Origin of the sequence: Actinomyces sp. oral taxon 180 str. F0310 (genome assembly GCF_000185285.1) — a bacterium.
Taxonomy (GTDB): domain Bacteria; phylum Actinomycetota; class Actinomycetes; order Actinomycetales; family Actinomycetaceae; genus Pauljensenia.
Genome location: NZ_GL622194.1, coordinates 2,211,641 through 2,263,015, shown reverse-complemented (window position 1 = coordinate 2,263,015; position 51,375 = coordinate 2,211,641). Strand labels below are relative to the sequence as shown.

Genomic DNA, 51,375 nt, shown 5'->3' with positions numbered 1-51,375 from the left:
CCGGCAATGCAGAGTCAGCTCTTGGTCACCGATATAGAAAGCAGAAACAAGGACCAGGTCACGAAACGGCGATCGAGGCGGCTACCTCTCAGATAATGACAATATTATTCTCATCTTCTATCGCTCCACCATTGCATCAAACTGATCGTGAGGCAAAGCTTTGATGTAAGCGATTCTCGCCTTGATGGCAGCCTCCAAGTTCGCCATTGAGAGCACCGGTGAGGGCTCCTGGTACTCGCCACTGTTAGCTTCTGCTGTTAGGAGAGCAACGGCATCGTAGTTGCCTTCAGCGATCATACGCTCGAAGAAAATCCTGTAGCGCCCAATGTATGACTTTCCGTGGAAGATCGGGTCCGCCGGGAACGGCATATTCGGCGGTACGCGGACGGGCCTCGTGGAGCCTACGGCGCGTTCAACGAGCATGATGAAGCCGAACCAAGGCTTGAGTATGCCGAATAAGCCACGCTCAACTGCCATCTGCGAGTCGGCGGCGAGTCCGAGAGCCTCTTCGGTTCGGTTGTTGAAGTTGTTGCCGAACGAAGGACCGCGCTGAGACTTGAACTCCATCGCTGCGATGAGTGCGCCCCGGTAGAGGACAACGAGATCCCAGTTTTTCGACGGCCGAAAGTAGGTCGGTAGATCGTTGTGCCCAGTGGTACGAACCTCGAGGTGGATCTCTGGATCACTCATCCACAGATCAGCGACAACGGCCTGCATGAGGTCCATCTGTTTACCACCCGTGACGGCAGCACGGTTGCCTGTGTCCTTAATGCCGGAAAGACCTCCCTGGTTCTCTTGCTGCGTCGTGAGGTGGGTCCAGTAGCCTGCGACGGCTTGTTGCCAGATGGCCGGATCGAGTGGGCTGGACATTGCACTCCCTTGTTCTAGAGATAACGATCAACGGTGCCTCGAGGTAGCCCATAGGCCTCCTCAGCGGCCACATTGGCAGATATACGGTCCCGTTTCCGAAATGCAGCTCGGAGGCGCTGCGCAATGTCCGCAGACAGCTCGTTGTAGCGGGGAACAGCAATCTTACGCAAATACTGTGCTTGGAATCTCAAGGTGCCGCCGCGCATCTTGACACCGTACGCAGTGACGAAAGCCTCAGCGATGCTCGACAGAAGCAGTCCACCTAGGACCTCAAGGTCCCAGGTATCGGACACGATGTAGTATAGGTTATGGTGTGGGTATAGTCCACCGGGCTCATAGACCGGCGTGATCCGCGCTTTCATGTCTTGGAGCAGGAGCTTGGGGCGTTCAGCAAGGCCTGGATAAACCTTGTCGATAGTGCGATGCCACTTGCTTGGGAACTTCTTCGCGACGTAACGCTGGCGGATCGCGGGTCGGAGCTCAAGGGCGCGGGCGAAGCGCGGGTAGTCAGCGAGATCAATAAGGTTTCCACTCGCGTCCCATGGGTTGAGGAGTTGCTTCGAGGGAGGCATGAGGATTCCCTGCCGGATATCGTCAGCCATAACAAGGGGCAGAAGCCTGTCGGGCTCTACATCCTCCATCGCGTTCACATCCACGAGATAGGCCTTGTCGTTGCCGGTCGCCACACCGATGGAGATACGGGTGGTGCCGTCGGCCTCAAGCGTCGGGAAGCGCTCCTGAAGGTGTTCGAGCAGCTTGATGGCTCCAGGGGAGCCCGCAGGCCAAAAGTCATCTGTCTCGAACCAGCTCGGAAGGCGCACACCTTCCCAGCCAGTGCCACGCCGGCTCTCCTCATTCCCGTGAGTGAACGTAAGCGCTTCACGAGCAGAGTGCTCGTTGAAAGTCTCAGTGGTGTCGATGAAGGTCGCCTCGTTCTGCGGGGTGTTCACGATGACAGTGATAGCCGGGTAAGCGGAAACCTCTGCCTCGAAGGCATCCACGTCGTGCATCTGCCATACCGTATCAACTGCATACCTCTTGTAGATGAGGCCACGCAACGCCTTTCCGTAGGAGTTGTGCATCCAGCGGTCTGCGCAGATGTAGCTCAGGCGCCCCTCGGGACGAAGGAGGGTGAGTCCACGCTCGTAGAAGCCGACGTAGATGTCGGCACGTCCTCGCATCGTGGCCCAGCGGGTGCGGTATGCCATTTCTACGTCGTCATCTAGGGCTTCGGTTCGGATATACGGTGGGTTACCGATCACAAAGTGAGCGTCGCCAGGTACGTCATCGAGGAGGAAGTCCCCCTCCCGGAACCAGTTCATCACCAACGACTCGGCATCATACTCATCGAAACCGTGCTCGAGTAGAAGGCTGATGACCTTGGAGCGACAGGTAGCAATGTGGGCTGGCTGGAGGTCCATGCCGAATACACAGTTACGCAAGTCCTCGGCGGTGGCGTGGTGGTGCCGTGCTGAAGTGAGAAGTCGCTCGACCACAGGCATGATGAAGGCTCCTGAGCCAATAGAGGGCTCGATGAGACGGGTGCGAGCAAGGTCCCGGTCAGGGGTGTATCCGATAAGGTCCAGCATAGCCTCGACGACCCACCGACGCGTGAAGACCTCGCCATATACGATCTCAGTACTCACCACACACTCCTTTGCCAGCCAGAGCATCATGCGGCGTCTGGCGCGACATGCCACGATGAGCAGCTGCAGGGGTCTTTGGCACACCCTCGTTCCCCAGACGACGGGCGTCTGCGATTGGTTCAGGGATGAGCTCGGAACGGCGCTGATACTGTCCCTTTGCTCGCGCAAGCGCGATGCCCTCGCGCTCCCACTCCTTAAAGAGTTCGCACTCAAACTCGGCCACAACGGCCAGCACGGTGAGAATGAACTTGCCGGAGAGGGTACTCACGGAGAGGGCGAGAGCATCCGCAAAGTCCACGCTCACACCCTTGGCCTCGAACTCCTCAAGGAGCGCAAGCAGGTCCTGTATGGACCGGGCAAGGCGCCCCCCGCTCTTGACTTTCAGCACGTCATCGACTCGATCGCACACACAGGAGCACAGGGCTTCGAGCTGGGATCCGTGGGTGTCCTTACCGGAAGCACGATCGATGAAGAGCTTGCCAACTGTCCCGTTAGCTTCGATCTGCCGGTCGGGATTCTGATCGGCAGCACTAGCGCGGACGTAGCCGACGGTTGCCATTGCAACTCCTGTCGTAGCACTGTGGTGAACTGGATTCAAGACATAGCCACAAAGCTGTTATTGTATAACATATCAGGGCAGTGTACACTGCTTCATCTGTACACGCGCATACGCGGCTGGGGGACTTGAGCCCTTCCGAGCCTGCGTAACGCACCTCGATTCATCCGCTGTGGGCCTTGCCGATCGGGCAGAAGGCTCTGCGTCCGCTCATGTGATGTATGTTCGAATGAAAGTGGCGCAGCATCTTTTTCCACTGCCTGCGCCACACCTGCGCCACAGTCGATGATACATCCTGATACATCCTGATACATGCGCCCGGGGCGATGGATGGAGAAAACCGTTGCGATCACAGTAAAAACCCCGGAATCTCAATGAGATTCCGGGGTGGGGGTGGAGATGGGGGGAATCGAACCCCCGTCCAATAGCCGACCCCGAATTCTTCTCCGAGCGCAGTCTACGAGTGTATTTCTCGGCCCCCGGCATCCGCGTAGACTCACCGCCGGATGGGCTCAGTTGATTGAGTGTCGGAGCCGCCCCACCAACATGGGCGGCACCCAGTGGCTCCCTAGACGACGCCAGACACCGGGCCGGAAGCAGCTCCCGGGCTGACGGACTAAAGGTTCAGGCTGCGATATCAGGCAGCGAGAACGTAGTCGGTGCGATTCTGTTCGGCACCTATTGGTTTGCACGCATCGTTAACGAGTTGAGCGCACGTCCTCGGCTCGCTTCACTTCGATCGACGACCACTGTCGAAACCGATCATCCCCTCTTGAGTTTTCAGCTCACCAACGCTCAGCTATTCCGCAGACCGTCGGACACATCAGTATATGGCACTCCTCCCCCACCGTCAAGGGCGACAAGCAGGGACGCGCCCGCTCTCCCGCGAGTGGCGCGGGGAGGAGGGACACAGCTGTCGCTGGCCGGATCCCTCGCCGGAGAATTCGCGGCCCGAGGACGGGCCGGTCCCTAGAGGAGCTTCGTGGACTCCAGCTTCGCCACCATGCGCCGGTTGCTGCGCACCAGCAGCGGCCGCAACGCCAGCCCCAGGAACGCGGCAAACAGAATGAAGGAGGCGAGGAACCACATGGCGTCCCCGTACTCGTGGCCCGAATAGCCGGCGATCGAGGCCCGCAGCGCCGTGATCGCATGCGTCGCGGGCAGGAACGGCGAGATCGCGGAGAAGAACGACGGCAGGATCGCCAGTGGGAACGCTCCCCCGGCGCCCGAGATCTGCAGGACGAGGAGGAGCACCCCCAGCGCCTTGCCCGCGTTCCCGAACGTCGCGATCAACGTGTACATGAGGAAGGAGAACACGATGGCCGTCAGCCAGAGGGTGCCCATGAACTGCAGCGGGTGGACCTGCTGGACCTTCAGGAAGTACAGGTCACCCAGCCCCACGAGGGTCGCCTGGGCGAGCGCGATAGTCCCAAAGATCAGGTAGCGTCCCAGGTACCCGGCGGCCAGGCCGACGGGCTTGGCCGTGAGGGTCGCGCGCAGCGGATCCACCTCCGCCAGCCCCTCGACGACGTTGGAGTCCGTGACGTCCGAGCGCATGGACACGACCATGAGCACGGACCCGACCCACAGGGCCAGGATCGAGTACAGGGGTGCCATCTGGGAACCGAAGTTCGCGACCGGGTAGACCGGGGTCTTCTCCACGCCCACGGGGGCCGCGATGGCCGCCGCCAGGGCCTCGGGATTATTCCCGATGATCGTTCCCAGCGTCGTCAGGTCTCCCCCGGCAAACACCTCGGAGATCGACGCGTGCAGGGAGTCAAGCTTGCCGGCTGCCTCGCGCAGGCTCGTGGCCGCGCCGGTCAGGTTCTCGCGCAGCAGGCTCAGGCCCGCACGCGCGCTTCCGCTCCCGTTCGAGGCGGTCGACGTCGCGCTCTCCAGGGACGTGCGGGCGGCGCTCAGGGAGGACTGGGCCGAGGCCAGGGTGGAGGCCAGCGATTCGAGCTGAGGCCGCAGGTTGGTCTCGTAGTCGGAGGACAGGCCATCGACCGCGGAGCGCGCCTGGGCGATAAGACCGTTAACCGCGGCGTGCCCGGCCTGTGCGTTCGCCACCTTGGAGTCCACGTCAAGGGCGGCGGCACGCAGCCCGTTCGCGACTGCGGTCAGCCGATCGGAGGCGGCCTGCAGGCGGTCCAGCGAGGACTGGGAGACGGGCGAGCCTGGCAGAGACGCGAGCGTCGACTTGATCGACGCGAAGCTGCTCGCCTGCGCGTCCAACACGGTGGCCTGAGAGCGCAGCGTCGAGGCCGCATCCGACGCGCTCGTCGAGCCATTCGCGTACACGTTGTCGACGGCACCCGACAGGGAGTCCAGCGAGGACTGCGACGAGGAGATCGCGTCGGACACCGACGACACCGCCGCCGAAGCAGCAGACCCGAGTCCGCTGGCCCCAGCCTGGGCGCTCGAGACCGCGGACTGCGCGGAGCCCTTCGCGCTCCCCAGCCCATCCACGAGCGTCGTCGTCGAGTCGATGAGCGTCACCGAGGAGCCCACGAGCGACGCGTAGGCGTCCGCACTGTCCGCCGCCGTGCGCAGGCGCGAGGCAACCGTCTGCACGCGGTTGTCGAGCGCCGTCACCGTATTGACGGCCGTTGGCGAGGACAGCGCATTCCCGACCGACGTCGCCGTGTCGAAGGCGACCTCGGAGAGCGTCTGAACGAAGATCTGGTTGACCTGGGCGCTCACCGCCTCGGCGCCCTGGCCGGCGATCTTCGGCGAGATGCCGTTCTTCTTCTCGTTGACGTAGTAGGTCATCGGCGCGGAGGAGGCTCCCCCGTCGAAGAACGTGAGCATGTCCTGGGAGAAATCGGCGGGGATGACGATGGCCGCGTAGTACGCCCCCGAGCGCGTCCCCTCGATGGCCGCCTCCTGCGAGTCGATGACCCAGTCGAAGTTGTCGTTCTTGCGCAGCGCGGACACCACCGAGTCGCCGATGTTGATGTGCAGCGGCACCAGGTCCGACTTGTAGCCCGCGTCCGTGTTCGCGATCGCGATGCGCAGGCTCTTCGTGTTCCCGAACGGGTCCCACGACGCCGCCACGTTGAACCACGTGAACAGCGACGGGATGACGACCAGGCCGAAGACGACGACGCTCGCGATCAGGGAACGATGCGCGCGGCGCAGGTCGGCGCGGTAGATGGCCCAAATGGTCCTCACTGCTGCTCTCCCTTCGCCGCCTCCGACGCGTCGCCCGCGCCGTCCTCATCGCCGAGGCCGGGGTCGGCCTCGTCCGCGTCCTCTCCCCCGCGCTCACCGAGGGAGGAGGCCAGCGCCGACGAGATCGACGCGCCCACGGCGGCAGCACCCCGCGCGATGCGCGAGCGCGCGCCCTGCACGCGGCGGGTGAGCAGCGAGCGCACGTCCCCCTCATCCATGGCGCCGAGGAGCTGCTGGCGCGCCAAGGCCTCGCGAACGTACTGGAGGCCGATCAGGAAGGTGATGACGAGAAGGACCCACACGATCCACGCGCCCAGCACGATCGGCACCTCCGCGACGTTCGCGACCGACAGGACGGCGAGCGCCACCGGGACGACAATGCCGACGACGATCGATACGCGGCGAATCCTCGGGTAGCGGCGCTCGAAGCGCGCGGCACGACCGCTGACCGAGCGCTGGAAGCCGTCGTGGTCCGCCAGGGCCGCCACGATCTGCGTCAGGCGGTAGCGGTTCGAGGGAACGCGCGTCGCCTCGGCCAGGAAGAGCCCGGAGGACGCCAGGTCGCGAGTCACCATCGCGTTCAAGTTCACCAGGAAAGGCCGCAGCGCGAGGCCAATCGCGAAAGCAAGCAGCGCCTCACCGCCGAGAACAGCCAAGCACAACAGGTAGGTGTGCCCATAGAACCCAGCCACGATCTCACGCAGCGCATTAATGCCGTAGGTGAAGGGAAATAGCGGGTGCAGGAACCGGAAGAAGGAGGGCAGCATCTCGACCGGGTACAGGCCCGCAGAGCCGGGAATCTGCACGACCATGATGATGACGCACAAGCCCTTGCCGATGTGCTGGAAGCACGTCGACAGCATGTAGATAATCGACACGAACACCAGCGAAATGATCACGGCTGTCCCCACGAACGCCGGGCGCGACACGGTCTGCACGCCGATGATGAGGTCACCGATCGACACGACGAGCGCCTGGATGAGGGCGAAGAAAGCGAGCAGCATCCACCGGCCCATGTACTTGGCTGCAGAGGAAGTGGGGCCGATCCCCTCTTCATCCACGTCAAGCTTGACAAGGAGGACAATCGAGAACGCGCCGATCCACAGGGCCAGGTTCGTAAACAGCGGAGCCATCGCGGAACCGTAGGCCGCGACCGGGTAGACGGCCTGCGTCTCGATCGTCGTCGGCGCGGCCATGAAAGAGGCGATCGACTCGGCGTTGACTCCCAGGGAGTTCGCCAGGTCGCGCAGCGTATTCGAGGAGGACAGCGCCGAGATGTCCGTCGCCACCGAGTCGAGGTCGGTCTTGATCGCGGCGACATTCGTCGAGCTGGTCTGGGTCGCCGTCTTCGCCCCGTCCAAGAGGGAATCGAGCTGGTCGAGCAGGCCCGACACCTGCTCGCGCTGACTGCGCAGCGTGTCCAGCGAGCCACGCATCGACGAGGACGCGCTCGAGAAATCGTCCAGCGCCGACGAAATCGCGGGGAGCTGGGAAGACACGCCGCTGCGAGCATTCGTCACCGAGGCCGACACAGCCGCGGACGCGTCGGAGGCTGACGTCAGCGCGTTCGTGATCGAGGTGGACGTGGCCGACAGGCCCGAGTTGAGGGTCGTCAGGTTGCCGAGGGCCGCAGACAGCGCCGCGTTCTGGTTCGTCAGGTCGGTCAGAGCCGTGTCCGCCGCAGGCAGGTTCCCGATCCCCAGAGCGTTCAGCTCCGCGAGCACCTCGCCCACCGAGTCGTTGATCGACGTGCCTTCGGCGAGCAGGCCGCCCACGCGTCCGGACGCGCCCTGCACCGCGCCGTCAAGGGTGCCCGCGTTCGCGGACACGCCCGCCAGGGCGCTCGCCGCGTTGGAGGACAGCCCGTCAAGGGCCCCGCCCATCTGGGTCGAGAACTGCGCCAGGGACGAGCGAGAATCGCTCACCAGCTGGTCCGCCTGGTCCAGTGATGCCGAGAGGTCAGAGGCCGCGGCGTCCAGCTCGCTCAGGGTCGTGCGCGCGGAGGCCACCGAGGCCTTCGCCACGTCGATCTTCTCCCCCATGCCACCCAGGGTTTGTGAGGCGCTGTCCAGCTTGGCCGAGGCCTCGGACACGGACGCGGATACGTCCGAACGTTTCTGGTCAGCGGTGGTCGCGATACTCACCCCGGCCTCGGACGCCTTCTCCGACAAAATCTTGGCCACCGTCGACACGAACGCCGAGTTGATCTGGCGGTCCAAAGCCGTCGCGCCCGCCCCCGTGATCTTCGGCGCGACGGCATTGTTCTTCTCGTTGACGTAGTACGCGATGTTCGGTTTCACGTAGCTGCCGTCCACGATTCCCGTCAGGTCGCGCGAAAAGGACGCTGGGATGATGAAAGCCGCGTAGGAATCACCGCGCTCCACCTCGGCTCGCGCCTCGTCGGCGCTGACGAAATGCCACCCCAGCTGGGTGTTGTCTGCCAGCTTGGACTCCAGCATCGCGCCGACATTCACCGTGCCCAGCCGCTCCTTGGTAGCTCCCTCGTCCTCGTTGGCCACCGCCACGCGGATGTGCGAGGTCTGAGAGTAGGGATCCCAGAAACCAGCGATGTTGAACCACGCGTAGAGCGCGGGAACAAACGCCATGCCGATGATGACAATCCAGGCGGCCGGTACGCTCACCAGCCGGACAAGATCACGACGAAATATCCTCACGGAACCTCGCACGAGGTCGCCTTCTTTCCCTTACCTGCGAGCCTGCTTCACATAGCGGCGGATCGCGCGCTCGGCCTCGCGCTGATCCTGCTTCTCACGCAGCGCCTGTCGCTTGTCCCACTCCTGCTTGCCCTTGGCCAGGGCGATCTCCACCTTCACGCGCCCACCGATGAAGTACAGCTCCAGCGGGACAATCGTGTAGCCCTTGGCGGACACCCGGTCGGCCATGCGGTCGATCTCAGCCCGGTGAAGGAGCAGCTTACGCTTGCGCGTCGGGGCGTGATTCGTCCACGACCCCTGGGAATACAGGGGGATGTTCGCGCCGTAGAGCCAGGCCTCTCCACCGTTGATCTCCACCCACGCATCGACCAGGGAGGCCCGTCCCATGCGCAGAGCCTTGACCTCGGTGCCCATGAGGGACAGGCCCGCCTCCCACGTGTCCTCGATCGTGTAGTCGTGGCGCGCCTTCTTGTTGCGGGCGATCGTCTTCTTCGCGTCGGAGGCCGCCTTCGCGCGCTGGCCCTCCGTGGGCTTGGGCTTCTTCCATTCCTTCGGCATGCCTGCCTCCCTTCGACGATGCTCCCCGGCCGCAAGGACTGACCCCCGCAGCGAAAACGCTACGGGGGTCAATCCTAACGCGGATTACAGGTAATCCATGGGTTCAACGTAGCTTCCGTTCTGAAGAACACCAAAGTGCAGGTGGCAGCCGGTGGCGTATCCGGTGGAACCGACCTCCCCCAGGGCATCCCCGGCGTTGACATACTGTCCCGGCGAGACATACTGCGCCTGCATGTGCAGGTACTCCGTGATCACCGAGTTCCCGCCCACGATACCGTGGTTGATATCCACGTAGTTGCCCGCCGACACGTCCGCAGACACCGCGTTGACGTAGCCCGAGGCGACCGCGCGAATGACCGTGCCACAGTCGGCGGCCATGTCGGTTCCCGAGTGGCCCTTCATGATGCCCAGCACCGGGTGGTAGCGCATCCCGAACGGGCTGGTCACAACGATCGGAATGTCCAGCGGGTTGCGGAAGCCGGAGGAGGAGACGTAGCTGGTGCCGGAGGCCCGGTTGGCCGCGTCGATGGCGGCCAACTCGGCGCTTCGCGCCTGGTAGTCGGCCTCGGCCTGACTCAGCGAGGCCTCGACCTGTCCCTTCTGAGCGTCCCACTCCGCTTGCTTCGCGGTGGCCTGCTCCTTGAGGCCATTGAGCTCGGTGAGCTTGGCGTCGGCCTCATCCTTGGCGCTCTGGGCCTCGGCCTCCGCCTGCGCCGCCTTCTCCTCCAGCTCGGCAATGCGGCCCGTGATCGCGCTCTGGCGCGTGGCCCGAGTGCGCTGCGACGAGGACACGTCAAGCGCTGCCGTCATGGTCTGGCTCTCGGTGCGCAGCGCCATGTCGGCTGCCGCCGCTCGCTCCGTGATCGACTGAGTTCCACCGGCCGTGAGGGCGACGGCAACCGGGTCGATGTTCCCCTCCCGGTACTTGCGACGAACCAGGTCAGCGATCGCCCGCTGCGCGTCGTTGGCCTGCGCGCTCGCCTGCGTCAGAGACTCGTCGATTCGTCCCTGCTCGCCCTGAGCGGCATTCAGCTCCCCCAGGATCGTGGCGTGCTCGCGGGACTTAGCGTCGTAGGTCGCGGCCGCAGCATCGTAGGCAGCCTGGGCAACTGGGATCTGCCCGTTGAGGGCCTGTAGGTCGATGAAAACCTGAGCGAGCGAGGCATCGATCCCCTCCAGCTGAGACTGGAGGGCATTCACCGTAGCTTCGGCCTCCGCGGCGGCCGTCGCGGCCGCATCACGATCTCCGTCCGCCAGGGCGGGAGCGGCCTGCGTCATCGCCGCGAAGGAGCACGCTGCCACGACCAGCGCACCAACTCGCAGGACGCGCCTTCTACTTCTCATCACGGAAAGAACCATGACAATCACGCCTTCGTGTACTTGGCCAGCGAGAACGCCGAGGCCACGACCGCCAGGGCAACGGCAGCCAGGACAAGGATCGGCGTCATGATCGCCACCTCGCCCATGCCGATGAAGTTCGTCCACTTGAAGGATGGCGCCATCCACCCCTGAACGACGACATGCACACCGGCGAAAAGGGTTCCGATGGCGAAAACCGCGCCGACAAGCGCAGCGAGCGCACCCTCGATCATGAACGGAGCCTGAATAAACAGGTTGGAGGCACCCACGTATCGCATGATCTGGGTCTCCTGCTCGCGGCTCATCGCACTCAGGCGGATCGTCGTCGAAATCAACAGGACCGCTGCGACGACCATGATCGCGCCCAGCCCCAGGGCGGCAGTACGCGCCGCACCGAGGACGCGGAAGAGAGGCTCGACAACCTCGCGCTGATCGCGCACCTCCGACACGCCTGGCGTGCCCGAGAACTCCTCCTTGATGACGGAATACTGTTCCGGATTGACCAGCTTGATGCGGAACGCAAACTGAAGCATGTCCGGACTCGTCCACTGCTTGAGGGTGCCGTTGCCGTTGAGGCGCTGGAAGTTGTCGTAGGCTTCTTCCTTTGTTTCCTCGTAGACGTGGGCGACATACTCGGTCATCTCCGACGAGGCCAGCTTCTGACGTACCGCGTCGATCTGCGCCTCGGTTGCTTCCGTCGCGTTGCAGTTGGGTGCCGCGTCGTTGCTCGCGCACATGTAGACGGTGACCTCGATCTTGTCGTACCACTCCGACTTCATCTTGGACACCTGCATCTGGGTCAAGCCCGCGATGCCCACGAACAGCAGCGACACGAAGGTCACGATGATGACGGCCACGCTCATCGCCCTGTTGCGCGACAGGCCCTTGCCGACCTCGGACAGAATAAAACGAAGCTTCACTGGCTTACCTCCCCGCCCCGTAGACGCCGCGGTTTTGATCGCGCACGACGTCACCGGCCTCAAGTTCGATGACGCGCTTGCGCATCTGGTTAACAATGTCGGCGTCGTGGGTCGCCATCACAACCGTCGTGCCGGTACGGTTGATTCGATCCAGGAGACGCATGATGCCCAACGACGTTTCGGGGTCCAGGTTTCCGGTGGGCTCATCGGCGAGGAGTAGCTCAGGGCGATTGACCATGGCGCGCGCGATCGCCACGCGCTGTTCCTCGCCGCCGGAGAGCTCGTGCGGAAGTCGGGATTCCTTCCCCGACAGTCCCACCAGTTCCAGCGCGTCGGGAACGGCTGTCTCGATCGCATGGCGCGGCTTGCCTATCACCTGCATGGCCAACGCCACGTTCTCGTACACGGTCTTGGAGGGCAGCAGGCGGAAGTCCTGGAAGACCGTGCCGATCTGGCGGCGCAGCTTCGGCACCGCCCACGTCGACAGCTTCGACACGTCCTTTCCGAGCACCCACACCTTGCCGCTGGTCGCCTTCATCTCTCGCATGACGAGTTGAAGGAAGGTGGACTTGCCGGAACCCGACTTGCCGACGAGGAACACGAACTCTTCGCGCTCCACCTCCAGCGAGACGTGGTCCAGCGCGGGCTGGGCACCTGGCGTGTACACCATGGTGACATCATCAAAACGAATCATGGGACCATCCGATCGAAGGGCAATAGTCCCATTTAGATTAGGTAACAATCATGTCACGAGCCGGTTGCGACACGCAGAAAAGCCTCGGTGTGGCACGGGCACACCGAGGAGCGATCGGTCAGTCGGCGGCGTTCTGTTCGTTCTTGCGCCAACGAATCCCCGCGTTGATGAAGCCGTCAATGTCTCCGTCGAACACCGACTGTGGATTGCCCGACTCGAATTCTGTTCGCAGGTCCTTGACCATCTGATACGGCTGCAGCACGTAGGAGCGCATCTGGTCTCCCCACGAGGCCTTGACATCGCCGGCAAGTTCCTTCTTCTTGGCCTGCTCCTCCTCGTGGCGCAGGACGAGGAGGCGCGACTGAAGAACTCGCAGGGCGGCCGCACGGTTCTGGATCTGAGACTTCTCGTCCTGCATCGACACGACGATCCCCGTGGGGATGTGCGTCATGCGCACGGCGGAGTCCGTCGTGTTTACCGACTGGCCGCCCGGCCCGGAGGAGCGGAAGACGTCGACCTTGAGTTCCGACTCGGGAATCTCGATGTGGTCGGTTGTTTCGATCAGGGGGATCACCTCGACGGCGGCGAAGGAGGTCTGGCGGCGACCCTGGTTATCGAAGGGGCTGATACGCACCAGGCGGTGTGTGCCGGCCTCGACGGACAGCGTCCCGTAGGCGTAGGGTGCCTGAACCTCAAAGGTCGCGGACTTGAGCCCGGCCTCTTCGGCGTAGGAGGTGTCCATCACCTTCGTGGGGTATCCGTGGCGCTCGGCCCAGCGCAGGTACATGCGCAGCAAAATCTCCGCAAAGTCCGCCGCGTCCACGCCGCCCGCGCCGCTTCGGATGGTGATGACCGCGTTGCGTTCGTCGTACTCCCCATCCAGGAGGGTGCGGATCTCGAGGTCACCCAGGTCCTTGCGCAGCTTCTCCAGGTCTCCCTCGGCTTCGGCGAGAATCTCAGCGCCCTCGTCAGGGTCTTCGGCAGCCATCTCGACCATGGCTTCGAGGTCGTCAATGCGCTCGCTCATCTGCGTGATACGGTCCAGCTCGCTCTGACGGTGGCTCAGCGCGCTCGTGACCTCCTGGGCGGCGCTCGGGTCGTCCCACAGGTCGGGCGCGGCCGCCTTCTCGTTCAGCTCGGCGATCTGCTCGCGCAGCTTGTCCGGCTGCACGACGGCGACGATGTTGTCCATCGTGGTGCGCAGGGACGGGATCTCTTCAGAAAATTCAATGGCCACACACACAGGGTAGCCGATCGACGCTGAAGCGAGGGGCGTGAAAGCTCGCGGGGGTGTCGGGCGTTACTCGCTCAGCTCACGATGACGGCGAGTCCCGACGCCCGGCGGCGTCGGGACTCGCCGATGACATACACTCAGATGAGTCCCATCGCGATCATCGCGTCGGCAACCTTGCGGAAGCCCGCCAGGTTTGCTCCGGCCACGTAGTCTCCGGGAACGCCGTACTCCTCGGCCGTGGCCACGGTGTTGGCGTGGATATCGACCATGATCTGATGCAGCTTCGCGTCGGTCTCAGCAAAGGGCCACTGGGTGCGGCCCGAGTTCTGCTGCATCTCCAGGCCCGAGGTGGCCACGCCACCCGCGTTGGATGCCTTGCCCGGAGCGTAGGCAACGCCCGCCTCCTGCAGGGCCTCGATCGCCTCGGGGGTGGTCGGCATGTTCGCGCCCTCCGCGACCAGCTGCACGCCGTTCTTGATCAGCGAGCGGACGCCCGAGAGGGGAAGCTCGTTCTGGGTCGCGCACGGCAGGGCAACATCGCAGGGAACATCCCAGATCACGCCCGAGGCCACGAACGTGGCGCCGGGACGCTCGGCGGCGTAGTCGGAGACGCGGCCACGACGCACCTCCTTGATGTCCTTGAGCAACTCGACGTCAATGCCCGCCTCGTCGAGGACATAACCCGAAGAGTCGGAGACGGCCACGACGGTGGCACCCAGCTGCTGAGCCTTCTCGGTGGCATAGATCGCGACGTTGCCGGATCCCGACACGACGACGCGCTTGCCCTCGAAGCTCGTTCCCTTGGCCGCGAGCATCTCGGCCGCGAAGTACACGAGGCCGTAACCCGTGGCCTCGGTACGCACGAAGGACCCGCCCCAGGTGAGCCCCTTGCCGGTGAGCACGCCGGCATCGAACCGGTTCTTCAGCCGCTTGTACTGGCCGAACATGTAGCCGATTTCGCGTCCACCCACGCCGATGTCGCCTGCGGGAACGTCGGTGTCGGGACCGATGTGGCGCGACAGCTCGGTCATGAAGGACTGGCAGAAGCGCATGACCTCGGCGTCGGACTTACCCTTGGGGTCGAAGTCCGATCCTCCCTTGCCTCCGCCCATGGGCAGGCCTGTCAGGGCGTTCTTGAAGATTTGCTCGAAGCCCAGGAACTTGATGATCGACAGGTTGACGGAGGGATGGAAACGCAGGCCGCCCTTGTAGGGACCGAGCGCCGAGTTGAACTCCACACGGAACCCGCGGTTGACGTGGATGGCTCCGCGGTCATCCGCCCACGGGACACGGAAGAGGATCTGGCGTTCGGGCTCGACAATGCGGTCGAGGACCGACAGGTCGGCGTACTCGGGGTGACGCTGCGCGAGGGGCGCAATCGTCAGGAGGACCTCGTAGACGGCCTGGTGGAACTCCGCCTGAGCGGGATCACGCCGAAGAACGGACTCGAAAACGGATGCCAACGCGGGGGATAGTCGAGATGTATCAAAGCTGCTCATGACCCAAAGTTTACGGATCGTTTACCGATCATCCGCTCTTCATCCCACATTGTGACCGTCGCACACGACACCTTTAGGGGGTGTCGGAGACCCCGCGCACCCGCGCGCTTGAGATCCTCGTCAGCTCCGGAACGACGATCCTACCCATCGCCGGCGGCACGAAAGACACGCTCGGACGGGCGCGAACGGCAACCTCCACCTCCGTGCGATCCGCCTCCACCCAGTCGACCACGACACCGTCGCCAACACGACACGTGGAGGACGCCAGCTCCTCACGCGCGACATCGACCCGCGACCGAGCCACCTCCTCGTTGATACCCGTCTCCTGCCCCGAGTACAGCGGTGAGAGCGGCGCTCCCGCAACCGACGCCCCGGCCAGGGCGTCGGCGCACGCAACGAGCCTACGGTCCTGCATCGCGACCTCCGTCAGCGCCACGCCCACGACCATGAGCAGGCACACGAAGGCGCACCCGGCAACGACGAGGATTCCCACGCGCCCGTCCTCACCCACCGGGCACCACCTCGCGCACGGGCGCGCGGGCACTCGAGGTGACCCCCACCCCGATGCTCCCCAGCCACCGGGGTAGAAAGGGCAGAGGAACGGTCACGGAGACGCTCACCTGCACCACCCCCTGCTCCGCACCGCACCCCGGGCACTCGGCGAGCATCTCGGCGGGGGCGTTAACCCCGAAGTCCTCAACGATGAGGGACACGGCGCGCCGGGCATCGTCCTCGCGATCACGATCCTCCGCCAGGATTCGGGCCGCCTCGCGCGCCCCCGAGTCCACGGCCATCGCGCCCGCACTCACCGCGCCGACCGCGAGCACGACGTAGAGCAGCGGGATCACGAGCACCACCACGACACCCAGGAACTCCACGGTCGCGTCCCCGCGCTCGTTCCCATCCCGAGTCTCGTTCATGGCCCCTCCACGAGGCTGCGTCCCCGGACCGTGAGCCACCGAGGTCCCAGACCGCCGACCAACGGCAGGCGCGTGCGCACGGTCACGACGAGGATGTCCGCGCCGTCCTCGTGCTCGCGTCCGACCTCGATCTGGTAATCCCGCGCCCCGCCGACAAGCGAGTCCAAGAGCTCACTCGTGCGTGCGCGAGCCTCCTCTTGATCACCCCCAAGGAGGCCTCCCCTGCGCGCTCCCTCCGACGCGGCACTCACGCTCATCGTTCGCACGTAGGAGGCGAAGGCCACCTGTGTGAGCAGGAGGATGACGAGCACCGCGAGTCCCTGAACGAGCACGGTGGAGGCCACCTGCGAGCCGTCCTCGCAGTCCCGATCAGATTCCCGAAATCGAATCCATCGCACGATTGAAGATCTCCACCAGACGCTCCGAGGCGACGCCCCAGATCAGTACGACGAGGGCTGCGGTCATGAGGGTGATGAGCACCCACCCGGGCACGTCGCCGCGCTCGCTCAGGCGTGCGCGGCCTTTCCACGACATCTTCTTCATGGTGTCTTCCTTTCTTCACGGGGTGAAATCCAAAGCGATGAGTCCCGGATAGAGGGCGAACATGACGGTGACGGGAAGGATGAGAAAGACCACCGGTAGGAGCATTGCGATCTCGCGGCGCCCTCCCTCCTCCATGAGGGAGGCCAGGGAACGTTCCCTCTGGTCGCGCGCCTGGTCGTGCAAAACGGAGGCCAGGGGCGATCCTCGCTCGATCGCGGTCGTGAGGGTGCGGCTGAGCCGAGTCAGGGAGGGAGAATCCGTGCGCTCAACGAGCTCCGCCAGGGCGCGCACGGAGGGCGTACCGTTGCGGATGTGCGCCGACGTGAGAGCCAGCTCGGATCCGAGCGGCCCACCCGCGCACCCCGCAACCCTCTCGATTGCCGCGGGGATCGATTCCCCAGCTGCGACGGCAAGAGCGAGAAGCTCCGCGCAGTCCGGTACCGCCGCGTCAATCGCCCTCTGGCGCCTGCGTGCCTTGATCGACAGCGCCCGATCCATCGCCGTCACTGCGAGCAGGGCGGCGACGAGGGCGCATGCGCACAGGGAAACGAGTGAGGAGCGCAATGAGGCGGCGGATCGAAGCGTGAGCAACGCGCACGATAGGACGAGCCCCACGATGGCGGCGAGCGCCTGACGCAGCCGAAACACCGGCACATCCATGTTCATGCCCGCGAGCGACAGCCTCCTCGCAACCGACTCGCTGGTCGAGCCCATCGACTCCAGCGCCGTGCTGCAGCAGCGGCGGATCCACGCCCCGAGGGCCGACGGACGAGTGTCACTGACGCGCCCCTGCGCGACCCGCGTGACGAAGGAAGGACGCCGATCCAGCCACGCCATCACAATGCACGCAATTCCGGAGGCTGCCAGGGCGGAGACAACGGCATCGACGGCGCGCGCGGCCCACGGATTCATTTCTCTCCCCCCAGGTTCCTCGGATCCGCGCTGAGTCGTCCCAGCGCCTTCATCGCCAGGTAGGCAACCACGCACATTCCCGCGCCCGCACACAGGACCGCGATGCCACCCGGAGAATTCCACACGGCGGCGCTGCCTCCGCCTCCGGACAGAAGCAGAAGCACCACCCACGGGGCGGCGAGGCCGAGGCGCGCCGCCCCGACGGTCCACGACTGTCGTGCTTCGAGTTCGCCGCGCACTCGCGCGTCCTCGCGAAGGAGGGAAGCAAGGTCTTGGAGGAGGCGCGTGAGGTCTGCTCCGCCCACCGATCGGGCGATGCGCAGCGCCTCGACAATCCGGTCGGCGACGGGGTCTCGGACCTCGTCCTTCATGCGATCCAACGCCGACGCGAAACGACCGTTGGCGCTGTAGTCGCGCGAGAAGGCGTCGAACGCGAAGCGCAGGGGCTGGGGACCCTCGTCTGCGAGCTCGCACAGGACCTGGGGCAGAGAGGTTCCGGCGCGCACTCCCGAAACCATCGCATCGACGACCTCAGGCCAGGCGGCGCGCACGGTCTTGGCGTGGGCGGCCACCCGGGAGACGACCCACGCGTAAGGAAGGAAGGCAACACCGAGGGCAACGATGAGGGCGACCGGCCAGGCGCCTGTCAGCGCGAGGATCGCAACCCAGACGACCGCGCCGACGACAAGACTCAGCGCCACCAGGCGCGCGGCACTCAGCCCGGGCACCCGGGCGCGCGAGACCTCCTCGCTCAGCCGCCTCCACGGCCCCCAGCTCCTGCGCACGGGGGCCGGGGCAAACCACGGGGAGGCCACCAGGACGAGGCCAATGCCGCACACGAGTCCGCACACGATCGCTATCACGCTCGCCCCCATTCCAGCAGGGAGGCCAGGTCGAAGCCGGCCGCCGTGAAGCGCTCGTGCATGTCCAGACCTCCGTGCCCGCGCTCGCAGCGCGAGGAGTCGAAGGTGAACAGCGTGGAGGTTTCGATTCTGTCTCCTTCGACCCGTCCGGGCACGGCGAGAACCTCGGAGACGTGGCGGTGCCCGCCAGCGCTTCGCTCCACGTGGCACACGAGGTCGATCGAGGAGGCGAGGGTGGGGGTCACGAAGCCGGTCGTCACGTTCTCACCGGCCAGGAGAGGCAGGATGGAGAGCTTGTCGAGGGCTTCGCGCGCGGAGTTCGCGTGAACGGTCGCCATCCCTGGTACTCCCGCGTTGAGCGCCACGAGGAGGTCGAGCGCCTCGGGACCGCGCACCTCGCCGACTATCAAGCATTCGGGGCGCATGCGCAGCGATTCCCGTACCAGGTCACGCAGGGTGACTTCGCCCGTCCCCTCGGCGCCAGCGGGCCTGGTCTGCATGGCGACGTGATCCCAGTTGGCCAGGCCGAGCTCGAAAACCTCCTCGCAGGAGATCACGCGCCTGGATCTCGGGAGTTCACCCGCGAGCGCTCGCAGCAGCGTCGTCTTGCCCGCCTGGGTGCCTCCGGACACCACAACGGATAGGCCCACGCACACGGCGGCGGCCAGAAAGTCCCTCATCGGGGGCGCGATCATGTCGACCGCGACGAGGTCGTCGAGCGTTCGGGCACGCTGGATGTGCTTGCGTATGTTGACGCTCCAGGACACCCCCGTCACGGGCGGGATCACCACGTGCAGGCGTTCGCCTCCCGCGAGAGTCGCATCCACGAATGGGCTGGACAGGTCGAGCCTGCGGCCAGAGTGGTGCAGCATCCGTTCCACGAGGGCGCGCACGTCCTCGTCCGTGAGGATCAGGCTCGTGAGCTCAGCGACGCCTTCTCGGGCGACAAACACTCGGGAAGCCGAGTTAATCCAGATCTCTTCGACCTCGGGATCGTCCATGAGAGTCTGAAGTGGGCCGAGGCCACAGATGTCGTCGATCAGGTCGGCTTCGACCTCCTGGCGGGAGGAAGGCAGCAGGTCTGGTGCGTGTTCGTCGATCGCGCGGTCGATGAGGGCGCGCACCGCCGCGGGGTTGCGGGCGGCGTCAATGCCTCCCGAAGCCAACCCCTCTCGAACCCGCGCGGCGAGCGCGCGCGTCACGGAATCCATGGCTGCGCCTCCTCGCTGCAGACAACTCCGTTGTGTCGAAAGTAACAGGGTTTCTCGGCAAGGAGCAAGCCCGTCCACTCTCAATCCCCCCAACTCCCGCGCGGGGCCTCCCTCCCGCCCCATCCCCGCGATAGGTTAAAGCAATGACCACCGCAAAAAGCCCACTCGAACTGGCGGCGCTTGCCACAGCCGCCGTGCCCGGCATGCGGGTGACCGCGCTGCGCCCCCCGTCTTACAGTGACGAGCTCGCCTCCGTCACCGGAATCGAGGACTCCGCGGGGAACCGGTGGATCGTCACCTGCCCGCACCAGGAGGTGTCGGGCCCCGCACTCGAGGCAACCTCGGGGATTCTCGAGCGCCTCGGAGCCGCGCACGACCACGACTACATCCCCTTCGATGTCCCCCGCCTGGCGGGGCATCTCAGGCTTCCGGGCGGAGGCTTTGTCTACGTCCACCGCGATCCGGGAGGCCACGAGCCCGCGGCGTCGGACCTGGATCACGATCCCCTCCTGCCCGCCTCACTCGGACGGGCGCTCGCCGCCCTTCACAACCTCCCCGAGACTGTCTTCTCCTCGATTGGATTGCCCACGTACACGGCCATCGAATGCCGTGACCGCACCCTCGCTCTTCTCGACGAGGCCGCACGCGAAGTCGCCATCCCCTCATCGCTGTGGAGCCGGTGGGAGGCGGCCCTCGAGGACGTGTCGCTGTGGCGATTCCCCTCGGCGCCCGTCCACGGTGACATCCAGGAACGGTGTCTGTGCGTCGAGCGCGGATCCCTCCTTGCCATCGACGGATGGACGAGCGCGCACGTGGGCGATCCCGCCCTCGACATCTCCTGGATCCTCGCCAGCGCGAGCGACGAGTTCTTGGAACGTTTCCGCGAGGCCTACGGCCACGAGCGACGCGCGACCGACCTGCACATCTTCACGCGCGCCCAGCTCATGGGCGAGATCGCGTTGGTGCGCTGGCTGGTTCACGGCATTCACGCCGAGGACTCCTCCGTCGTCGACGAGGCGCGCTCCATGATCGCTGATCTCGCGTCCGACCTCGGCGGCGAACCACTGCTCCCCTCCCACGCATCATCCGTGGGGCACCGCTCCTCGCCGATGGGTGGCGAGGCCTCTTCCCACCCCTCGACCTGCGGGCAGGGCGAGGAGACGCTCCCCGAGGGCCTGGAGACGGAGGAAACCGCCGCGGCCTCCGGGCCCGGCTCGGCCCTGTCCCGCAAGCTCGCCGAGGGCGAGGTTGATCCGGCAGCACCGACCGAGCGGCTGCGGCTCGGGCCCGACGGGACGCTCATTCCCTAGCGGCGAAGGCCGGCCGCAGGCATCCGTCCGATCCCGCGCGGGGCCCTCGGCGCCGACGGCCGCGGCCACTCGAGAGCGCTCCCGAACGGCCGCGGCCTTCCACAGCGGGTGCTCCGGACGCCCCGGTCCCGGTGATGCGGCTATCGCGGTTCCTCCCCCTCGCCCGGCGCCTGTGCGCCGCCTTCGAGAGCGTCGACGCGTCTGCGCAGATCCTCCACCTGCAGGCGCAGGATCGCCGCCTCCTCGGTCAGGCGTCTGCGGTCCTCATCCGAACGCGACAGGTCAACGGAGAAGCGCAGGGACAGGAGGAGGAGCGCGACGCCCGCGACGAAGAAACCGAGGTTCAGCGGGACAACGACCCCCGTGTGCAGCGCGGTCCACCGCAAGATGCTGGGGAAAATCGACAGGATCAGCGTGAAGAACGCGATGACGTACCACCACAGGCCGTAGCGTTCCTTCAGACCCGAGTTACGCATGGTCATGAACACCGTCACGACGATGATGAGCGCGAAGACCAGGCCGAGCACGTAGGACGGACTCATGCTTCCACCTCCGACGCGGTCGCGATCTTTTCACCCGGACGCGACAAGGACACAACGAGGGCCAGGGTGGCGCGCACCAGGAAGAGCGCGGACTTGATCGGGTTGTGGGAAGGCTCCCCGCCCGCACGCGGGTGCATTTGCACGCCGACCTCGCGCACAACCAGGCGGGAACGGGCGGCGATGACGAGTGCACCAATCGTGTCTCCGAGGTACTCCGCCGGGTAGTTGCGCGCAAAGAGCGACAGCGCGCGCGGCCCGTAGAGCTTGAAACCACTCGTCGTGTCACTCAGTCGCGTGTGGCACACTCGCGACAGGATGAAGGAAAACAGATTCATCGCCCACTTGCGAGGACCGCGCGCCTCGTAGTTCCCCTTGCCCGCAAAGCGTGACCCGATGACGACATCCGCGCCCTCGCGCGATGCGGTGTCGATGAGGGTTTCTATCTCCCCCGGATCGTGCTGCCCATCGGCATCGAGCTGACACGCGTACTGATAGCCGGACCGCCGGGCGTACTGGAAGCCCGCCCGCATCGCACCGCCAACCCCCAGGTTGAGCGGCAGGTCCAGGACGGCCACCCCGGCGGCGCGAGCGATGGACGCCGTCGCGTCCACCGATCCGTCCGAGACAACGAGGATGTCAGCGAAGGAAGGTTTCTCGGCCTTGACCGCCTCGAGGACATCGCCGAGTACCGCCTCCTCATTCCACGCGGGAATGACGATCAGCAGACGCGTTTTCTCGCTGGGACGCCTCACTCAGCGTCCCTCTCGTTCGAGCAACTCGAGCAGGTAGGCTCCGTAACCGGACTTGACCAGGGGTTCCGCGCGCTGACGCAGCCCCTCGTCGTCGATGAAGCCCATGCGCCACGCAACCTCCTCCGGGGCGCCGATCTTCATGCCCTGGCGGGCCTCGACGGTGCGCACGAAGGCGGTGGCATCGGCGAGGGAATCAAAGGTCCCGGTATCCAGCCAAGCGGTTCCTCGGGGGAGGACCTCCACCTTGAGCTTGCCCGCCTCCAGGTACGCGCGGTTGACGTCCGTGATCTCGTACTCGCCGCGCGCGCTGGGCGTCAGGTTGCGGGCGATGTCGACCACGTCATTGTCGTAGAAGTACAACCCGGGGACGGCGTAGTTCGACTTGGGTTGGGCCGGCTTCTCCTCGATCGACAGCGCGTTGAACTCCTCGTCGAACTCGACGACGCCGTACTCGCGGGGGTTGGACACGTGGTAGGCGAAGACCGCACCGCCATCGGGATCGACGTGGCGGCGCAGCTGTGCGCCCATGCCGGGTCCGTAGAAGATGTTGTCGCCCAGCACCAGCGCGGCACTGTCATTGCCGACGTGGTCGGCGCCGAGGACGAACGCCTGCGCCAGGCCGTTGGGTTCGTGCTGGACCGCGTAGGAGATGCTCACACCCAGCTGGCTTCCATCGCCGAGAAGGCGGTGGAACGAGGGAGCGTCGTGCGGCGTGGTGATGACGAGGACCTCGGAAATGCCGGCCAGCATGAGGGTCGACAGGGGGTAGTAGATCATCGGCTTGTCGTAGACGGGGACCAGCTGCTTCGATGTCCCCAAAGTGATCGGGTTGAGCCGGGTTCCCGACCCGCCCGCCAGGATGATGCCTTTCATGATGCCTCCGATTCCCGCGCGACCTCGTGCGGGTCGCGCATCGCTGACAATTATCCCAGTACCTGGGTATTTTTCCACAACTTGCCGCTCCCGTGGGAGGGCGGGCGGGAGTTGGCCGCCATGAATGTACAGATCGGCTAGAATTTGAGTGGAACAGCGCGCTTGCGCGAGGATACCGCACGTAAAGGAAGAAGCATGGCGCCCACCGCTAAGCCACTGGGGATCACCTCCACGCCAATCCCTGGCTTTTTGCGCATTGATGTGACCGTTCACGGCGACAACCGTGGCTGGTTTAAGGAGAACTGGCAGCGGGAGAAGATGGTCGCGCTCGGTCTTCCGGACTTTCATCCCGTCCAGAACAACATCTCCTTCAACGACCAGATCGGGGTGACCCGCGGGATTCACGCGGAGCCGTGGGACAAGTTCGTGTCGGTCGCGACCGGCCGGGTGTTCGGCGCGTGGGTGGATCTGCGCGAGGGCCCGTCGTTCGGTACCGTGTACACGACCATCATCGATCCGGGAGTTGCCGTGTTCGTCCCGCGGGGGGTGGGCAACGCGTATCAGACGCTCGAGCCGAACACGGCCTACACGTATCTGGTCAACGATCACTGGTCGCCGGACGCGCAGTACACTTTCCTGAACCTGGCGGATGAGACCGTTGCCATCGATTGGCCGATTCCACTGGAGCGGGCCATCCTGTCGGAGAAAGACAAGGGGCACCCCCGCCTCGGTGATGTCGCTCCCTTCCCCGCTCCGGTGCCCGCGGGGAGGCGCGCCCTGGTGACGGGGGCGAACGGCCAGCTGGGACGCGAGCTCATGGCGGCCCTTCCCGCGGCCGGTTTCTCCGTGACCGGCGTCGACCTGCCGGAGGTTTCCATTTCCGATGCCCAGCAGGTTGCCGCCCTCCCGTGGGATGACATCGACGTGGTGATCAACGCCGCGGCGTGGACGAACGTTGACGGCGCGGAGACTCCCGAGGGGCGCCGCGCATCCTGGCAAGCGAACGCGACCGGACCGGCTCTGCTGGCGCGCGAGGCAACCGCCCACGGCGTGACGGTGGTGCATATCTCGACGGAGTACGTGTTCGACGGCACGCAGGAGGTCCACGTCGAGGACGAGGCTCCCTCTCCGCTGGGCGTGTACGGCCAGTCGAAGGCGGGCGGTGACGCGGCCGTTGCCTCGACGCCCCGGCACTACATCGTGCGCACCTCCTGGGTCGTGGGCGATGGGAAGAACTTCATCAAAACGATGGCCTCGCTGGCTCGGCAGGGGGTGTCGCCCTCCGTCGTGTCAGACCAGGTTGGCCGACTCACCTTCACCTCGGACCTCGCCGCGGGAATCATTCACCTGCTGACCTCCGACGCACCGTTTGGCACCTACAACCTGTCGGGTGAGGGGCCCGTGATGAGCTGGGCCGAGGTCGCCGCTCGCGTGTTCGAGTTGTGCGGCCGCGAGCGCGCCGACGTGACCTTCGTGACGACCGAGGAGTACTTCGCGGGACGCGACGCGGCTCCCCGTCCTCTCTCCTCCGTCCTGGACCTGAGCAAGATCGAGGCCACCGGCTTCACGCCCGCAGATTCCTCCCGACGCATCGAGGAGTACGTCGCCTCCCTGCGAGGCTGACCTCGACATCGACGAGGCGCGCCCCGGGTACCGAAGGTGCCCGGGGCGCGCGCGTGGCTGCTCGTCGGCGGGACCCACGCACGCGGATAGGTAACAAGCACGCGGATAGCTTAAGAAGTACGCGGATAGGTTAGTAGGCTATCCGCGAGCGAATAACCTATCCGTCTGCGGACAACCTATCCACGAGGGCGCAACAACGCTCATGCAAGGGACATGCAGCATGAGGGGCGGGGGCCGGCCGCGCGTGAATGCGCGGCTGGCCCCCGCCCCGTTAAGAAGACCTAGAAGTAGGCCGCCATCATCGACACCAGGTCCTGGCCGTAGTTCTTGGCTGCCGCCCAACCGGTGTGATTCGGGTTCTCCTGGATTCCCAGGTGCTCGACCACGGAGGCGCCGCCCTTACGCACGTAGGCAAAACGCGGATCGACCACCGGGTTGGCCAGGGACTGCGCGGTCACAGAAGCATCCGCGTAGGCACGCAGGTGCTGCACCTGGGCGCGAATTCCCGTGCGCACGTCCGGGAAACTCGCCCCTTGCGCGCCTCCGCCGACCGCGCCGATGCCAGAGAAGTTGAACTGGCCGATGCTCACGTCACCGCCGAAGCCCAGCCAGCCGGTCTCCTTCATGGACTGGACGAACACGAGCTCGGGGGACACGCCCTCGGCTACGGCTTCGTCGTAGATGATCTCGGCGAAGTCACGGATGGAGGAGGCCCCACCTGCGGCCAGTTCACTCGGGTAAGAGCGGCCCGCGTTCTGCCACGCGCTCACCATCGCGTCAATGGTCTCCGAGCGCGAGGCCATGGGGGCACTCATGATGAGACGCTGGCCATTCGCGTCATGGACGGAGGCGCCGGATGAGGCAGCGGAACCCGCATCCTCGTAGCCCAGCCAGGCTCCCGAAGACGAGAACCTTGATGCGCGCCCCTGAACGACCACTGTTCCCGTCGCCATCGCGCCCGAACTCTGATCGAGCCAGTACCAGGTGGATCCCTGCTGGAGCCAGCCGGTGCTCATCGCGCCCGAGGGCTGCATGTAGTACCAGGTTCCGCCCACGGACAACCAGCCGGTCTTCATCGCACCATCGGAATCGAGGTAGTACCAGGAGTCCCGGTCCTTCAGCCATCCGGTTGCCATGACACCGCTGGGGTGCATGTAGTACCACTGCTTGTCGTCTTCAGTGAGCTGCCAGCCGGTGAGCATGCGCGCATCGTCCTCGAAGAGGTACCACGCGTCGCCGATCTTGGTCCAGCCGACGGCCGCACCGCCGGAGCTACCCAGCCAATACCAGTTGTCGCGGTACGTGAGCCAGCCCGTCGCCATCGCGCCGGAGGAGTCCAGGTAGTACCAGGTGCCTCCCACCCGTTCCCATCCGGTCGCCATGTCTCCGGCCGGGCGCAGGTAGTACCAGGTGCCCTTCTCTTGCTTCCAGCCGGTGACCATCGCGGTGCTCTCATCGAAGAGGTAGAGGCGTCCACTGAGCGTGGCCCATCCTCGGATCGTGCGCCCGTCGGATCCGGCCCAGTACCAGCGCCCGCCAACCTGGAACCAGCCGGTCTTGGCCGCTCCGTTGCTGATAAAGCGCCAGCTGTTGCCGGACTTTTCCCACGTCCCCTTGCTCAGCCCGTATGTATTGGCGATGCCCGTGGCATCCGCGATCCCGAGGGAGCGCACGAAGGCCGGGTCGCGCAGCAGGCCCGCGTCGGAGGAGGAGGTCAGGAAGGCGTGCTCGACGATGATCCCGGGGATGCCGTCCTCGCGCGCCTGACGGTTGATCGCGTAGTAGTCGCCCGTGGAGCCGTCGGGGTAGTCGTAGTAGGGATTGTCTCGCGTCTTGATTCCTCGATCGGCCAGCCCCAGGCTCGTCAGTTCTTGCTGGATGGCGCTGGACAGGGCGCGCCCCTGGGTGTGGGTGGAGTAGTTGTACGACGAGGCGTTGGGGTACCAGACCTCGGCACCCTTGGCCACGGGTGAGCCCGAGTTGAAGTGAATCGACACGAGGGCATCGGCCTTGGCATCGGCGGCCATCTGCACGCGCGCCGCCAGGTCTGCGCTCGTGTTCTCCGAGGGCCTGGTGTCCGTCGTCCGGGTCATGACGACGCGCACGCCGTCGTAGCTTTCCAGCTCTTCCTTGAGCGCCAGAGACACCGCGAGGGTCAGGTCCTTCTCTTTCAGGCCGTTAGCCACAGCTCCGGAGTCGGAGCCCCCGTGTCCGGGGTCGATGGCGATCGTGATGCCTGCTGCCTGAGCCGACGGGACGATGGCTGCGGCGGCGGTGGCCAGGGCCAGGGTGAGCCCGGCGACGAGTGTCCTCCAGGGGGAACGCATGATCATCCTTCATGTTGCCAATGTGTCACTCGTGATTCTAGGTACTTATGTTGTAACTGTAAACATGAAAATAGTTACATTGACGAACAAGCACGAACTCACATCATTGCATGATCGAGTGTGCTACCGCCTGCCGACGGGACACGCGCGTACTCGCCGCCGACCTCGGCGCAACGCTCACACGGCGGAGAGAACCACAGCGGCGGCGGCGCGCGACGACGCCTCAACAGAACGGTTCTCCCGCACCCACGCGCGCGAGCGCACCTCCCCCACCCAGGACACGGTGCCGCGGGCAAACGCCACCATCGCCTCGGCGACCTCGTCGGCATCTAGGCCGCACGCCACCCCCAGGCCGGCCTCCTCGACATCGCGGGCGGCGCGCCCAGGCCCCGCGTAGATCACCGGCGTCCCCTGTGCCAGCGAGGCCAGGATCTTGGTGGGATAGGCGTAGTCGTAGCCGCCAGGGCGCAGCGAGGCCAGCGTCGCGGTCGCCCGAGCCATCCACCGGTCGGCCTCGTTCGCGCTCACCGCTGGAATCATCTGCACTCCCGCCACCGCTCGGGCGCGCCCAGCAAGGTCCTCCCATCCGCTCCCCTGCCCGACGAACACGAGGCGAGCGTCCCCCAGGCGACCCCGCGCGCGTTCGAATGCCTCCACAAACACCTCGGGGGCGAGCCAGGGGGCGACCGTCCCCGCGTACACGAAGACCGGCCCCGAACACCGGGGGAAGGAATCCGGGTACCCGGCTGCGATCTCGCCCGGGACACGCACGCCGTTGGGAACAACCGTCACATCCCGCGCCCCCAGCTCGCGCGCGCGGCGACTCACCCCCGCCGAGACCGCGATCACGCGGTGAGCACCCCTGAGCGCGAAGGATTCCAAGGCGGCGACGGCGCGCACGACAACGCCCGGCACTCCCGCCGCGGATGCCGCGTCCGAGACGACATCCGCGCAGTAGTAGACGTAGGGCACGCGGCGCAGCGCGCACGCCACGCGTACGGCCGCGCCCGTCGTCGGAGGAGGCTCGCACGCCACCACATCCGGCCTCGCCCCGGTGAGCAGGCGCGCCACGAGGGGCAGATCGAAGGAGAGGTAGGAGACGTAGCCACGCACGGCTCCCGTGCGATCACGCAGCACGGGAGCACGCCTCACCTCGACGAGGCCGGCCCCCACCCCGCCCGCCGTCGGCCCCCTCCCCGGGACAGCTGCGTTCCCTCGACGGGTGCTCTGCGAGGACCCGAGCGGGCGGGAGGCCGCTCGGGCACCGTCGCGGGCAACCGAGGGCGCCAGGCGCGAGGTGAGGACGCGCACGCTCGCGCCCGAAGAGACAAGAGATCGGACGAGGGCGCCCAGGCGCAGTGCCGCCGCGGTCGGCTCGGGCGTGAAGGTGCGCGTCGCGAGAGTGACTAGCATCGCGCATCCCCTCCCCCGCCGATGGTGATCCGGGGCGTGCCCACCCACAGGCACGGATCCGTGAGAGAACGACCATCGACGAGGAGGCGCACGCCGGGCAGGTCGGTGGGGCGAAGGGCCGCGTAGGCCGCGTGATCGGCCTGGATGAACGCCACGTCCACGTCCTCACCCAGGTGGTAGGGCTCCCAGCCGAAGGAAGCCAGCTCCTCATCACCGAAGAGGGGATCGTGGACGGCGACGCGGGCTCCGTCGACGCGCGCGGCCTCGACGAGGCCGAAGACCCCCGAGAACGCCGTCTCCTTCACGCCTCCCCGGTAGGCGGCCCCCAGGACAGCCACGCGCAGGCCCGACAGGGATCCGAGCAGCTCGCGCGCGCGTGCCACGGCGTAAGCGGGCATGTCGGCGTTAGCGCGGCGCGCGGCCTTCACGATGGTCGCATCGGGGTCGCCGGCCAGGTACAGGCGCGGATAGACGGGGATGCAGTGGCCGCCCACCGCGATTCCGGGGCGGTGGATGTGGGAGTAGGGCTGGGAATTACAGGCATCAATAACGCGCGCGATGTCGATGCCGACGCGGTCGGCGTAGCGGGCAAACTGATTGGCCAGGCCGATGTTGACGTCACGGTAGGTGGTCTCGGCAAGCTTGGCCATCTCGGCGGCCTCCGCCCCGCCCATGGGCCACACGCCGTTGGGGCGCGGCAAGTCTTCCCTCTCATCGAAGGACAGGACCTCCTCGTAGAAGCGCACGCCGCGTTCCTCCCCGGCCTCGCTCAGGCCTCCCACCAGCTTCGGATAGCGAGAGAGGTCAGCGAACACGCGGCCCGTGAGAACCCGCTCGGGGGAGAAAACAACGTCGAAGTTGCGGCCCTCGCGCAGACCGGAGAGCCCCTCGATAAGGGGGCGATAGCGTCCCCTGGTCGTCCCCACCGGCAGGGTCGTCTCGTAGGAGACGAGAGTTCCCGGGCCGAGGTGGGCGGCCACGGAGCGCGTCGCGGCGTCCATGGTTGAGAAGTCGGGCCTGCCCTCCCCATCCACGACGAGGGGGACCACCATGATGATGGTCTCGGCGCTCGGGATGGCCTCGGCGTAGTCGGTGGTGGCGCGCAGTGCGCCCGAGGCGACCAGCGCAGGCAGGTAGTCGGCCAGGTGGGCCTCCCCCGGGAACGGCTCTTCTCCCCTGTTGACCTGGGCAACCACCGTGGGGTTGATATCCACGCCGACAACCGAGTGTCCCGCGCGCGCGTAGTGTGTCGCCAGCGGCAAACCGATCTTGCCCAAACCGACGACCGCGATGCGCATGTGGTTCCTCTTTCCGTCTCCGGCCTCGTTCATCCCACCCAGTGTAGTGCCCCACGGGTCCTACAATGGCGGCGTGGAAAGCGCCCTCAACCTCCTGCTGTATCCGTCGGACCTGGCCTCGCCCGGCAGGCTCGTGAAGATAGCGCGTTCCCTCTCCCCGCTGTTCACTCGCACGCGCATCGTCGGCATCGATCACTCCCCCCTCCCCGCGCTCGAGGCCGTGGCGCCCTGTGTGCACCTGGAACGCATTCGGGGGGCGCGGGTGGGAGCGCCCCTGGGCGGGATCCGTGTCGTGGGCGTGTGGGGGGCGCGCGTGTACCGGCGCTTTGCCCGCCAGGACGTGGCGGCCGTCTCCGCGCAAAACCTCTTCCTGCTTCCGCTGGCTCACGCCCTGTCTCGGCGCACGGGAGCCATCCTGGCGTACAACGCGCACGAGCTCGAGACCGAGACCGTGGGGTCGACGGGCCTTCGCCGCCGCCTCCAGCGGGCCATCGAGCGCCGGTACATCGCTCGAGCGGACGTCGTGTCGGTGGTCAACGAGTCGATCGCCCGGTGGTATCGCGACACCTACCCGGGCGTGGAGCCGATCGTCGTTACGAACGCGCCGACGGGTCAGCCAGGCGTCATCGACCTGCGTGCCCAGCTCGGGGTGCCCGCCGATGCCCTCCTGTTCCTCCATTCGGGGTATCTCGCCCCTGGGCGCAACATCTCGTTGATCCTTCGCGCGTTCGAGGACGCACCCGGCGCCCACGTGGTCTTCGTCGGCACGGGCGCACTGGCCGACCAGGTCAGGCGCTCCGCGGCGAGTCACGCCAACATCCACCACCTGCCCCCCGTGCCGCCCGACCGTGTGCTTGCGCTGACGCGCGGAGCGGACGTGGCACTGTGCCTCATCGAATCCGGTTGCCTCTCGCACCGCCTCTCCACACCCAACAAGATGATGGAGGCCTTCGCGGCCGGGGTGCCGGTCCTGTGCTCGCCCCTGGCCGAGGCGCGCCGCTATCTGGGCGAGCAGGCGCGGCGCTGGGTGTTGGAGGATCCCGAGCGCGACCTTTCTCGGGTCCTGAGGGAGCTCACGAGAGAGGACATCGCGGCCTTCGCCCCGCCTGCGATCCCGACCTGGGAGGAGGGCGCTGCTCGCCTGCGGGAGGCCTACGAGCGTGCCCTCGCCGCCAAGCGTGCGGGCGGGGAGCCGAGCGCCACATAGGCGCGGGCCTGCCGGTCAGGCGGCGCCTTCTCCCGCCCACGCGCTCCGGTTCTTCCCCCCGCGGTCGTACTCGCGGGCGGTGGCGAGCACCATGACGAGCATTCCCACCAGGAGGGACGCCATCACGACGCCGAGCACGCCGACCGTGGCCTCGATCCTGTAGGGGCTGAGCGCGAGCCACGCGAGAGGAACGAGGCAGTACACGCACGCGAAGGCCAGCATGCGGCGCTGATGGTAGGTGGCGACAAACACGTTGGACAGAGGCGAGGAGGCGACCGTGAGGGCCAACCATGGAGCGAGCGCGCGCGCGAAGTAGCCGGCCGCCTCCCAGCGCTGACCGAACAGGAACGGGAAGAGCGCGGGGCCCACCCACGCGAGCACCGCGAACGCGGGAAGCGAGAGCGCCAGCGCGGTCGCCCCCACCCGCACCACGATCCGCGTCATCTGACCCGGTGGCGTGTCGGACAGGCGAGGCAGGTACACCTGGGACAGGGCCCCGGCGATCAGGGCGACGGGCGCCTGCATGGCCATCCACGCGAGGTTGAACTGGCCGAGGGCCGCCACGCCATACCCGGCGATCAGCAGCGGGATCGCGCTTGTGCGCACCGCGTCAACGACGACATTGGGAACCCCCACGAGGGCCATCTTCCGGTAGCGGCGCGCGACCTCTCGCACCGGCGGGTCCTCGGCGCTGCGGGTCCTCGCGTCCCGCGAGCGCCACGACAGGTAGGCCACGGCGATCCCCTGCCCGGCTACCGTCGCGCCGATCGCCGCCCCCAGCCCGCCCGAGGCGAGGAGGCCACACAGGAGCTGCAGCGCTGCGATCGCGCCGGAGCGGACCACGGAGGAGGCGGCGATGTAACGGAAGCGGCGGTGCCGGGTCAGCCAGTAGGAACACACCTGCCCCTGGGCGAGAAAGAGGATGGAGACCCCCACCGCCAGCATCCAGGCCGCGAGTTCGCGTCCGTAGCGCTCCTCCAGCCACGGCCGGGCGACCGCCGCGACGAGCGTGGCCAGCGACGATGCGGCCAGAACACAGCGAGACGCCAGGCGCGCAAGGGAGCGGGCGGATGCCTCGTGGCCGGGGGAGGGAAGCACGATGCTGAGGTCGAAGCGAGCACCGGCCACGGCTGCTCCCAGGGTCGCAGCCGAGGTGAAGACTCCGAGGTAGCCCAGGTCGGTGTCGGTATAGAGGCGGGCAACGCCCATCTGAGCGACGAACGCAATGATCTGGGCGAGGAGGGTCCCGCCCAGGAGTGCGAACACCTGACGCAGGGCGCCGGGGCGCACATCTGGCTCGGGGGCGTTCGTCATGCCCTCATTTAATCACCTGAGGGCGTTTGCAAGCCCCTAGGATGGGTGCATGCCCATTCCCGTGCCCGCGCCGCCTCCTCCGCCGTGGGGGCTCCCGTGAGGGTTGCCCTGACGAAGGGAACGCTGCTCGTTCCCCCCACCTACTTTGCGCTCGCACACGCGGCCGCGATGCCCGATCTGTCGTGGCAGGCGTTCACGCTGGCTGCTCGCGTGAGGGATCCCCGCATCGTTGTCCCGATCCGGGAAGCCTCCCCGGGGGCGCTCAGCTCCTCGCGGGCGATCCGCTTGTTTTCCCAGGCGAGGGGGCTGGGCGCGATGCGCCGGGCAATCACGCGGTGGGAGCCCGAGGTGATCCACCAGCATCAGGCGACGTGGTCGCTTCCGGCCGTGGGAGCTGCCCGCGACACGGGTGCCCCTCTCGTGGTGACCGTGCACGGGGCAGACGCCTACGGCAGGCTTGGGCGGGGCCCGGGGGCGGCCTGGAATGACCTCAACCGCCGGGCTGCCTTCGGCGGTGCGCATCGGCTTCTGGCCGTGTCGCGCTATCTGGCGGACGTGGCGCTGGCGTCGGGGGCGCAGAGGCGGCGCCTGCGCGTCCACTATCAGGGGGTCGACACCGCGTGGTGGCATCCGGGCGCTGGCGCCTCCGGCCAGGGCGCGGGCGGCGCCCCGGGGGTTCCCATCGTTCTCTTCGTCGGGGCGCTCAGCCACCTCAAGGGCGTTGACGACCTGGTCGAGGCCTCGGTGCGCCTGCACGGCACCCACCCGCACTCTCTCGTCCTGGTGGGCGAGGGGCCGCTTTACTCCACCCTGGTCTCTCGCGCTCCGGCCCACGTGAGAGTGACCGGGCAGCTGGGCCGCGAGGAGGTGCGCGATTGGATGCGTCGCTCCCACGTCCTCGTTCTGCCGACGAAGCCGACTCGGGGGCGCGCCGAGGCGGCCGGGCTCGTGCTCCTTGAGGCGCAGGCGTGCGGGGTTCCTGCCCTCGCCTACGCCACAGGAGGGACACCCGAAATGATTGCACCGGGCGCGTCGGTGCTCACGCCAGGACGAACGAGCGCGCACCTCGCCCGCACGTTGGGCGAGGCGCTGACCTGGGGTGACGCGGAGCGCGCGGAGCGCGGCTTGGCCTGCCGCCGCTGGGTCGAGGAGAACCGCTCGCTGGCGACTTCCGTCGACCAGCTGCGGGCCGTCTACCGGGAGGTTTCGCGCTAGGGGTCAGGGTCGACCTGTCATGTCGATTGCTCGCCCGCTGGCCGCCGAGGCCAGGATTGCCTCGATGACGCGCAGATTGTCGAGGGCCTCGTCCATGGTGACGTGTTCGCCTCCGGCGCCGGTGATCGCGTCTCGGAATCGCTCGTGTTCGAGGGCGAGCGGTTCGCGTTTCGTCAGCGCGTAGCGCACAACCTGCCCTTCGCTCACCCCCCGGAAGGCCGCGATCGCGTCCCACTGCAGGGGCGCGTGACCGTTCTCGTAGAAGGTCAGGTCCCCCATCGCCGTGTCCGCCACGAGCGCGCCTCGCTCACCCGTCACGATCGTCGTGCGGTCCTTGTAGGGGGTCAGCCAGTTGACCAGGTGATTGACGAGGATCCCGCCGGTAAGCACCCCGGAGGCGACCATCATGTCCTCGTGGGGGCGACCCGATCGCCTCGAGGTGCGCGCGTAGATGCTCTCGTAGGAGGCGTCGGCGACCCAGGCGGCGAGGTCGACGTCGTGGGTGGCGAGGTCCTTGACGACGCCCACGTCGCTGATGCGCGCGGGGAAGGGGGACTGTCGGCGGGTCACAATCTGTTCGATCTCGCCGAGCTGGCCCGAGGCGATCCTGGCGCGCATGTCGATGAGCGCCGGATTGCAGCGCTCCACGTAGCCCACCGCGCCAACCAGCGACGCGGCCGCGAATGCGTCGCGGATGCGTGTCCCTTCCTCCACGCTCGCGGCGAGCGGTTTCTCGATGAGGGCATGCACCCCGGCCTCGGCGAGGGCGAGGGCGGCCTCCTCGTGGAGCGCGGTCGGCGTCGCCACGATCGCGGCGTCGATGCCCGCGTCGATCAGCTCGCGCACGCCCCTTCTGACGGGCAGGTCCCCGGCGACGCCGAAACGGTCGCCGCCCGGATCGGCGAGCGCCACCAGGTCGACGCCGTCGGTCGCGCGGGCGTTGCGCACGTGGTGGCGCCCCATCGAGCCCAGGCCCAGGATCCCCAGGCGAATACCCCCCACGTCAGGCACCCGCTTCCGCGAGCGCGTTGACGGCCTCGACGATGCGGTCCAGGTCGCCGCGGGTGAGCGAGGGGTAGACGGGGAGGGAGAGGACCTCGGCGGCGGCCGCTCGCGTGGCGGGAAGGTCCGTGTCGGGGGCGAAGCGCGCCAGGGAGGCGAGCTCGTGGGCGGGGATCGGGTAGTAGACGCCGGAGCCGATTCCATACTCCTCACGCAGGGCACGCGCGAAACCATCCCGGTCCTGCGGGACGCGGATCGTGTACTGGTGGAAGACGTGGGTGGCGCCGGGTGCCACGTGCGGGACGGTGACCCCGCGCAGGTGGGCGCTGAGGTAGGCGGCGTTGCTCTGGCGTTCGGCGGTCCAGGCGTCAATCTTGGTCAGCTGGACGCGACCGATGGCGGCGTGAATGTCGGTCATGCGGTTATTGAGACCGACGATCTCGTTCTCGTAGCGCTTTTCCATCCCCTGGTTGCGCGCCAGGCGCACCCACCGGACGAGGGCGGGGTCGCGGCTGGTGACCATCCCTCCCTCGCCGCTGGTCATGTTCTTGGTCGGGTAGAAGGAGAAGGCGGCGAAGGTGCCGAAGGAGCCGACCGGCCGCCCGTGCAGGCTCGCCCCGTGGGCCTGCGCTGCGTCCTCGAAGAGCAGGAGGCCTCGCTCGCGGGCGATCGCGTCGAGGGTGTCGAGGGCCGCGGGGTGACCGTAGAGGTGAACCGGCATGATGGCCCTGGTGCGGGCGCTGACGGCGGAGGAGACCGAGGCGGGTGAGAGCGTGAAGGTGCGCGGATCGATGTCCGCGAACACGGGGGTTGCCCCCGTGATGGCAACCGCGTTGGCCGTCGCTGCGAACGTGAAGGAGGGGACGATCACTTCGTCTCCCGGGCCGATCCCGGCCGCCAGCAGCCCCAGGTGCAGGGCGGAGGTCCCGGAGTTGAGGGCGATCGCTCGCGTTCCCGGCACGATCTGGCGGGCGAATTCCTCTTCGAACGCCTCGACCTGGGGCCCCTGCGCGATCATCCCGGTGCGCATGACGCGTGCGACCGCGCTGATCTCCTCCTCCCCGATGAGGGGGCGGGCCGGCGGAATGAAAGATGGTGTCACTGCTTCTCCTTATCCCGCTCGTTCCCCCGGCCGGTCGGCGCCGTGGCCGCCTCACCCAGGGGGGTGAGCTTTCCCTCGCGCTCGACGTAGCGCGCTCGTGTCGCCGGGCACACCCACTCCTCGTCGGCGGCCTCGTCGTCCCCTCGGCCTCCTGTCGCGCGGGTGGGGCGCACGAGGGGCACGCCCGCCTCCCCGACCCAGCCGACGCGGCGAGCCGGCACTCCCACGACGAGGGCATAGGGCGCGACGTCACCAGTGACGACCGCTCCAGCGCCGACCATTGCCCAGGCGCCGATGCGCACCGGGGCCACGCACACGGCGCGCGCTCCGATCGACGCTCCGCGCCCGACGCTCACGCCGACGGGTTCCCAGTCCGCGGTCGTCTTCAGGGCGCCCTGCGGCGTGACTGCGCGGGGGCTGTGATCATTCGTGAAGACCGCTGCGGGCCCCACAAAAACGCCGTCGGCCAGCGAGGCGGGTTCATAGATGAGCGCGTAGTTCTGGATCTTGCAGCGCGCGCCGACGCGCACACCCTCGCCGATGTAGGCGCCGCGCCCGACGATGGTTTCCTCCCCGATCTGGGCTCCCTCGCGCACCTGGGCAAGGTGCCACACGCGGGCGCTGCCGGCGATCTGCGCGCTCGGCGAGACGTCGGCACTGGCTTCGATCACGGTTTCCCCCTGGGTTTCGCTGGAGCACCGGCGTGCCCCCGGCGCGCGTTGGCCGCCCGCTGAGCAACACTATAGGCGCGCGCTGGTCCCGATGTGCGACACTGGTCGAATGCAGCATCGCTCCGACACGTGGGTCGTCATCCCCGCGTTCAACGAGGCGCCCGTCATCGGGGGCGTCGTCGCGGCCGTGCGCACGTTTTTCCCTCACGTTCTCGTCGTGGACGACGCCTCGAGCGACGATACTGTGGCGCTCGCCAGGGAAGCGGGGGCCTTCACCGCGTCGCACCCGTTGAATCTGGGGCAGGGAGCCGCCCTGCAGACCGGCTTCGAGGCGGCGCTCGCTCGCGGCGCGCGTTACGTGGTGACCTTCGACGCGGACGGCCAGCACGATCCCGCCGACGCCGCGGCCATGGTGGACCGGGCACGCGAGGAGGACCTGGCCTTCGTGCTGGGCTCGCGTTTCCTGGACGGAAAACGAGCCCGCGTCGGCGCGGCGAAGCGGGCGATGCTGCGTCTCGGAGCGTTCATTGCCCGGGCGCGCACGGGCTTGGCCCTCACCGACACGCACAACGGGCTTCGGGTGATTCGCGCCGATGCCCTTGGGCACGTCCACCTGACGCACGCGCGCATGGCGCACGCGTCCCAGATCATCTCGCAGCTGGCGAGCAGCGGGCTTCCCGGCGCCGAGCATCCGGTGACGATTTCGTACACCGAGTATTCGCGAGGCAAGGGCCAGCCTCTGTTGAACTCGATCAACATCGTCGTCGACCTGGCACTGGGGGGACAGTGAGCGCATACCTGGCTATACGTGTCCTCCTGCTCCTGGCCCTCGCGGCGAGCGCGTGGTGGCTCATGCGCCCCGTGACCTCGGCATCGTCGCTGGCGCTGCGTCGCCTGGGCATCGGTCTGCTGGTCACCGCCGCCATCGTCGCGATCCTCGTTCCGTCGCTGGCGAACACGGTTGCCCACGCAATCGGCGTTGAGCGAGGCGTCAACCTGATCGTCTACGGTCTCGTCCTCGCCTCGATCGCCCAGATGATCACCGCCTACCGACGCGAGGCTCGGGCCGAAGCACGCATGGCGCGCCTCGCTCGCGCCCTGGCCCTCGCGCACGTGCTTCCTCCCCGCGATCACGGGGCACGCGAGGCCCCGGCACCCCCGTCGAACGACGGCACGCAGGAAGTGGAACGCGCCGCTTCCGGCCCCGCTTCCCCGACAAACAAGCCAGATAACGATATGGTTACAACCAATGAGTAACGTGATTCCGCGGCCGATCCAGCACTCGGCCATCAACTACGGGCGCTTCGGCCTCCTGCGCAGCGCACTCGCCATCCTGCTGAGCGGCGTGCTCTTCGTCGTGTCCACGGCCGGTTTCGTCTACGCCAACCTCAGCTCGCAATTCGCCGACCAGGTCGTCGACATCGACGCGTACACGACCGGCACGCAGAAGCAGACCCCCGACTCCTTCGAGGGGCGTGCCGTCAACATCCTCGTGGTGGGAACGGACTCTCGCTACGGCGCCAGCGGCGACGTGGGCGCGGGCGACCAGGACGACGTCCCGGGCGTGCGTAACGACTCGACGATGGTCATTCACGTCAGCGCCGACCGCTCCCGCGTGCAGATCGTTTCCATTCCCCGCGACACCCTCGTCGACATCCCCGAATGCAAGCACCGCGACGGCACCCTCAGCGACGCAACCAGCGGCGAGATGTTCAACAACGCCATGTTCTACGGCGCGAATGGCGGTAACTCGGAGGAGGACCTGGTTCCCGGAATCGCGTGCGTGAAGTCGACGGTGGAGAACATGTCGGGGATGACGATCGACGCGTTCATGATCGTTAACTTCGCGGGCTTCATCGACATGATCGACGCGCTGGGGGGCGTGTGGTTCAACATCCCCCACCGCATTGATGACGAGGAGGCCCAGCTCTACATCGACGTCGGCTGCTACAAGCTGGACGGAACGCACTCGCTGGCCTACATGCGTTCGCGCAAGGGCCAGGGGGATGGGTCGGACATCTCGCGCATCGGGCGTCAGCAGCAGCTGATTTCCGCGATGGTGCGTGAGCTGCAGTCCAAGAACTACGTGACCGACCCCGGCGCGCTCATCAACTTCCTGCAGGCGGCGATCAGGGCGGTCAAGGTCTCCCCCAACCTGGGCGACGCGACCGCCGACGCCGCGCTGCTCGTCAACGTCTTGTCCAAGGCCGACCGCGCGAACATCCAGTTCGTCACCATGCCCGTCGAGGAACCCTCGTGGGATCCGAATCGGCGCATCGCATCGGAGCCGATGGCCCGCAACGTGTGGAACGCCCTGCAGCGCGATCAGGCCCTCCCCGTGGGCACCACGTACACGGATGGAAACGGCGCACAGCTCGTCGTCCCGGATCCGAACGCTGCCCCGCAGAGTTCTGCCGCTCCCTCCGAGCAGGACAACAATCCCTCGACCCCGAGCACCGAGGAGGGAAGCACGGACAACACCGAGCAGTCCGTCTCCGTCGACAACAACGCGGCGAACGAGGCTGCGGCCCAGCAGACCGTGGCTTCCTGCCCGCCGAAGGACAAATGAGCACTCCCCCCTCGTTCACGCCCGACCCGAAGCGGCGCCGCCCCGGTTCCGATGACGCTCACGTCGTCGGGGAACAGGCGCGCGGGGGTGCGCCCACTCCCCCACCCGAGGCAATCGCACCCCAGATGTGGAGAATCTCCGAGGAGGAGGCCGACGCCTCGCGCCCGCTGATGCCCCGCACCCTGGACCAGCCCACGCGCGGGACCGCGTCGATGTTCCCGCGCCGCCCGGCGCCCGAGCAGGCGCCCCCGTCCTTCCGCCCGGCGGCGTCGAATCCCCCCTCCTACGCGCCGGGAACGGGGTCGGGGACGTACGCGCGCTCGCAGGGCGGACAGCGCCAGATCCGCATCGCCCCAACGACCCCCGCAGTCGCACCGCCCGCCCCGGCGATGCCTCGGAGCAAGCGCCGTCACCCGATCCTAAAGACCCTGTGCTTCTTCCTGGTGGTTCTCCTGGGGTGGGGCGGATTCCTCCTGTGGGACGCGAACGCGAACGTGGGGCGGGTGAGCGCCCTGTCGGGGGCCGCGGACACGGCGGGAACGACCTACCTTCTGGCCGGATCCGACTCGCGGGCCGACGGCGCCGTTCAGGATGGGTTCAACGAGTCCGAGCGTGCCGACTCGATCATGCTCGTCAACGTGGCCCCGAACGGCCAGGCCGTCGCCCTGTCGATCCCCAGGGACACCTATGCGCAGATCCCGGGCGTGGGGTGGGATAAGATCAACGCCTCCTACGCCTACGGCGGGCCTCAGCTCCTCGTCGAGACGGTGGAGAAACTGACGGGCCTGACCGTCGACCACTTCGTGCAGATCGGCATGGCCGCGGTGCCCGACATGGTGGACGCCGTCGGCGGCGTGGAGCTGTGCTACGACAACGACGCGAACGACCCGTACTCGGGGCTCAATTGGAGCGCCGGATGTCACAAGGCCGACGGAAAGACTGCCCTGCAGTTCTCGCGCATGCGCTACCAGGATCCGGAGGGCGACATCGGCCGCACCAAGCGTCAGCGTCAGGTGATCTCAAAGGTTATTGCCTCCACCGTCTCCCCCTCGACCCTCGTCAATCCCGCGAAGACCCTGCGCGTGGAGCGCGCGGGGTCCTCATCGTTCACGGTTGACGAGGACTCCTCCGTCCTGACCGTTGCTTCCCTGGTGATGGCCCTGCGCTCGGCTTCCTCCGATCAGATGATGGGGGTGCCTCCGATCGAGTCCCTCGACTACACGACGAGCGCGGGCGCCTCCGCGGTGCTCCTGCGTGACACGACCGCCGACGACTTCTTCGCCAAGCTGCGCTCGGGGACCTTGACTTCCTCCGACCTGAACCAGGTGGACGGCTACTAGGAGTTCTCGCCTGACGCGCCCGAGACGCAGGCCCCGGCCTCGCTACCCGTGTTTGGGCACGAGGCCGGGGCCTGCTCGCGTGTCGAGGAGCGCCTCAGGCGCCGGGGACGGTGATGGGGCGGGGTCCAGCCTGCCAGCCTTCCCACGCGGAGGCGAGGATCTCCTCAACCCCGTTGTTGGCCTTCCACCCCAGGTCGACGCCGATGGAGAGGGGATCGCCGATGAGCGTCGGGGGATCCCCGGCGCGCCGCTGGAGGACCTCGACGGGGAACTCCCATCCGATCACGCGGCGCAGGCCATCGATAATCTCTCGGACGGAGGTCCCCAGGCCGGTGCCCACGTTGTAGGTGTGGTGGTCGGGCTGGCGTCCTTCCGCGAGAACGTCGAGGGCAGCGATGTGCGCCTCCGCCAGGTCCAGGACGTGGATGTAGTCGCGCACGCAGGTGCCGTCTTCGGTGTCATAGTCGTCGCCGAAGATCTTCGCGCTGTCCCCGCGCTCGATCCGGTCGAGGACCATCGGGATCAGATTCATGATCGCGTCGTCGGCCAGGTCGGGCCAGCCGGCTCCGGCAACGTTGAAGTAGCGCAGGCCAATCCACTTCAGGTCCCACGCCCGTTCGCAGTCGGCCATCATCCACTCGCCGATCAGTTTCGTTTCGCCGTAGGGGTTGATGGGGTGCCCACCCATATCTTCGGTGACAAACGGTACGTCCGGCATGCCGTAGACCGCCGCGGACGAGGAGAAGATCATCTGGTCGACCCCCGCGTCCTCCATGGCAAGCAGGACGTTGGCCATTCCGCCGACGTTCTGCTGGTAGTACCAGGCCGGGCGTTGCACGGATTCTCCGACCTGCTTGCGTGCGGAGAAGTGAATGACTGCCGTGACGTCCTCGTCCACCATGAGGGTGGACAGCGCCGAGCGCGCCTCGTCGGTCGTGACGTCAAGGCGGACCAGCGTCGCGTCGCCGACACGCGAGGCCTTACCGCTGGACAGGTCATCAACGACGACGACATGGTCCCCGCGCTGACGCAGGAGGCGGACAACGTGTGCGCCGATGTAGCCGGCGCCGCCACAAACGAGAATACTCATGCCATCAGGATACGCCGCGCGTCCCACCCGCGGCTACCCCGCCAAAGAGCGTCCCCGAGGGCTGCTCGTTCGATTCAGCGACCCGTTCAACCAAGGCGGCCCCCTTCTCGGCGGCAACCTCGCGCAGGCGTGACTGGAAGCGCCGCATCGTCGCGCGTAGCCTCTCGGCATCCTCGCCCTCACCCGCGCCGAGGATGCGCGCGGCCAGCAGGCCAGCGTTTCTGGCGCCCGCGATCGACACCGTTGCGACGGGCACGCCCGCGGGCATCTGAACGATGGAGTGCAGGGAGTCGACGCCATCAAGATGCGCGAGGGGAACGGGAACGCCGATCACGGGAAGCTCGGTGAGCGCAGCGAGCATTCCGGGCAGGTGCGCCGCGCCGCCGGCGCCCGCGATGATGACACGCAGGCCGCGCTGGGCCGCGCTCCTACCGTAGGTGACCATGTCCTCGGGCATGCGATGGGCCGACACGACTCCAACCTCGCAGGCGATGCCGAACTCGGCGAGCGCGCTCACCGCCGCTTCCATCGTCGGCCAGTCCGAATCCGAGCCCATAACAACCCCGACGAGGGGCCTGTCCCCCGTCGCGGTCAGCTGAATATCGAGGGTGGCGTTCATGCGTGATCCTTTCCTGGTTGTGAGGAGCCTGCGGGCGGCGCGCGCTACGGCAGGTCGGTGGAATCCGGGCCGCCGCGCAGCGCCTCGACGCACGCGCGGGCGCAGGCGAGTGCGGTCGCCGGGTCCGCATCGACGACCGTCACGTGGCCGAGCTTGCGTCCCGGACGCACCTCCTTGCCGTACAGGTGCACCTTGGCTCGCTCTCCTCCGGCGCGCAGGGCGTCGGCGAGGGCACGCGTCGGCTGGTCGGAGCGCGAACCGAGCAGGTTGACCATGACCGCGTGGGTAGCCGGGTCGCGCATCTCACCGGACCCCAGGGGCAGGTCGAGCACCGCGCGCAGGTGCTGTTCAAACTGGCTGGTTACCGCTCCGTCGATCGTCCAGTGACCCGTGTTGTGGGGACGCATTGCCAGCTCGTTGACCAGGATGCGCTCGTCGGCGCCCTCGCCAACGACGAACATCTCAACGGCGAGGACACCCGTGACTCCCAGTTCCGAGGCGATGGTTTCTCCGATGCGGCGCGCCTCGCAGGCGGTCTCCGGGCGGATTCCCACGGCGGGGGCGGTGACCTCCGAGCACACGCCGCCTCGTTGGACCGTCGAAGCCACGGGCCAGGATTCGATTCTCCCCGAGGGCGTTCGGGCAAGCAGGGCCGCGACCTCGCAGCGGAACGGCACCCAGGCCTCGGCCAGGAGGGGGCCGTGTCCCCACCAGGAGGCCACGTCCGAGCTGGCGTGGGCGACGGCAACTCCGTGCCCGTCGTACCCGCCCCTGGGGGTCTTGACGACGAGCGGCCAGCCGACTCGCGCGCCGAATTCCTCGAGGGCCGCCTCGTCGTCGACACGGGCCCACGCGGGACAGGGCACGCCCATCGCACCCAGGCGCTCGCGCATCGCGAGCTTGTCCTGGGCGTAGCAGAGCGCATCGGCGGGCGGTTGGACGCTCACGCGACGAGAGGCCTGACGAAGGACGGGGTCCGGGACGTGCTCGTGCTCGAAGGTCAGGACGTCGGCCCCCTCGATGAGGGCGGCGACGGCCTCCCACGAGCCGGGCTCACCGACGGACTTGTCGACGGTGACCTGGCCGGTCGACCCGTCCTCAGCCTCAACGAGTGCCCTCAGGTTTATTCCGAGCGCTATCGCACTCTCCTGCATCATGCGTGCCAGCTGTCCCCCGCCGATGACGGCAACGGTTACGGGTGTCGATATCGCGCGTGTCACGGGACCAATCTACCGCTGAGCTAGAAGCGGCGCGACCTGCGTCCCATCGACATGAGGGGGCCCTCGGGCATGACGCGGTCGGGATCCAGGGAGGCGGGGATCGCGGCGACGGAGACCGTGAAGACGGGGGGACGGCGTGTCTTGAGCTCCAGGCGTCCGCCCATCGCCTGAGCCAGGTCGTGCGCGAGGGCCAGGCCGATGCCCGTCGACCCGTGGCCGGACACGCCTTTTTCAAAGATGTCGGGGGCGAGGCTCTCGTCGATGCCTTCTCCCTCGTCGCTGACCTCGATGACCACGCCGCGCTTGGATGATCCGGCGTGCGCCCACACGTGGGTCGCCCCGTCGCCGTATCTCAGGGAGTTCTCGATGAGTGTCGCCAGAACCTGTCCGAGCTTGCCCGCGTCGGCCAGGATCGGTCGCTCGGCCTCGTCGAGGAAGATGAGGGACCTGCCCGCAGCCTCGAATTGATCCTCCCACTCCTCGCGTGCGGTGTTGAAGACCTCGAGGATGTGGATCGCCTCGGTCTGTCCGCTGCTCCGCTTGGACACGTCCAGGAGCTCGGTGACGACGTTGGTCATGCGCTCAACCTGTTCCAGGCACGTGCGGGCTTCCGCGCGCACGTCCTCCTCCGAGGAGATCAACTCGATCTCCTCCAGGCGCATCGACAGGGCGGTGAGGGGGGTCCGCAGCTGGTGGGAGGCGTCGGCAGCCGCTTGGCGTTCGGCGGCCAGGCGTCCGGCCATGCGTTCACCGGTGCGCGCCAGTTCCTCGGAGACAAGATCGATCTCTTCGATGCCCGAGCTTTCCATCCGAGCCCGAACGCCGCCGGAGCCGATCTGTTCGGCCTGGGCCGCCAGGTAGATGAGGGGGGCGGAGAGGTCACGCGAGAGCGAGCGCGCCATCAGCCAGCCAATCGCCGTTGACAGCGCCATTCCACCGCCGAAGAGGGCACACACCCACGCGATTCGACGAAGGGCACCCGAGGCGGAGGAGGTCAGCTGGACGGAGACGCCGCTGGGCGAGGATGCAACGGCCGTGACGGTTCGCCCCGAGATCGCGTTCCCGCCCGTCACCAGGTTCGCATCGGGTATCTTGATCCGATAGGCGAGCGTGCCGCCGCGGCTCTTGGCCTGCTCCGAGACGAGCGAGGCCAGGACCGTCGCATCAGTGTCTTCTCCGGCGGCCCTGCGCCGGTCGATGCTGTGGACGATCAGCTGCGATTGAACCTCCAGGCTCCGCTGCTCGGAGGCCCACACCGAGGCCGAGGCAAAGAACGCTCCGGGCAAACCCATCAGCACGCACACGACGGCGACGACGGAGACGATCATCCTCACCGCGCGTGCGCGCATGGCGGGCCTCCCTTAGCGCGCGCTCTCGAAGCGGAATCCCATCCCGCGCACGGTCGTGATGTAGTGCGGGTCGGTGGCGTCGTCGCCGAGCTTGCGCCGCAGCCAGGACACGTGCATGTCGAGGGTCTTGGTCGAGCCGGTTGGATCAGAACCCCACACCTCTCGCATGAGGGTCTCCCTGGCGACGACCGAGCCGGCCTCGCGCAGGAGGACGCGCAGCAGGTCGAACTCCTTGGCCGTCAGGCTGAGCTCCGTGTCTCCGGCGAAGGCTCGGTGCGCGGCGACGTCCATGCGGATGTCCTGCGCGCGCAGCTCACCCTCGGCGGGTTCGGATGTTTGACGTCGCAGGAGGGCGCGCACGCGGGCGAGAAGCTCGGCCAGGCGGAAGGGCTTCGTCACGTAGTCATCGGCGCCCGCGTCGAGGCCGACGACCATGTCGACTTCGTCCGTGCGTGCGGTCAGGATCAGGATCGGGACGCGGTTTCCGGAGGCGCGAAGCTCGCGCGCGACGTCCAAGCCGTCGATGTCGGGCAGCCCGAGGTCCAGGACGACCAGGTCGACGCCGCGCGCGTCGGCCAGGGCCTGGCCACCCGTCGCGTGGGCGCGCACGTCGTAGCCTTCCCTGCCCAGCGCCCGTGCGAGGGGCTCGGAGATGGCCGGATCGTCTTCAACGAGGAGAACTGTAGTCACGCGAACATCTTAGCAATTCCGAACCAAAACTTTCACGTTTCTTGACCGAATGTGCTCCCCGGTCGGATGGGGCTGCGACGTGGGGGTCCTGCCCTAATTCGGCACGCTTGACAGCAGGTAGGGCGAGACCGGACCGAAACCGCGCAAGTCCGCGGTGGGAAACTCCTCGAGCTCGTAGCCGTCCCCGCCCTTACCCGCGGCGACCGCCGCCGCGGTCGCCGGATCGGTGAGGATCTTGCCGACGGGCGCAATGTCCACGAGGCGAGACGCAAGATTGACGGTGGGGCCGAACACGTCGCCGGAGCGCGAGAAGACGTCCCCGCGCACGAAGGAGGCACGCACGGGAAGCATCTCGTCGTCAGCGTTGAGTCTCTCGATGAGAGCCGTGACGACGCGCAGGCCGGTCGAGAGGTCATCCGCGATGTACAAGATGGCGTCGCCGATCATCTTGACGACCCGGCCCCCCTCTTCGATGACCGCGGTGCGGCTCTCTTCTTCGAAGCGTTCGATCAGTCCGACCAGCGCGTCGCCGAGGATCGTGGAGGAGGAGGTGAAGGACACCATGTCGACGAATCCGAGACAGCGATTGAGGGGGAAACGATCGTGGCGCTCCTCGTGGCCACGCTGGGAGACCTCCCGGTCGAAGCGCGACAGGGTTGCCTCAAGCTGGCGCCGCCACGAGTAGGTAAACATCTCCTGGAAGACGTCAATGTACTCTCGCATGTGGTCCAGCACGTACATGCGCGCCGTCGTGTCATCGAGGTTGAGGCGGCGCATCGAGTCCTCGACGAGGGCCTCGAACTGCCACAGAGCCAGGCGGTCCGCCAGGTGAGAGTTAGCGCGAAGCAGCGAACGGGACGTCGCGGTGTCGATGCCACCGGATTCGACGAGGTCGTGCCACTGGCTAAAGACATCAAGGTCACGGGCGGAAAAGACAGGATCGTCGGCGCTGGGAGCCTGAAAGCCCAGGGCGATCCAGAACTGGAAGACACGTTCGATCGGCGTATCGGTCGCCTGCGACAGGTCGCGGGCGGAATACGTGAGATGACCGCCGAGCAGCCGAGGAACGTAGCTTGTTGCGGTCAGGTCATCAGGAATTGCAGGGGACGAAGACGCGCGCTCATCCATCGCAAATCCCTCCTCGCTGGGCTGACTCAACACCACATCAGCGGATAAACGGTATACCAGGTCACTTTTCAAAGTCACATCGTCAATGCGACCTCATGCACTGACAATTGTAGTAGGCTCGTGTATTTTCCACCAGGCATTTGCACGTTTACCTGCGATTATCCGGATTCCTGCACTATTTTTCACCCCTCCTGCGCGCCCGACACGCCATGGTCCACAATGTCCCTATGCGCCTCGTTCTCGCCTCCGCCTCCCCCGCCCGCCGCGCGACTCTCATCGCCGCGGGAATCACTCCGATCGTGAGAGTCTCTCAGGTTGACGAGGACGCTGTCCTCGCGGCTCTCCCCGGCGGGCGCGCCTTCTCGGGCGCCGCCACGACTCCCGCGGACGAGGTGGGCGCCCTGGCCGAGGCCAAGTGCGCGGACGTGTGCGACGCGTTGTGTGCGCCCGATTCCGACTCCTTCGATGCCGACCCGGGCGCGCTCCTCGTCGTCGGCTGCGACTCCATGCTGGAGATCAACGGAGCGATGCAGGGCAAACCGCACACCCCCGAGGTCGCACGCGAGCGCATCCGCGCCATGCGGGGCACGACGGCCACGCTGTGGACAGGGCACTCGGCCGCCCTGCTCACCCCTCGCTTCTCGTCGGACCGAGCGGGAAGCGACTCCCGCTCCGTTGCCACCCACCTGACGCGCAGCGCCTCGACCCAGGTCCACTTCGGGCAGATCACCGACGCGGAGATCGACGCGTACGTGGCCACGGGCGAGCCGCTTCGCGTCGCCGGCTCCTTCACGGTCGACGGCCTGGGCGGCCCGTTTATCGACGGGGTCACCGGCGACTACCATTCCGTGGTCGGCATCTCCTTGCCGCTGCTGCGCTCGATGGCCACGGAGATGGGCGTCTTCTGGCCCGACCTGTGGGATACCCCGCGCCCCTGAGCCTCACCGCCGACGCCCGCGCCCCGTAGTGTAGATGCCATGGACACGAGCACGGCATGGGGCGTCGGCCTCGCAACGATCACCCTGGACGGCACGACACTGGACACCTGGTATCCCGCCCCGCAGCTGGGCGAACCCGGATCCGACGAGGGGGCGGCCGCCTCCCTGTCCGCACTGGAGCGCGTCGACGAGGCCCGCCGCGTGCGCACCGTCGTGCGCACGACGACCATCAGGCTGGACGAGGTCCCCGCCACCACCGAGGACGCCTACCTGCGGCTTCACCTGCTGTCACACCGCCTGGTGCGGCCCAACTCGATCAACCTCGACGGGATCTTCGCGGTGCTCCCCAACGTGGTGTGGACGGACGCCGGCCCCTGCGCCGTGGCGGACTTCGAGGCCACGCGCATGCGACTGCGCGCCCGCGACGGGCGCCCCGTGACGGTCCTCGGGATCGACAAGTTTCCCCCGATGGTCAACTACGTCCTCCCCTCCGGTGTGCGCATCGCCGACGCAACCCGCGTGCGCCTGGGCGCCTACCTGTCCGAGGGCACGACCGTCATGCACGCCGGGTTCGTCAACTTCAACGCCGGGACGCTTGGCCGTTCCATGGTCGAGGGCCGCGTCTCGCAGGGCGTCGTCATCGGCGATGGCTCGGACGTGGGCGGCGGCGCCTCCACGATGGGCACGCTCTCCGGCGGCGGCAAGCAGCGGGTCCGCCTGGGCGAGCGTTGCCTGCTGGGCGCGAACTCGGGCCTGGGAATCGCCCTGGGCGACGACTGCGTCGTCGAAGCTGGCTTGTACGTGACCGCCGGCGCCAAGGTCACCCTCATCGATTCCTCGGGGGCCTCGCAGCCGCGCACCGTGGCCGCGCGTGAGCTGTCGGGCGCGTCCAACATCCTCTTCCGGCGCAACTCCCAGACCGGGCGGATCGAGGCGATCGCCCGCGCGGGCGTCGTGGGCATCGAACTCAACGACGCGCTGCACGCATCCAACTAAGCTCCTTCGCCGCGAGGAAAGGCCGGGACACGGGCGCTGCCCGTGTCCCGGAGTGCCGTCAAGGCGGCTAGCGCCCCTGCCACTCGCTGGCGATGCGCTTCGCTGCGGCGGCTATCCGCTCGTCCGTGGCCGTGAGCGCCACGCGCACGCGGCCGCGGGCGGCCGCGCCGTAGAAGTCTCCGGGCGCAACCAGGATTCCGAGCCGCGCGAATCGGTCGACGAGCGCCCAGGAGTCTTGCGGCGCGCCCGGATCGGCGACCCACAGGTACAGTCCAGCGGCGCTAGCGGGGTCAACGTCTAGCCCCGCGCGGGTCAGCGCCTCCAGGAGGAGGCGGCGTCGGGCCTCGTACACGCTCCTTTGGGCGCTCACGTGCTCGGTGTCGCCCAGGGCGAGGGCCATGGCGTGCTGGACGGGGGTGGGGACCATCAGTCCCGAGTGCTTGCGCGCCGTGACGATGGGGGCAACCAGCGCGGGGTCGCCGTAGATGAGCGCGGCGCGGTAGCCCGCGAGATTCGACTGCTTGGACAGGGAGTAGAGGACCAGGAGGCCACGGGGGTCGCAGTCGCACACGTTCGCGTCGAGCAGCGAAGGCACTCCCTCGCTCACGTAGGGTTCGCTCCACGGCAGCGCCGCATAGCATTCGTCCGAGACGATGACTGCTCCCCTGCCGCGCGCCCACGCGATGGCGTCGCGCAGCTGATCCTTGCTCATGACGTGCCCGTCGGGGTTGCCCGGGGAGTTGAGGTACACGAGGGTGGCGTCGGGCCAGGTGCCCGGGCGAGTGGGGTCCACGGGCACGGGCGTTGCCCCCGCCAGGCGCGCGCCGATGTCGTAGGTGGGGTATGCGACCTCGGGAACCAGGACCGTGTCCCCGGCGCGCACGCCGAGCAGGGTGGGGATCCACGCGACCGCTTCCTTGGAACCGATCGTCGGAATCACTCCGGCTGGGCCGACGTCGACCATCCCGCGCCGAGCTGCCCACGCGCCGATCGCCTCACGCACCTCGTCCGTGCCCACGACCGTCGGGTAGCCGTGCGCGTTCCCCGCGTCGGCGAGGGCCTCGCGGATGAAGTCGGGGGTGTCGTCAACGGGCGTGCCGACGCTCAGATCGCACAGCCCCCCGGGATGCTCGGCCGCGCGCGCTTTGGCGGGGGCCAGTTGATCCCAGGGGAACTCGGGTAGGTCCAGGGGGCGGGGTAGCAACAGGCTCATGCCCCCACCCTATCCGACCGTCACATGTTCTCGGCTTTCCATTCCTCATTCTGAGGAGGAAGCTCGGCGATCATGGGATCGTCGTAGTCCTGGACGCCGGTCTTCTGGGCGCCTCCCGGGCTGCCGAGCTGGTTGAAGAAGTCCGCGTTGGCGCGCAAGTAGTCGGACCACTCGTCGGGAAGGTCGTCCTCGTAGAAGATCGCCTCGGTCGGACACACGGGTTCGCAGGCGCCGCAGTCGACGCATTCCTCGGGGTGGATGTACAGCGTGCGCTCACCCTCGTAGATGCAGTCGACGGGGCATTCGTCCACGCATGCGCGATCCTTGACGTCGACGCACGGCTGCGCGATGACGTAGGTCATGTGACGTTCCTCCTGGTCAGTTCCAAAGACTCGTTGATCCTATTATTCACGTATGAGCACTCCCGAGTCACCCAGCGTCCGCGACCTGCCCGAAAGCGGCGCTATCGAGCCGAATCGCGCGAGTGGCGCGCCGCGGGTAGGCGCGCAATTTTCCGCACGCTCCCCTGGCGCAATTCCCGCGCTGCCGTGGATGCAATTCAGGGTGGGCGAGAGGGTCGTGATCCGATATCGCCTGGCCGACGGCTTGCACGACGCCCTGGGCGAGGCCACGGAGGTGGCGCCCACGCACGTGAGCGTCGCGACGAGGCGCGGAGTGGTGCGGGTGGACGCGCGCACGATGGTGACGGGCAAGCGCGTTCCGCCCCCGCCGACGCGGCAGCCCTAACGGCGACGCGTCAGCGGTTTGCTCGACGCTCCCGGGCGGCGATCTTGAAACGTTCCTGCGCGTCCAGGACGACCTTGCGCACGCGCACCGCCTCAGGCGTGACCTCGACGCACTCGTCGTTTGCGGCAAACTCCAGGGATTCCTCGAGGGTGAGCTTGCGGGAGGGCGTCAGGGATTCATACACGTCTGCGGTGGCGCTACGCGTGTTGGTCTGCTTCTTCTCGCGGCAGATGTTCACGTCCATGTCCTCACCGCGCGGGTTTTCTCCCACGACCTGTCCCTCGTAGACCTCCGAGGAGGGCTCGATGATGAAGGTTCCGCGTTCCTGCAGATTCGTCATCGCGTAGGGCGTGGCCTGTCCGGCACGGTCCGCGACGAGGGAGCCCGTGAGGCGCTGCTCGATGGTTCCCTGCCAGGGGGCGTAGCCCTCGGAGATGGACGAGGCGATGCCGGTGCCTCGCGTTTCCGTCAGGAAGCGCGTACGGAAGCCGATGAGGCCTCGGGCGGGGACCACGAACTCCAGTCGAATCCATCCGGATCCGTGGTTCGCCATGGTCTCCATGCGGCCCTTGCGGGCCGCCATCAGCTGGGTGACCGCTCCGAGGAACTCCTCGGGAATGTCGATGGTCATGCGCTCCATCGGTTCGCTGAGGGTACCGTCGATCTCCTTGGTGACGACCTGAGGCTTGCCGACCGTGAGTTCAAAGCCCTCGCGCCGCATCTGTTCGACGAGGATCGCCAGGGCGAGTTCGCCTCGTCCCTGGACCTCCCACGCGTCGGGGCGTTCGGTCGGCAGCACCTTGAGGGAGACGTTACCGATCAGTTCGCGGTCGAGGCGGTCCTTCACCTGGCGAGCGGTGACCTTGGCGCCCTTGACCCGGCCGGCCATGGGCGAGGTGTTGATACCGATGGTCATGGAGATCGCGGGATCATCGACGGTGATCAGGGGCAGCGGACGCGGGTCCTCGAGGTCGACCAACGACTCGCCGATCATGATGTCCTCGATACCGGCGACAGCCACGATATCGCCGGGGTCGGCGTGGTCCGTGGAGACGCGTTCGAGGCCCTCGGTGGCCAGGAGTTCCGAGATGTGGACGCGCTGGATGGAGCCGTCGTGACGCGCCAGGCCCACATCCGCCCCCTTCTTCAGGGTTCCGTTGTGCACTCGAAGCAGCGCGAGGCGTCCCAGGAAG

The 51,375-nt window shown here is 67.1% G+C and carries 48 protein-coding genes and 1 other RNA gene (1 of these 49 running past the window's edge); 11 read left to right on the top strand and 38 right to left on the bottom strand.

Annotated elements, in window-relative coordinates:
• Nucleotides 1-117: 117 nt before the first annotated feature.
• The 19 genes from HMPREF9006_RS09680 to HMPREF9006_RS09595 form a co-directional block, all read right to left on the bottom strand.
• Nucleotides 118-870: a PaeR7I family type II restriction endonuclease gene (locus HMPREF9006_RS09680; protein ID WP_009213421.1), complete on the bottom strand. Its 753-nt coding sequence runs from the start codon at nucleotides 868-870 to the stop codon at nucleotides 118-120.
• A gap of 14 nt (nucleotides 871-884) precedes the next feature.
• Nucleotides 885-2,516, bottom strand: a complete 1,632-nt coding sequence (locus HMPREF9006_RS09675) for an Eco57I restriction-modification methylase domain-containing protein (RefSeq protein WP_232209868.1) — start codon at nucleotides 2,514-2,516, stop codon at nucleotides 885-887.
• Nucleotides 2,506-3,075, bottom strand: a complete 570-nt coding sequence (locus tag HMPREF9006_RS09670) for a recombinase family protein (protein WP_009213419.1) — start codon at nucleotides 3,073-3,075, stop codon at nucleotides 2,506-2,508. The genes HMPREF9006_RS09675 and HMPREF9006_RS09670 overlap by 11 nt, the downstream gene beginning before the upstream one ends.
• 388 nt (nucleotides 3,076-3,463) lie before the next feature.
• Nucleotides 3,464-3,842: a transfer-messenger RNA gene (gene ssrA / locus HMPREF9006_RS10475) on the bottom strand.
• Between the two features lie 199 nt (nucleotides 3,843-4,041).
• Nucleotides 4,042-6,246, bottom strand: a complete 2,205-nt coding sequence (locus HMPREF9006_RS09665) for a YhgE/Pip domain-containing protein (RefSeq protein ID WP_009213418.1) — start codon at nucleotides 6,244-6,246, stop codon at nucleotides 4,042-4,044.
• On the bottom strand, nucleotides 6,243-8,933 hold the full coding sequence (locus HMPREF9006_RS09660) for a YhgE/Pip domain-containing protein (protein WP_009213417.1): 2,691 nt from the start codon (nucleotides 8,931-8,933) through the stop codon (nucleotides 6,243-6,245). Before HMPREF9006_RS09660 ends, HMPREF9006_RS09665 begins: the two co-directional genes overlap by 4 nt.
• Before the next feature lie 18 nt (nucleotides 8,934-8,951).
• Nucleotides 8,952-9,479, bottom strand: a complete 528-nt coding sequence (gene smpB, locus HMPREF9006_RS09655) for an SsrA-binding protein SmpB (RefSeq protein WP_009213416.1) — start codon at nucleotides 9,477-9,479, stop codon at nucleotides 8,952-8,954.
• A gap of 84 nt (nucleotides 9,480-9,563) precedes the next feature.
• Nucleotides 9,564-10,838 carry a peptidoglycan DD-metalloendopeptidase family protein gene (locus HMPREF9006_RS09650; protein WP_009213415.1) on the bottom strand — a complete coding sequence of 425 codons (1,275 nt, stop codon included), beginning with the start codon at nucleotides 10,836-10,838 and terminating at the stop codon, nucleotides 9,564-9,566.
• Nucleotides 10,839-10,843: 5 nt separating this feature from the next.
• On the bottom strand, nucleotides 10,844-11,758 hold the full coding sequence (gene ftsX, locus HMPREF9006_RS09645) for a permease-like cell division protein FtsX (RefSeq protein ID WP_009213414.1): 915 nt from the start codon (nucleotides 11,756-11,758) through the stop codon (nucleotides 10,844-10,846).
• 4 nt (nucleotides 11,759-11,762) lie between these two features.
• Nucleotides 11,763-12,452, bottom strand: coding sequence for a cell division ATP-binding protein FtsE (ftsE, locus tag HMPREF9006_RS09640; RefSeq protein WP_009213413.1), 690 nt, complete (start codon nucleotides 12,450-12,452; stop codon nucleotides 11,763-11,765).
• Between the two features lie 118 nt (nucleotides 12,453-12,570).
• Nucleotides 12,571-13,689 carry a peptide chain release factor 2 gene (prfB, locus tag HMPREF9006_RS09635; RefSeq protein WP_009213412.1) on the bottom strand — a complete coding sequence of 373 codons (1,119 nt, stop codon included), beginning with the start codon at nucleotides 13,687-13,689 and terminating at the stop codon, nucleotides 12,571-12,573.
• Between the two features lie 134 nt (nucleotides 13,690-13,823).
• Entirely contained in the window at nucleotides 13,824-15,185 is a 1,362-nt protein-coding gene (gene gdhA, locus HMPREF9006_RS09630) for an NADP-specific glutamate dehydrogenase (RefSeq protein ID WP_009213411.1), read from the bottom strand.
• Between the two features lie 73 nt (nucleotides 15,186-15,258).
• Complete coding sequence (locus tag HMPREF9006_RS09625) at nucleotides 15,259-15,678, bottom strand: hypothetical protein (protein ID WP_232209867.1); 420 nt, start codon at nucleotides 15,676-15,678, stop codon at nucleotides 15,259-15,261.
• A 10-nt stretch (nucleotides 15,679-15,688) separates the two neighbouring features.
• Nucleotides 15,689-16,105 carry a hypothetical protein gene (locus tag HMPREF9006_RS09620; protein ID WP_009213409.1) on the bottom strand — a complete coding sequence of 139 codons (417 nt, stop codon included), beginning with the start codon at nucleotides 16,103-16,105 and terminating at the stop codon, nucleotides 15,689-15,691.
• Nucleotides 16,102-16,449: a hypothetical protein gene (locus HMPREF9006_RS09615; RefSeq protein ID WP_009213408.1), complete on the bottom strand. Its 348-nt coding sequence runs from the start codon at nucleotides 16,447-16,449 to the stop codon at nucleotides 16,102-16,104. The genes HMPREF9006_RS09620 and HMPREF9006_RS09615 overlap by 4 nt, the downstream gene beginning before the upstream one ends.
• A gap of 25 nt (nucleotides 16,450-16,474) precedes the next feature.
• Nucleotides 16,475-16,648 carry a hypothetical protein gene (locus HMPREF9006_RS10765; protein WP_009213407.1) on the bottom strand — a complete coding sequence of 58 codons (174 nt, stop codon included), beginning with the start codon at nucleotides 16,646-16,648 and terminating at the stop codon, nucleotides 16,475-16,477.
• A 15-nt stretch (nucleotides 16,649-16,663) separates the two neighbouring features.
• Nucleotides 16,664-17,560 carry a type II secretion system F family protein gene (locus HMPREF9006_RS09605; protein WP_009213406.1) on the bottom strand — a complete coding sequence of 299 codons (897 nt, stop codon included), beginning with the start codon at nucleotides 17,558-17,560 and terminating at the stop codon, nucleotides 16,664-16,666.
• On the bottom strand, nucleotides 17,557-18,423 hold the full coding sequence (locus tag HMPREF9006_RS09600) for a type II secretion system F family protein (RefSeq protein WP_198002555.1): 867 nt from the start codon (nucleotides 18,421-18,423) through the stop codon (nucleotides 17,557-17,559). The genes HMPREF9006_RS09605 and HMPREF9006_RS09600 overlap by 4 nt, the downstream gene beginning before the upstream one ends.
• The gene (locus HMPREF9006_RS09595) at nucleotides 18,420-19,634 is read right to left on the bottom strand and encodes a CpaF family protein (protein ID WP_009213404.1); all 1,215 of its coding nucleotides are present in this window, start codon (nucleotides 19,632-19,634) and stop codon (nucleotides 18,420-18,422) included. Before HMPREF9006_RS09595 ends, HMPREF9006_RS09600 begins: the two co-directional genes overlap by 4 nt.
• Nucleotides 19,635-19,777: 143 nt before the next feature.
• Here HMPREF9006_RS09595 and HMPREF9006_RS09590 point away from each other — a divergent pair, with 143 nt between their 5' ends.
• The gene (locus HMPREF9006_RS09590) at nucleotides 19,778-20,944 is read left to right on the top strand and encodes a phosphotransferase (protein WP_009213403.1); all 1,167 of its coding nucleotides are present in this window, start codon (nucleotides 19,778-19,780) and stop codon (nucleotides 20,942-20,944) included.
• Between the two features lie 140 nt (nucleotides 20,945-21,084).
• Here the strand turns inward: HMPREF9006_RS09590 and HMPREF9006_RS09585 are convergent, their stop codons facing one another.
• The 3 genes from HMPREF9006_RS09585 to rfbA are packed head-to-tail and all read right to left on the bottom strand — an operon-like array spanning nucleotide 21,085 to nucleotide 23,111.
• Nucleotides 21,085-21,486 carry a DUF2304 domain-containing protein gene (locus tag HMPREF9006_RS09585; protein WP_009213402.1) on the bottom strand — a complete coding sequence of 134 codons (402 nt, stop codon included), beginning with the start codon at nucleotides 21,484-21,486 and terminating at the stop codon, nucleotides 21,085-21,087.
• Nucleotides 21,483-22,238, bottom strand: coding sequence for a glycosyltransferase family 2 protein (locus HMPREF9006_RS09580; RefSeq protein WP_009213401.1), 756 nt, complete (start codon nucleotides 22,236-22,238; stop codon nucleotides 21,483-21,485). The genes HMPREF9006_RS09585 and HMPREF9006_RS09580 overlap by 4 nt, the downstream gene beginning before the upstream one ends.
• Nucleotides 22,239-23,111, bottom strand: coding sequence for a glucose-1-phosphate thymidylyltransferase RfbA (gene rfbA, locus HMPREF9006_RS09575; protein WP_009213400.1), 873 nt, complete (start codon nucleotides 23,109-23,111; stop codon nucleotides 22,239-22,241).
• A gap of 195 nt (nucleotides 23,112-23,306) precedes the next feature.
• On the opposite strand from rfbA, the gene HMPREF9006_RS09570 reads away from it, so the two are divergent.
• The gene (locus HMPREF9006_RS09570; RefSeq protein WP_009213399.1) at nucleotides 23,307-24,734 is read left to right on the top strand and encodes a sugar nucleotide-binding protein; all 1,428 of its coding nucleotides are present in this window, start codon (nucleotides 23,307-23,309) and stop codon (nucleotides 24,732-24,734) included.
• A 281-nt stretch (nucleotides 24,735-25,015) separates the two neighbouring features.
• Here the strand turns inward: HMPREF9006_RS09570 and HMPREF9006_RS09565 are convergent, their stop codons facing one another.
• The 3 genes from HMPREF9006_RS09565 to HMPREF9006_RS09555 all read right to left on the bottom strand — a co-directional run bounded on the left by HMPREF9006_RS09565 (nucleotide 25,016) and on the right by HMPREF9006_RS09555 (nucleotide 29,772).
• A complete protein-coding gene (locus tag HMPREF9006_RS09565; protein WP_034232428.1) occupies nucleotides 25,016-27,061 on the bottom strand; it encodes an N-acetylmuramoyl-L-alanine amidase in 2,046 nt (681 codons plus the stop codon).
• Between the two features lie 177 nt (nucleotides 27,062-27,238).
• A complete protein-coding gene (locus HMPREF9006_RS09560) occupies nucleotides 27,239-28,474 on the bottom strand; it encodes a glycosyltransferase (RefSeq protein WP_009213397.1) in 1,236 nt (411 codons plus the stop codon).
• Nucleotides 28,468-29,772, bottom strand: a complete 1,305-nt coding sequence (locus tag HMPREF9006_RS09555; protein ID WP_034232426.1) for a nucleotide sugar dehydrogenase — start codon at nucleotides 29,770-29,772, stop codon at nucleotides 28,468-28,470. The genes HMPREF9006_RS09560 and HMPREF9006_RS09555 overlap by 7 nt, the downstream gene beginning before the upstream one ends.
• On the opposite strand from HMPREF9006_RS09555, the gene HMPREF9006_RS09550 reads away from it, so the two are divergent.
• Nucleotides 29,765-30,979, top strand: a complete 1,215-nt coding sequence (locus tag HMPREF9006_RS09550; protein ID WP_034232423.1) for a glycosyltransferase — start codon at nucleotides 29,765-29,767, stop codon at nucleotides 30,977-30,979. The genes HMPREF9006_RS09555 and HMPREF9006_RS09550 overlap by 8 nt on opposite strands.
• Nucleotides 30,980-30,994: 15 nt before the next feature.
• Here HMPREF9006_RS09550 and HMPREF9006_RS09545 read toward each other — a convergent pair whose 3' ends face one another.
• Complete coding sequence (locus HMPREF9006_RS09545) at nucleotides 30,995-32,293, bottom strand: lipopolysaccharide biosynthesis protein (protein WP_009213394.1); 1,299 nt, start codon at nucleotides 32,291-32,293, stop codon at nucleotides 30,995-30,997.
• Nucleotides 32,294-32,338: 45 nt separating this feature from the next.
• Here HMPREF9006_RS09545 and HMPREF9006_RS09540 point away from each other — a divergent pair, with 45 nt between their 5' ends.
• A complete protein-coding gene (locus HMPREF9006_RS09540; RefSeq protein ID WP_232209866.1) occupies nucleotides 32,339-33,508 on the top strand; it encodes a glycosyltransferase in 1,170 nt (389 codons plus the stop codon).
• A gap of 3 nt (nucleotides 33,509-33,511) precedes the next feature.
• On the opposite strand, the gene HMPREF9006_RS09535 is transcribed toward HMPREF9006_RS09540, so the two are convergent.
• Genes HMPREF9006_RS09535 through HMPREF9006_RS09525 form a run of 3 tightly spaced genes read right to left on the bottom strand, consistent with a single transcriptional unit; the run spans nucleotide 33,512 to nucleotide 36,283 of the window.
• Nucleotides 33,512-34,519, bottom strand: a complete 1,008-nt coding sequence (locus tag HMPREF9006_RS09535; protein ID WP_009213392.1) for a Gfo/Idh/MocA family protein — start codon at nucleotides 34,517-34,519, stop codon at nucleotides 33,512-33,514.
• Nucleotides 34,512-35,612: a DegT/DnrJ/EryC1/StrS family aminotransferase gene (locus HMPREF9006_RS09530; protein ID WP_009213391.1), complete on the bottom strand. Its 1,101-nt coding sequence runs from the start codon at nucleotides 35,610-35,612 to the stop codon at nucleotides 34,512-34,514. The genes HMPREF9006_RS09535 and HMPREF9006_RS09530 overlap by 8 nt, the downstream gene beginning before the upstream one ends.
• Entirely contained in the window at nucleotides 35,609-36,283 is a 675-nt protein-coding gene (locus HMPREF9006_RS09525; RefSeq protein ID WP_009213390.1) for an acyltransferase, read from the bottom strand. The genes HMPREF9006_RS09530 and HMPREF9006_RS09525 overlap by 4 nt, the downstream gene beginning before the upstream one ends.
• Nucleotides 36,284-36,392: 109 nt before the next feature.
• On the opposite strand from HMPREF9006_RS09525, the gene HMPREF9006_RS09520 reads away from it, so the two are divergent.
• Genes HMPREF9006_RS09520 through HMPREF9006_RS09505 form a run of 4 tightly spaced genes read left to right on the top strand, consistent with a single transcriptional unit; the run spans nucleotide 36,393 to nucleotide 40,192 of the window.
• Nucleotides 36,393-37,073 (top strand): glycosyltransferase family 2 protein, encoded by a 681-nt coding sequence (locus HMPREF9006_RS09520; protein ID WP_009213389.1) that lies wholly within the window; start codon nucleotides 36,393-36,395, stop codon nucleotides 37,071-37,073.
• On the top strand, nucleotides 37,070-37,540 hold the full coding sequence (locus HMPREF9006_RS09515) for a DUF2304 domain-containing protein (protein WP_009213388.1): 471 nt from the start codon (nucleotides 37,070-37,072) through the stop codon (nucleotides 37,538-37,540). The genes HMPREF9006_RS09520 and HMPREF9006_RS09515 overlap by 4 nt, the downstream gene beginning before the upstream one ends.
• Nucleotides 37,533-38,852: an LCP family protein gene (locus tag HMPREF9006_RS09510; protein ID WP_009213387.1), complete on the top strand. Its 1,320-nt coding sequence runs from the start codon at nucleotides 37,533-37,535 to the stop codon at nucleotides 38,850-38,852. Before HMPREF9006_RS09515 ends, HMPREF9006_RS09510 begins: the two co-directional genes overlap by 8 nt.
• Nucleotides 38,849-40,192, top strand: coding sequence for an LCP family protein (locus tag HMPREF9006_RS09505; protein WP_009213386.1), 1,344 nt, complete (start codon nucleotides 38,849-38,851; stop codon nucleotides 40,190-40,192). The genes HMPREF9006_RS09510 and HMPREF9006_RS09505 overlap by 4 nt, the downstream gene beginning before the upstream one ends.
• Nucleotides 40,193-40,286: 94 nt before the next feature.
• On the opposite strand, the gene galE is transcribed toward HMPREF9006_RS09505, so the two are convergent.
• The 6 genes from galE to HMPREF9006_RS09475 form a co-directional block, all read right to left on the bottom strand.
• Nucleotides 40,287-41,282, bottom strand: a complete 996-nt coding sequence (galE, locus tag HMPREF9006_RS09500; RefSeq protein WP_034231725.1) for a UDP-glucose 4-epimerase GalE — start codon at nucleotides 41,280-41,282, stop codon at nucleotides 40,287-40,289.
• Between the two features lie 4 nt (nucleotides 41,283-41,286).
• On the bottom strand, nucleotides 41,287-41,901 hold the full coding sequence (gene purE / locus HMPREF9006_RS09495; protein ID WP_009213384.1) for a 5-(carboxyamino)imidazole ribonucleotide mutase: 615 nt from the start codon (nucleotides 41,899-41,901) through the stop codon (nucleotides 41,287-41,289).
• Between the two features lie 44 nt (nucleotides 41,902-41,945).
• Nucleotides 41,946-43,109 (bottom strand): 5-(carboxyamino)imidazole ribonucleotide synthase, encoded by a 1,164-nt coding sequence (locus HMPREF9006_RS09490; protein ID WP_034232415.1) that lies wholly within the window; start codon nucleotides 43,107-43,109, stop codon nucleotides 41,946-41,948.
• A 32-nt stretch (nucleotides 43,110-43,141) separates the two neighbouring features.
• Nucleotides 43,142-44,470 carry a sensor histidine kinase gene (locus HMPREF9006_RS09485; RefSeq protein WP_009213382.1) on the bottom strand — a complete coding sequence of 443 codons (1,329 nt, stop codon included), beginning with the start codon at nucleotides 44,468-44,470 and terminating at the stop codon, nucleotides 43,142-43,144.
• Nucleotides 44,471-44,482: 12 nt separating this feature from the next.
• Nucleotides 44,483-45,160: a response regulator transcription factor gene (locus HMPREF9006_RS09480; protein WP_009213381.1), complete on the bottom strand. Its 678-nt coding sequence runs from the start codon at nucleotides 45,158-45,160 to the stop codon at nucleotides 44,483-44,485.
• Between the two features lie 93 nt (nucleotides 45,161-45,253).
• On the bottom strand, nucleotides 45,254-46,288 hold the full coding sequence (locus HMPREF9006_RS09475) for an adenylate/guanylate cyclase domain-containing protein (protein WP_034231722.1): 1,035 nt from the start codon (nucleotides 46,286-46,288) through the stop codon (nucleotides 45,254-45,256).
• A 227-nt stretch (nucleotides 46,289-46,515) separates the two neighbouring features.
• Between HMPREF9006_RS09475 and HMPREF9006_RS09470 the strand changes: the two genes are divergently transcribed.
• Nucleotides 46,516-47,226, top strand: a complete 711-nt coding sequence (locus tag HMPREF9006_RS09470; RefSeq protein WP_034231706.1) for a Maf family protein — start codon at nucleotides 46,516-46,518, stop codon at nucleotides 47,224-47,226.
• A gap of 39 nt (nucleotides 47,227-47,265) precedes the next feature.
• A complete protein-coding gene (dapD, locus tag HMPREF9006_RS09465) occupies nucleotides 47,266-48,222 on the top strand; it encodes a 2,3,4,5-tetrahydropyridine-2,6-dicarboxylate N-succinyltransferase (protein ID WP_009213378.1) in 957 nt (318 codons plus the stop codon).
• Between the two features lie 67 nt (nucleotides 48,223-48,289).
• On the opposite strand, the gene dapC is transcribed toward dapD, so the two are convergent.
• Nucleotides 48,290-49,435 carry a succinyldiaminopimelate transaminase gene (gene dapC / locus HMPREF9006_RS09460; protein WP_009213377.1) on the bottom strand — a complete coding sequence of 382 codons (1,146 nt, stop codon included), beginning with the start codon at nucleotides 49,433-49,435 and terminating at the stop codon, nucleotides 48,290-48,292.
• A 20-nt stretch (nucleotides 49,436-49,455) separates the two neighbouring features.
• Nucleotides 49,456-49,797, bottom strand: coding sequence for a ferredoxin (gene fdxA / locus HMPREF9006_RS09455; RefSeq protein ID WP_009213376.1), 342 nt, complete (start codon nucleotides 49,795-49,797; stop codon nucleotides 49,456-49,458).
• Between the two features lie 52 nt (nucleotides 49,798-49,849).
• On the opposite strand from fdxA, the gene HMPREF9006_RS09450 reads away from it, so the two are divergent.
• The gene (locus tag HMPREF9006_RS09450; RefSeq protein ID WP_034231702.1) at nucleotides 49,850-50,182 is read left to right on the top strand and encodes a putative acetyltransferase; all 333 of its coding nucleotides are present in this window, start codon (nucleotides 49,850-49,852) and stop codon (nucleotides 50,180-50,182) included.
• 10 nt (nucleotides 50,183-50,192) lie between these two features.
• Here HMPREF9006_RS09450 and typA read toward each other — a convergent pair whose 3' ends face one another.
• Nucleotides 50,193-51,375, bottom strand: partial view of a translational GTPase TypA gene (gene typA / locus HMPREF9006_RS09445; RefSeq protein WP_009213374.1) — the 3' portion only. It continues 737 nt past the right edge of the window; 1,183 of the gene's 1,920 nt are visible here — the last part of the coding sequence; its start codon lies off the right edge, out of view; its stop codon occupies nucleotides 50,193-50,195.

Coding starts and splice junctions, on each gene's coding strand:
- HMPREF9006_RS09570 (WP_009213399.1), top strand. CDS start 23,307: ATGGCGCCCACCGCTAAGCCACTGGGGATCACCTCCACGCCAATCCCT.
- rfbA (WP_009213400.1), bottom strand. CDS start 23,111: ATGAAAGGCATCATCCTGGCGGGCGGGTCGGGAACCCGGCTCAACCCG.
- HMPREF9006_RS09505 (WP_009213386.1), top strand. CDS start 38,849: ATGAGCACTCCCCCCTCGTTCACGCCCGACCCGAAGCGGCGCCGCCCC.
- HMPREF9006_RS09565 (WP_034232428.1), bottom strand. CDS start 27,061: ATGCGTTCCCCCTGGAGGACACTCGTCGCCGGGCTCACCCTGGCCCTG.
- purE (WP_009213384.1), bottom strand. CDS start 41,901: ATGAACGCCACCCTCGATATTCAGCTGACCGCGACGGGGGACAGGCCC.
- HMPREF9006_RS09590 (WP_009213403.1), top strand. CDS start 19,778: ATGACCACCGCAAAAAGCCCACTCGAACTGGCGGCGCTTGCCACAGCC.
- gdhA (WP_009213411.1), bottom strand. CDS start 15,185: ATGAGCAGCTTTGATACATCTCGACTATCCCCCGCGTTGGCATCCGTT.
- HMPREF9006_RS09605 (WP_009213406.1), bottom strand. CDS start 17,560: ATGAATCCGTGGGCCGCGCGCGCCGTCGATGCCGTTGTCTCCGCCCTG.
- HMPREF9006_RS09545 (WP_009213394.1), bottom strand. CDS start 32,293: ATGACGAACGCCCCCGAGCCAGATGTGCGCCCCGGCGCCCTGCGTCAG.
- HMPREF9006_RS09485 (WP_009213382.1), bottom strand. CDS start 44,470: ATGCGCGCACGCGCGGTGAGGATGATCGTCTCCGTCGTCGCCGTCGTG.
- HMPREF9006_RS09450 (WP_034231702.1), top strand. CDS start 49,850: ATGAGCACTCCCGAGTCACCCAGCGTCCGCGACCTGCCCGAAAGCGGC.
- fdxA (WP_009213376.1), bottom strand. CDS start 49,797: ATGACCTACGTCATCGCGCAGCCGTGCGTCGACGTCAAGGATCGCGCA.
- HMPREF9006_RS09670 (WP_009213419.1), bottom strand. CDS start 3,075: ATGGCAACCGTCGGCTACGTCCGCGCTAGTGCTGCCGATCAGAATCCC.
- HMPREF9006_RS09510 (WP_009213387.1), top strand. CDS start 37,533: ATGAGTAACGTGATTCCGCGGCCGATCCAGCACTCGGCCATCAACTAC.
- HMPREF9006_RS09520 (WP_009213389.1), top strand. CDS start 36,393: ATGCAGCATCGCTCCGACACGTGGGTCGTCATCCCCGCGTTCAACGAG.
- HMPREF9006_RS09650 (WP_009213415.1), bottom strand. CDS start 10,838: ATGGTTCTTTCCGTGATGAGAAGTAGAAGGCGCGTCCTGCGAGTTGGT.
- HMPREF9006_RS10765 (WP_009213407.1), bottom strand. CDS start 16,648: ATGAAGAAGATGTCGTGGAAAGGCCGCGCACGCCTGAGCGAGCGCGGC.
- galE (WP_034231725.1), bottom strand. CDS start 41,282: ATGAGTATTCTCGTTTGTGGCGGCGCCGGCTACATCGGCGCACACGTT.
- dapC (WP_009213377.1), bottom strand. CDS start 49,435: ATGAGCCTGTTGCTACCCCGCCCCCTGGACCTACCCGAGTTCCCCTGG.
- smpB (WP_009213416.1), bottom strand. CDS start 9,479: ATGCCGAAGGAATGGAAGAAGCCCAAGCCCACGGAGGGCCAGCGCGCG.
- HMPREF9006_RS09470 (WP_034231706.1), top strand. CDS start 46,516: ATGCGCCTCGTTCTCGCCTCCGCCTCCCCCGCCCGCCGCGCGACTCTC.
- HMPREF9006_RS09680 (WP_009213421.1), bottom strand. CDS start 870: ATGTCCAGCCCACTCGATCCGGCCATCTGGCAACAAGCCGTCGCAGGC.
- HMPREF9006_RS09585 (WP_009213402.1), bottom strand. CDS start 21,486: ATGAGTCCGTCCTACGTGCTCGGCCTGGTCTTCGCGCTCATCATCGTC.
- HMPREF9006_RS09550 (WP_034232423.1), top strand. CDS start 29,765: ATGCGCATGTGGTTCCTCTTTCCGTCTCCGGCCTCGTTCATCCCACCC.
- ftsE (WP_009213413.1), bottom strand. CDS start 12,452: ATGATTCGTTTTGATGATGTCACCATGGTGTACACGCCAGGTGCCCAG.
- HMPREF9006_RS09555 (WP_034232426.1), bottom strand. CDS start 29,772: ATGCGCATCGCGGTCGTCGGTTTGGGCAAGATCGGTTTGCCGCTGGCG.
- dapD (WP_009213378.1), top strand. CDS start 47,266: ATGGACACGAGCACGGCATGGGGCGTCGGCCTCGCAACGATCACCCTG.
- HMPREF9006_RS09620 (WP_009213409.1), bottom strand. CDS start 16,105: ATGAACGAGACTCGGGATGGGAACGAGCGCGGGGACGCGACCGTGGAG.
- HMPREF9006_RS09475 (WP_034231722.1), bottom strand. CDS start 46,288: ATGGATGAGCGCGCGTCTTCGTCCCCTGCAATTCCTGATGACCTGACC.
- HMPREF9006_RS09595 (WP_009213404.1), bottom strand. CDS start 19,634: ATGGATTCCGTGACGCGCGCGCTCGCCGCGCGGGTTCGAGAGGGGTTG.
- HMPREF9006_RS09560 (WP_009213397.1), bottom strand. CDS start 28,474: ATGCTAGTCACTCTCGCGACGCGCACCTTCACGCCCGAGCCGACCGCG.